The organism is Methylosinus trichosporium OB3b, assembly GCF_002752655.1.
GTDB lineage: Bacteria > Pseudomonadota > Alphaproteobacteria > Rhizobiales > Beijerinckiaceae > Methylosinus > Methylosinus trichosporium.
The window spans coordinates 788,055-844,877 of the sequence record NZ_CP023737.1 but is presented as its reverse complement, the minus strand read 5'-3'; the positions used below and the strand labels follow the sequence as shown (position 1 = coordinate 844,877).

Here is a 56,823-nt window from a genome sequence, read left to right as displayed (position 1 = left end):
AGCCTGCCGATGCGGATCTACAGAGGCGACGAAGAGCAGCTCGCCGATCCGCTGATCGTCGCCAAGGAGGGGGCGGAACATGCGCCGGCCTATCGCGGGCTCGCCTATGTGGTGTTCGAGCAATTGCCGCTCGCCGCCTTCGGCAATCGCATTCCGCAGCTGACGTTCGAGGTGGTGAAGCCGGTCGCGGGCGTCGGCGAGATGATCCGCGGCGTCGACATTATTCCCGGCGCCACCGAGGCCGGCTATCAACCGACATTGCAGCTCGATTTCTTCACGCCGGGTGAGACTAGCGCAGAAAATCGTCATCAGCTGACAGCGTCGACCGATTGGGCGGCGTCGATGGACGCCCTGCAGGCGCTCTGTCCCAATCTCGAGAGCGTCGCGCTCGTCGTCGCCTGGTTCGGCGATGATCTGCGCGCCGGCGAGTGCACGATCACGCCGCGCGTCGATGCGACGTTCAAGACGATCGGCGAGTTCGATTACATCGTCGGCGGCTCCTGGCCGCCGGATTGGTCGGTCGCGGGATTGGATCGGGCGGGCGCGCGACTGGTGTCGCTGATCGATGGACGCGCGGCCTATGGCGGCACGCCGAGCGACGCTTCGGTGCGCGCCGCTATCGCCGATCTGCGAGAGCGCGGGCTGTTCGTCACTTTCTATCCGTTCGTGATGATGGATGTGGCGGCGGAAAATGCGCTCGTCGATCCCCATACGGGCGCAGCGCCGCAGCCGGCCTTTCCCTGGCGGGGGCGCATCACTTGTGATCCGGCGCCGGGACGCAGTGGAACGGTCGATGGAACCAGCGCGGCGGCGACACAGGTCGACGCGTTCTTCGCGCATTATCGCAGCTTCATTCTCCATTACGCGAATCTGTGCGTCGCGGCTGGCGGGGTCGACGCTTTTCTCATCGGCTCCGAGCTGGTCGAGCTGACGCGCGTTCGTTCGGTTGGCGGAGCCTATCCGGCGGTCGCGGCGTTGCAGACGCTCGCCGCGGATGTGCGCGCGATCGTCGGGACGACGACGAAGATTTCCTATTCGGCGGACTGGACCGAATATGGCGTTCATGTTCCAGCTCCTGGGGAAGCGCGCTTTCCGCTGGATTCTCTTTGGGCGTCCTCGGCGATCGACTTCGTCGGCGTCGATGTCTATTGGCCCTTGTCGGATTGGCGCGATGGCGCCGAGCATCTCGATGCTTCGATCGCGTCTAGCGTCTTTGATGTCAATTATCTCGGCGCTCGCGTTTCCTCCGGCGAGGGTTTCGATTGGTTCTATGCGAGCGGAGAAGATCGCGAGGCGCAGCTGCGCACGCCGATCACCGATGAGCTCGGCAAGGCGTGGATGTTCCGCCAGAAGGATCTCTTGTCCTGGTGGAGCAATGCGCATGTCGAGCGCATGGGCGGAGTGGAGCTGGGGGCGCCGACGGCCTGGACGCCACGCGGCAAGCCGATCTGGATCATTGAGACAGGTTGTCCCGCCGTCGACCGCGGCGCCAATGCGCCGAATGTGTTTCCGGATACGCATTCGTCCGAGGGCGGCATTCCCTATTTCTCGCGCGGCGGACGCGATGATCTGATGCAGGCGCGCTTCATCGAGGCGATGCTGACGCATTATGATCCGGAGGCGCCGGGCGGCGACGCGCGCAATCCGCTGTCGCCGATCTATGGCGGGCGCATGGTCGATGCGTCGCGGCTGCATGTCTGGTGCTGGGACGCGCGACCATTTCCGGCGTTTCCGGCGTGCAGCGACGTTTGGGCCGACGCGGCGAATTGGGAGACGGGACATTGGCTGAATGGGCGTCTCGACGGCGTGCCGCTCGATCGATTGGTGGGCGCCTTGGCGGGGGCGGAGACGGAGATCGTGACGGCGTGTCCGGCGATCCACGGCTTTCTCGACGGCTATGTGCTCGACGCGACGATGTCGCCGCGCGACGCGATCGAGCCATTGGCGGATCTCTTCGGTTTTGATGCGGTCGTCTCGGCGGGAGCGATGCGCTTCGTCGCGCGGGCGGGAACGCCTGCGCGTGAGATCGGCGCCGATGATCTCGTCGCGCAGAAGGATGGACGTCTGATCGATCTGCGGCGCGCTCAGGAGAGCGAGCTGCCGCATGAGATCGCATTGTCGTTTTGCGATTCGGAGTTCGACTATCGCACTGGATGCGTGCTGTCGCGGCGGCTCGAGGGCTATTCGTCGCGGCGCAGCGAGACGCAGGCGGCGGTGATGATGGGAAGGTCCAATGCGCAGCGGCTCGCCGACTCCTGGCTCGAAAGCCTCTGGGCCAGCCGTGAGACGGCGAGCTTCGCGGTGCGGCCCGGGCTCGTCGCGCTCGAGCCGGGTGATGTCGTCGCGCTCGCTGCGGCGCCGGGTCGGCTGTTCCAGATCACGCGCGTCACCGATGGCGCGGAACGGGCGATCGAGGCGCGCGCCGTCGAGCCTAGCGTCTATGATCTCGCGGCGCGCGCGGTTGCGCGGCCGGCGCTGACGCCGCCGGCTTCGATCGGGCCGCCTCTGGTCGTCGTGCTCGATCTCGCGCTGGCGCGGGCGGAGACGTCGCCGCTCTCTCATGTCGCGGCGTTCGCCGATCCATGGCCCGGCGCGCTCGCCGTGCTGCGCAAGGTCGGCGGCTCCTTCGAGAGCGTGGGCGTTATCGAGAAGCGCGCGACGATCGGCGTGACGCTGGACGCGCTCGCGCCGGGGCCAACAGGGCGCTTCGATCGCGGGGCGGGCGTCACTGTGCGATTGTTTTCCGGCGCGCTCGCTTCGGTGAGCGATGCGAGCGCTTTCGCTCTGCGCTCGGCGATGGCGATCCGCGGCGCCGATGGCGCATGGGAGGTGTTCGCCTTCACGAGCGCCGAGCTCGTCGCGGAGAGAACCTATCGGCTCTCGCATCTGCTGCGGGGGATCGGCGGCGAGGATGCGCTGGCGGCGCGTAGCGTGGCGGCGGGCGCGATGGTCGTGCTGCTCGACGATGCGGTCGTTTCGCTCGCGAGCGATATCGCCGAAATCGGTGCGTCGCGCATCTATCGGATCGGGCCGGTGGGACGTGATCTCGGCGATCCGACCTTTGTCGAAGCGAGCGTTGCGGCGACGCGCAAGGCCCTGCAGCCCTACGCGCCGACGCATGCGCGCGCGCGGCGCGGGGAAGCAGGCGTGACGATTTCGTTCATGAGGCGCGGGCGCCTCGACGCCGACGCTTGGGAGGCGGTGGACATTCCGCTCGGGGAGGCGAGCGAAGCCTATGAGATGGACATCGCTCTGTCGGGCGGGGGCGTGCGCACGCTCGCCGGGACGACGACGGCGCTTCTTTATTCGGCGAGCGCCGAGATCGCGGATTTCGGCGCGCCGCAGACGAGCCTGGACTGCCAAATTTTTCAGATCAGCGCGCGTGTGGGACGCGGTTTCCCGCTCGCGGCGGTTCTCGACATCGAGTGACCTCTCATGACGCAGACGACCCATCTCGCTTTGCCCTATATCGACGCGGCGCAGGCGCAAAAGCATGTGACGCATAATGAAGCGCTGCAAATTCTCGACGTGCTGACGCAGCTCTCGGTGATCGCGCGCGCCGCCGCCGCCCCGCCGGCTTCTCCCGCGGAGGGCGATCGCTATATCGTCGGCGCCAGCGCGTCAGGCGCCTTTGCGGGGAAGAGCGGCATGGTCGCCGCCTGGCTCGCCGGCGGTTGGAGTTTCTTTACGCCGCGCGCTGGTTGGCTCGCTCATATCGACGGCGAGGGATTGTCCGTCGTCTTCGACGGATCGGCTTGGGTCGAGCTCGGCTCGGCGCTCGGACCGGTGCAGAATGTCAGCCTGCTCGGCGTCGGCGCTACAGCGGATGCGGTCAATCGCCTCGCGGTGACGTCCAACGCCGCGCTTTTCGCCGCGAAGACGACGGCGGCGGGCGGATCGGGCGATTTGCGCGTCGCCTTCGAGAAAGAAGCGGCGGCGTCGACAGTCTCGCATCTCTTCCAGACGGGTTTTTCGGCACGGGCGGAGATCGGACTCATCGGCTCCGACGATCTGCGCGTGAAAGTGTCGGCGGACGGCGCGTCGTGGAAGACCGGGCTCGAGATCGACAGGACCTCGGGCCGGATCGCTTTTCCGAGCGGCGCCGGCGATGGCGCGCCCGCCGGCTTTCGCAACCGGCTGCGCAATGCGCGTTTCGAGATCAACAATTGGCGTATTCCCGCGACGGCGACGCTCGCCGCCGGCGCGCCCGGCCATGACGGGCTGCGCGCCGGCGCTTCGGGCGCGACCTATTCGTGGTCGCGCTCCGGCGTCGATGTGATGTTGACGATCTCGGCTGGCTCGATCGTGCTGCCGATCGACGCGGCGTTGATCGAAGGCGGCGCCTATGTCCTCTCCCATGCCGGAACCGCACAGGCGCGCGTGTGGCAGACGAGCCCGTCGGGCGCCTTCGCCAATGCGCCCGCCACGGGTCTCGTGGTCACGGGCTTGGCCGCGGGCGCGCCGACGGCGGTCGAGTTCTCGACCGGGACCGTGCTGCGTCCACAGCTCGAGCCCGGGATTTATGCGACGCCGTTCGAGCGACGCCCGCGCGCGGTCGAGCTGGCGCTGTGCCATCGTCGCAACGCGGCGCTGTTGACGCGGGCGAATGCGACGCAGAGAAGCTGGGTGACCGGCAACGCCTGGCTCGCCTCGACGAGCGCAGCGGATAATCAGTGGTATTTCGTCTGCTGGTCGCCGGAGCTCGGGCTCTTCTGCGCGATCGCGACGAATGGAAGCGGCAATCGGGTGATGACCAGCGCCGATGGAGTGAGCTGGGCCGTCCGATCGAGCGCCGCGGACAACAGCTGGCGAAGCGTCTGCTGGTCGCCGGAGCTCGGACTCTTTTGCGCGGTCGCCTCGGACGGAACCGGCAATCGAGTGATGTCCTCGCCGGATGGAGCAAGCTGGACGATCCGCGCGAGCGCGGCCGACAATCAATGGCTTTCGGTGTGCTGGTCGCCGGAGCTCGGGCTCTTCTGCGCGGTCGCGTCGAGTGGAAGCGGCAATCGGGTGATGACCAGCGCCGACGGAGTGAGCTGGACTCTCCGATCGAGCGCCGCGGACAACAGCTGGCGATGCGTCTGCTGGTCGCCGGAGCTTGGACTGTTCTGCGCCGTCGCGACCGACGGAAGCGGCAACCGGGTCATGACCTCGCCGAACGGAATCATCTGGACCGCGCGCGCCAGCGCCGCGGACAATCAGTGGTTTTCGGTGTGCTGGTCTCCAGAGGTCGGGCTCTTCTGCGCAATTGCCAACAGTGGCGCCGGCAATCGCGTGATGACCAGCGCCGATGGGGTGAGCTGGACCATTCGCGCGAGCGCCGCGGACAACAGTTGGCGAGGCGTCTGCTGGTCGCCGGAGCTCGGCCTCTTCTGCGCCGTCGCGACCGACGGAAGCGGCAATCGCGTGATGACGTCGCCGGACGGCGTCGCCTGGACGCTCCGGACGAGCGCCGCGGACAATCAATGGCTCTCCCTCTGCTGGTCGCCGGAGCTCGGGTTGTTTTGCGCCATCGCCACCACCGGTTCAGGCAATCGCGCGATGACGTCGAAATCGGCTTTCAGCTCTGTCTACAGGTGATGATATGGCGACTCGTGAATTGGGCGCGCAGGTGTTTCTCGCGGGGTCATCCGGGACCGCGACGATCGTCGAGATCGCGGAGGCGAGCGTGGACGAGCCGACTTGCCGCGTCGCCTATGCGGAGGGCGGCGAGGGATGGTGGCCGCAATCCTCTCTGTTTGCGACCGAGGAGGAGCGGCGTGTCGCCGAAGCGCCGCAGCTCGCCGACAGAAAGGCGCGCTCGCTCGCAGCGCTCGCGGAGCGGCGGCGGCGGGCCGAGACGAGCGGCGTCGTGATCGGCGGCATGGGCTTTTCCACCGATGTGGAGTCGCAGGCGAAATTGACCGCGGTCGTCGTCGCCTCAGTGCTCGACAATGAATATGCGGTGCGCTGGAAATTGTCCGACGGCTCCTTCGCGTCTCTCGATCATGCAGCGCTGATCGCCGCGGCGCAGGGCGTGCGCGCCCATGTGCAGGCGTGCTTCGATCGCGAGGCGGCGCTCGTGCAGGACATCGCCGCGGCCGCCGATCTCGATGCGCTGGCGGCGATCGACATCGCGAGTGGCTGGCCGGACGCGCAGACGCTCTGATCCATCCTTTTCGCTGGCTTCTTTCACGCGCCGCGTCTCGCCGCGGCGCGCGCTTCGTCGTGTCTTTTGCGAGGAGAAAGGAAATCTCATGTCGGAAGCCGAACTCGTCGCTGCGAGACCTTCGCGCGGCTTTGCCCTCGAGAGCGCCTCCGAGGCGAAGCTCGTCGGCGTTCATCCCGATCTCGTGCGAGTCGTGCGGCGCGCGGCGACGCTGTGCGAGCAGAAGTTCGTGGTCTTCGAGGGCGTGCGCTCGCTGGAACGAGAGCGCTCGCTGATCGCGCGCGGCAAGACGGCGCTGAAAAATCCGTTCCGCTGCCGGCATGTGCCGACGAAGGACGCCAGGCACGGACTCGTCGCCCATGCTGTCGATCTCGTCCCCATCGTCGACGGACGGCCGCAATGGCTGTGGCCGCAGATCTATCCGATCGCCCGCGCGATGAAGGCGGCGGCTCTTTCCGAACATGTGACGGTCGAGTGGGGCGGCGATTGGCGGACCTTCAAGGACGGTCCGCATTTCCAGCTGCCCTGGTCGCTCTATCCGTGACGTTTTTTTCGCGGGCGAGCGCGCCCGCGCCGCGCCGGGCGGCCTCCCGGCGAAACAGCGAGGATGAAGATATGCAATTGTCATATTCCGCCGCCTGGAAATGGCTCGCCGCCCGCATGGCGGAGCCGAGCACCTGGGCGGGAACCGGCGTCGTCGCCGCACTGGCGCACTCCATCGCGCCGGGTGTGCTCGGCGACAGTCTGATCACGCTCGGCGCGGCGATCGGCGGCGTTCTCGCCGTGGTGGTGCCGGAGCGGCGCGGCTGACAAGGCGAGCGGCGGCGCCGCCGCGTCGCCGCTGTCCCCGCGTTCACGCATCGTTCAGACGGGGCTCGTCATAGTGGCGGATGTGAAGATACGCGCCCCGTCCCCGTTCTGGCCTCGGCTCGCCGCCGCTTTCGCCTTCGCCGCTCCCGTCGCGGCCCGCGGCGAGGGGGCGGAGTTTCAATGCTTTCCCATGGCGGAGACGCGCCATCTGATCGCCGACCGCCGTCTCGCCGATCCCTTCGCCTCGATGCAGGCGGCGAGCTCGGCCGCCCATGCCGAGCCGATCGCCGCCAAGCTGTGCCGCGACCGTGACGCGCTGGTCTATGAGATCAGCATGTTGCGGCGCGACGGGCGCGTCTTGCGAATTTATCTCGACGCGACGAACGGGCAGCCGCATCCTGGTCACAAATGACGGTGACAAGAATGCGATTCGAGCGGGGGAGGGGGCGTTGCGTCTGCTGGTCGTCGAGGACGACAAGGATTTGAACCGTCAGCTCGTCACCGCGCTGGAGCAGGCGGGCTATGCCGTCGACCGCGCCTTCGACGGCGACGAGGGGCATTTTCTCGGCGACACCGAGCCCTATGACGCGGTGGTGCTCGACATCGGCCTGCCCAAGAAGGACGGCGTCAGCGTGCTGGAGCAATGGCGCAAGGCCGGGCGGACCATGCCCGTGCTGATCCTGACCGCGCGCGACCGCTGGAGCGACAAGGTGCAGGGCTTCGACGCCGGCGCCGATGATTATGTCGCCAAGCCTTTCCATATGGAGGAGCTGCTGGCGCGTATGCGCGCGCTGCTGCGGCGAGCCGCCGGCCATGCCACCAGCGAGATCGTCTGCGGGCCGGTGCGGCTCGACACCAAGGCCGGCCGCGTCGTCGTCGACGGGAATGCGGTCAAGCTGACCTCCCATGAATATCGGCTGCTCGCCTATCTGATGCATCACAACGGCCGCGTCGTCTCGCGCGGCGAAATCGTCGAGCATCTCTACGATCAGGATTTCGACCGGGACTCGAACACGGTCGAGGTGTTCGTCGGGCGCCTGCGCAAGAAGCTCGGCGTCGATGTGATTCAGACGGTGCGGGGCCTCGGCTATATGGCGGCGCCGCCCTTGGCCGGCGGACGCTGACGCGCGCCAATGCGCTGGCTGCGCTTTTCCGGCCGGTCGATCGCGGCGCGGCTGTTCCTGACGGCGGCGGCGCTGAGCTCCGCCGTGCTGATGCTCGCGGGGCTCGCGCTCACCGAATATTACCGGACGACGGCTGAGGATGTGTTCGAGCAGCGGCTCGACGTGTATCTGCGCGCCATCGTCGCCGATGTCTCCGAATCGGGTGAAGAGGGCCGCACCGGTCCCGGTCAGCTCGGCGATCCACATTTCGAGCTGGCGCGCTCGGGCTGGTATTGGCAGATCACGCGGCTCGACGACGAGGCGCACGAGATCAAGGCCTCGCGTTCGCTGTTCGCGGCGCGCCTGCCCAAGCTCTCCGATCTGCATGTGCCCGCCGAGACCGGCGGCATGCGGCGCGGCGTCGCCATGGGTCCGGACGGGCGCATGCTGCGCATCGTCGAGCGCGTCATCGATGTCGGCGACATCGGCGTCTATCTGGTGCAGGTGGCGGCGACCACCGAAGAGACCGAGAGCCAGATCGCGCGCTTTCGCTGGTCGCTGATCGTCGCCTTCTCGCTGCTCGCCATCGCGCTGGCGCTCGGCTCCGCCTTTCAGGTGCGCTTCGGCCTCTTGCCTCTGCGTTTGCTGCAGGGCGAATTGTCGACCATCCGCCGCGGCGAGCGCGCGCGCATCGAGGGCGCCTATCCGACCGAGATCGCGCCGCTCGCCGACGAGCTCAATCTGATGATCGCCGCCAATCGCGACATCGTCGAGCGCTCGCGCACGCAGGTCGGCAATCTCGCCCATGCGTTGAAGACGCCGCTCAGCGTCATCATCAACGAGGCGGACGCCGCGCCGTCGCCGCTGGCGGGCAAGGTGAGCGAGCAGGCGAAGGTGATGCGCGACCAGATCGCCTTTTATCTCGAGCGGGCGCGGGCGGCGGCGCGCGCCGGCGCCATCGGCGCGACGACCGAGGTCGCGCCGGTGGTCGAGGCGCTGCTGCGCGTCTTCGCCAAGATTTATGGCGAACGCGGCGTCGCCTTCGCCGGCGGCGCGCCGGCGGGCTGGCGCTTTCTCGGAGAACGGCAGGATTTCGAGGAGATCGTCGGTAATCTGCTCGACAATGCGGGCAAATGGGCGACCGGCGCGGTGCGCCTCGAGGTCGCGCTCGAGAGCGGGGCGGCGGGGCGCAGCGTGCTGGTCGTCACCATAGACGACGACGGGCCGGGCCTCGCGCCGCATCTGCGCGAGCGCGCCATGGCGCGGGGGCAGAGGCTCGACGAGACGCGGCCCGGCTCGGGCCTCGGCCTGTCGATCGTCACCGAGCTCGCCGCCGATTACGGCGGCTCGCTGCGCCTCGGCGAGAGCCCGCTCGGAGGCTTGCGGGCGCAGGCGCGGCTCCCGGGGCTTTGACAGAGCGCCCGCCTCGAGCCATGACCAAATTGCGGATGCACATGAAGGGGAAAGCGTCCATGCGGTCGATCGGCGGTTGCTTCTTGGTCTTCGGCTTCTTCGCGGCGCTCGGCGGCTGCAACAGCTCCGCGCCCGAGGCGGCGAAAATCGTGGCCGCCGCGCCCGAGCCTCCTGCGCCGGGAGTCATCGGCTCGGCGGTCGGCCGCGAGCTCGGCGCGGCAGATCGCGCGATGGCGATCGCGGCTCAGCAGGAGGCGGTGAATTCCGGCGAGCGCAGGAGCTGGCGCGGCGCGCATGGCGCCTATGGTTTCGTCGAGCCCGCGGCGGAGAATGGCGTCGGCGGCTGCCGTGACTACACGCATAAGGTGTTCATCGACGGGCGCCCGCAGCAGGCGAAGGGGCAGGCGTGCAAGCGGCCGGACGGGAGCTGGCGCGTCACGGGGTGATGTCGCCCAATTCGATGCGTCCGAGAGCGTTCAGGCTCGCTGCTCGTCTAATGGTGCGGACGGCGGGGATCGAACCCGCATGGGCATGGCCCGAGGGATTTTAAGTCCCTTGCGTCTACCAGTTCCGCCACGTCCGCATCGGGGAGGCTTGCGACCGGTCCGCCCCCTCTTCGTTCGTCTGATAGCGCAGCGTTGCTTCCGCAGCAAATCCGCGCGGCGCGCCGGTTCAGCTCACCCATTTCAGCAGGCGAATGACGCCCATGCGCGCGGCTTGCTTATGGGCGGAGACGTCGCGGCGCGATTGGATGGCGGCGCGGTGCTGCTCGAAATAGCGATAGGCGAGCCAGAGCATATCGGCGTTCGACAGAGTGGGGCGCCATTGCAGCGCGGCTTTGATCTTCGACGTGTCGAAGACGAAGTCCTCGGCGATCATCCGATATTGATAGGGGCCGAGAGGGGAAACTCCGAGCGTATGGGCGAGCCGCATCGCAAACAGCGTCGCGCGGCGCGGCAATGAGGCGACTCGCGCCCTGGTGCCGGCTCTCGCGATCACCGAGCCGTAGACCTCACGGAACGTCTCCACATTGTCCGAGCCGATGTTGAAGACCTCCGAGCCCGGATAGTCGGCCGCGGCGATGCAGGCGGCGATCAAATCCTGGGCGTAGATGAACTGATAGCGGTTGCGTCCGCCGCCCACCACCCAGACCTTGCGGCCCTCGGCGATGAACTCGAACAATATGGCGAGGAGCCCCAGCCGTCCCTCGTCGATGATGGTCGGGCAGCGAATCGAGACGACGTTCAAGCGATCCGCATAGCCTGCCAGAATCTTCTCTCCCTCCCATTTGGACTTGCCGTAGATTTCGACGGGCGCGGGCTCGTCGTCCTCGCGCACGGGACGGCCCATATTTTCGGCCCAGAGGCAGTTCGACGAGAGAAAGACGAGCGCGCGTACGCCGTGCCGCGCCGCGGCTTCGGCGACATTGCGGGTGCCGTCGACATTGGACTCCCAGAGAAAGGTCTTGTCCTCGACCGCATGGGCGAGCATGGCGGCGCAATGGTAGATGGTCTTGAAGCGGCGCTCGGCGCAGAGCCTGTCGAGCATGGCGGCGTCGCGAATGTCGCCCTCTATCGCGGTCAGACGCTCATGCCGCTTGTCGCAGCGTTGCAAGTCCACCACGACGCAATGCTCGCCTTCGGCGATGAGACGCTCGACCAGCAGGGAGCCGAAGAAGCCGGCTCCGCCGGTGATCAAAACGGGGGCGTCAATGGTCTTCGACACGGGATTTGCTCTCCTCTTTACGCGCCTTCGGCTTCGCGCTTTCTATTGGCGATCGAGTGTCGACTCAGGGCTCGGCGCGCTCCAGTCGGAAGGAGAACGACCGTAGGTCACGGCACATATATTTGTAGAATGTCGTGACGGTTTCGATTTTGTCATAGCCGACGTAATATCGCGGCGCTGGCGAGTTCCATATTCGAGGCGATGCGTCCGGCAGCGCGACTCCGAGAACGATCCCGTCGAGATCGGGAAGCGCACGACATACGCGGCGAAGGTCGTCGAGGGAAAGCGGCCCATCGGTCGGCTGCTCCGGCTGATGATAGCAGGCATGGTCCGGAGCATGGTGGTAATTAGGCGCATCGAGCTTCGCCAACGCGCTACCGCGACGGGCGTAGTCGATCGCCGTTCCGCGGTAGAACATGACGCCCGTTCCCTGCAGGCAAGAGTAATAGGACGGCCGTCCGAGCTTGAACCACATGATCTCGGGACTGTCGTCCCAATAGAGATTGGCGCTGTCGCCGACGAAGCCCCTGAGGTCGTCCGCTGCCCCTGGCGCTTCGATGAAACGACGCCACTCTGTCCGCCGGTCGTTCAACAGCAGCGCCGCCGCCAGCGCGAGCGTCGCCGCCACGCTCGCTCCGGGGACAAACACACGGCCGCGATCGAGAGCGATCAAGAGCCCGCACGACACTGCGCCGACGAGAACCAGCGCGCAGTCGGTGGAGAACCCCGGTTTGATGGAAAGAATCCAGCCGAACAGCACGGGGGAGACCGCGGCGACGCCCGACAACGCCAGCACGGCTTTCCTGATCGAAGCGGTAACGGGCTTTGCGGATCGGCTCTCGAAAAAGCAAAACGCCAATGCCACGATCAAGAGGAAATCGGCCAGAGCGGGCATGAAGAAGCCGAGCCGGGCAAACGCCGACAAGATCGCGGCGACAAGGAGGGGCCAACGATAGAGACTGTCGGGCGGCGCGCGCAGCACGATCACGACGACGATGATATTTCCCAGCAGGCGGCTGAGCCACAGGGCTCTCCAGGGCTGGATATTGACCACCAAGACGTCCCGGCCGACGTCTCCGCTGATGAAAGTGAGCGCCATGCCGCACAGCGAAACAACGGAAAACACCAGCGCGAGGCTGCGCAGCGCGCGATCTCTCCACCGCAGGCAGATCACGGCCGGTCCCAGAGCGGCTGCAACGGTGAGAAAGTCGTCGATGGTCCATCGCGTGAGGAAGCCGAAACCGCATCTGCGACGAACGATGTCGAACCATTCCGGGTCGAACGTCTCGAACAGACGCGCGAAAGGTTGGACTGACGAGGCGCCGAGGAGCACACCGAGCGCCGCCGTCGCCGCACCCAGCATCAGCAGCCGCCGGTCTTTTTGCGCCGCCAGAAGACCGAGGCTGGCGATGCCGGTCAGAGCCATTAAGGGATGCAGCGCCGCCGCCGCGGCGAGTGCGAGCCAACCAAGGACGGGTTTTCCCGTGAACGCTACGCCGAACGCCGCCAACACCAGGGCTTCAGCGAATGGGCGCGGCGTAGCGAAAATCTCATCGTAGTGAAAAATTCCCGAGCTGCCGTAGCTGGATTGCTCCGCGATCGCGCCGACGAAGGCAAATAGTGCCTCACGCCGGTCGGGCAAAAGCGTCCGCACGAAAAAAGCGAGGCCGAACACGAACGCGGCCTCCCCCGCAAGTGTCGTTATATAATGCGCTGAGCTCACGCCGAAGGCTGCGACTAAAGGCCTATAGAGCGACGAGAATACCGTGAAGGAGTCCTGAGACCCGTAGCGGAAGTAGAGGTCGGATGCGAATTGATCGGCCTGCAGCGCGTTCAGCGCCTGCAGCGCGTAGAGTCGTCCATCATGCACGACCCCGTGATAAGGGTGCAGCACGAACCACAGCGCGGCGACGGAGAAGACCGCGGTGAAGGCGCGCCGACACGCTCGTTCCGGGGCGTCGGCGGCCTGCAGAAATCTCGAGTTCTGAAATATGTCACGCGTCGTCTGCAGGATGATCTGGCTTACGCTCATCGAAGCAATTCTCGGATCTCGATCCAAAGAGGGGCTGTCGCCTGTGTTTTCGAGAAAGCCGACGCCTCGCATCGGCGTTGACGCTCGCCGCGCCATGGCGACCGCTCCCGCAAAAAGCCAAGAGACGCGCCGACGCGGGGCGCGGCGAGCGCGCCGTGGTTTCGGCGGCTGAATTGATAGTCGGGCGACCTTGCGTGGCGCTCGCTTTTTTTTGCCGGGCTCGACCGGAAATAAGCTCCCGAGAGCCGCAAAGGCCGGCATCTCCCAGGATGTCGCTCGCGACCAGGCGTCGCCGATCGTCAATCGATTGCCGATCTCGGCGATTGACGCCGGACGAAAAACTCGCCTAGTACCGCCATGGCCTCCTCGCTCGCTCCTCATCAAGACGCCAAGCCTCTGTTTTCCTATCGGAAGTATTGGGCTCACCGGTTCGGCGTCGCGCCTTTTCTGCCCATGTCGCGGGCGGAGATGGAGGCGCTCGGCTGGGATTCCTGCGATGTGATCCTCGTCACCGGCGACGCCTATATCGACCATCCGAGCTTCGGCATGGCGATCGTCGGCCGGCTGCTGGAGGCGCAGGGCTTTCGCGTCGGCATCATCGCGCAGCCGGATTGGCGCGACGCCTCCGCTTTCAAGGCGCTGGGAAAACCCAATCTCTTCTTCGGCGTCACCAGCGGCAATATGGATTCGATGGTCAACCGCTACACGTCGGACCGTCGCCTGCGCCACAATGATTCCTACACGCCCGGCGGCGAGGGCGGACGGCGTCCGGACCGCGCCGTCATCGTCTATGCGCAGCGCTGCCGCGAGGCGTTTCCCGAGGCGCCCGTCGTGCTCGGCGGGATCGAGGCGTCGCTGCGCCGCATCGCCCATTATGATTATTGGTCGGATAAGGTGCGGCGCTCCATCCTGCTCGACGCCAAGGCCGATCTCTTGCTCTATGGCAACGCCGAGCGCGCGTTGGTCGAGGTCGCGCATCGGATCGCCAAGCGCGGGCTCGCGCAGGATTTTTCCGACATTCGCGGCCTCGCTCTGCTGCGCGACGCGACGCCGGAAGGCTGGACCGAAGCCTCGGCCGAAGATCTGGACAGTCCGGACGAAGGACGCACACGGGCGCCGGGCGATGTCGTCATTCGTCTGCCGGCTTACGAGCAAGTCTCGCGCGATGCGGAAGCCTACGCGCGCGTGTCGCGGGTGCTGCACAAGGAGAGCAATCCCGGCAACGCCCGCCCGCTGACGCAGCGCCACGGCGACAAGGACCTCTGGCTCACCGCGCCGCCCATTCCGCTGACCATGGCGGAGATGGACGGCGTCTATGATCTGCCCTTCGCGCGCGCGCCGCATCCCTCCTATGAGGGCGCGAAGATTCCGGCCTGGGAGATGATCCGCCATTCGGTGACGATCATGCGCGGCTGCTTCGGCGGCTGCTCCTTCTGCTCGATCACCGAGCATGAGGGCCGCATCATCCAATCGCGCTCGGAAGAGTCGATCCTGCGCGAGATCGAGATCATCCGCGACAAGACGGAAGGGTTCACCGGCATCATCTCAGACATCGGCGGGCCGACGGCGAATATGTATCGCCTCGCCTGCCGCGACAAAGAGACGGAGGCTCTGTGCCGGCGGCCGTCCTGCGTCTATCCGGATGTCTGCAAGAATCTCGACACGAACCATGATCCGTTGATCCAGCTCTATCGCAAGGCGCGCGCGCTCCCCGGCCTCAAGAAGGTGATGGTGGCCTCGGGCGTGCGCTATGATCTCGCGGTCAAGAGCCCGGCCTATATTCGCGAGCTCGTCGAGCACCATGTCGGCGGCTATCTGAAGATCGCGCCCGAGCATACGGAAGAGGGGCCGCTATCGAAGATGATGAAGCCGGGCATCGGCTCCTATGATCGGTTCAAGCAATTATTCGATGCGGCGGCGCGGGCGGCCAAGAAGGAATATTACCTCATTCCCTATTTCATCGCCGCGCATCCGGGCACGACCGACGAGGATATGATGAATCTGGCGCTGTGGCTGAAGCGCAACAAATATCGCGCCGATCAGGTGCAGACCTTCCTGCCTTCGCCGATGGCGCTGTCGACGGCCATGTATCATTCGGGCTTCGATCCTCTGAAGCCGGTGCGGCGCGGCGCGTCCGAGCGCGTCGAGGCGGTGAAGGGGTTGCGGCAGCGCCGGCTGCACAAGGCCTTTCTGCGCTATCACGATCCCGAGAATTGGCCGATGTTGCGCGAGGCGCTGAAGGCGATGGGCCGCGCCGATCTGATCGGCCCGGGCAAGCATCAGCTGGTGCCGGGCTGGCAGCCCAAGGGCGTGACGGGCGAGGGGCGGCGTGTCCAGCCGATCGGGCGCGCGCAGACAGGGCGACACTTTCTGACCAAGGGCGTGGGGTAGTCCTATTGCGTCAAATAATGGAAAGTTATTCCTATCTTGATGTGAACTCAACGGAAGCTGGGTCCGTCATTGCGAGCGCAGCGAAGCAATCCAGAGCCGCGGGGCGGCCCCAGGGTTGCTTCGTCGCTTTGCTCCTCGCAATGACGCCGCCCCAGTCGTTGCGGGGCAGCGCTCGCCGCTCAGGCGCCGTGCGCGGAAATCGGCGCCTGAAATGACAGGCCGGTGTCCCAGGGGAAGAAGATCCAGGTGTCCTGCGACACCTCGGTGACGAAGGTGTCGACCATCGGCCGACCCTGCGGCTTGGCGTAGACGGTGGCGAAATGGGCCTTGGGCAGCAGCGCACGCACCACTTTGGCGGTGGCGCCGGTATCGACGAGATCGTCGATGACCAACACCTCCTCGCTGGGACGCGCGAGGATCGTCTCCGACAAGGGCTTCAGCACGACGACGTCGCCGCGCTGATTCTCCTCGTGATAGCTGGCGACGCAGATCGTATCGATGACGCGGATGCCGAGTTCGCGCGCGACGACGCCGGCCGGCACCAGCCCGCCGCGCGTCACGGCGACGATCGCGGAAAAGCCGCCGATCGAGGACAGGCGCCAGGCGAGCGCGCGCGCATCGCGGTGGAAGGCGTCCCAGGAAACGGGAAAGGCTTTTTGGTCGGTCGGCGTCATGCGTCCTCAGATCAGCGTTCGCTCGCCGTGAAGGCGCGCGATCAGCGCGCGCGCTTCCTGCGTCGCTTTTTCGAGCTCGTTCGCGTCGCGGCTGCGCAGCACGATCTGATTGCGCACGCCGGCGCTGGAGAAGGAGGGGTAGGACCCCACGGTTACTTTTTCGTGCGCCTTGGCGATCGCCTCGAGATCGGCGGCGTAGCGCCCCTCGGGTATGTCGTGGGCGTCGATTGTCGCCACCATCACCTTCGCGCCTTTGACGATATGCACGGCCGCCGCGTCCAGCATCGCCTGCATGATGACCGGCACGCCGGCCATCACCACGACATTGCCGATCATGAAGCCGGGGGCCTTGGAGATGGCGTTCTCGATCAGCGTCGCCCCGGCGGGAATGCGCGCCATGCGTCGGCGGGCGGGGTTGAGCTGCTCCAGCGGGATGCGCTCCAGCAGCATGGCGAGGGCGCGCTCGTCCTCGCCGATGGCGACGCCGAAGGCTTTGGCGACCGCGTCGGCGGTGATGTCGTCATGCGTCGGGCCAATGCCGCCGGTGGTGAAGACATAGGTGTAGCGGCGCCGCAGCGCGTCGAGCGCGGCGACGATCTCCGCCTCGATGTCCGGCACGACGCGGACCTCACGCAGATCGACGCCGATCTCGGCGAGGTAGCGGGCGATATAGGTGGAGTTCTGGTCCTGGGTGCGGCCAGAGAGGATTTCGTCGCCGATGACGAGCACGGCGGCGGTTATGTCGGCGTTCTGCTCCATCCGGCCGCTCCGCTGAGATTTTCTAAAAGATTAGGACAGGCTGGGGGCGAACGCCAGCGCCGGGCGACGGAGAGCGGCGAGACCGCGACCGGCGGCGCCGCCCGCCACGCATCCCGGGGATTGCGGCGGCGGGGCAGGGAGGTTAGACATTCGCCAACTCGATCGGTGGAACGACGTCACATGCAATTTGCCGTGGTCAATCTCCTCTTCACGATCATCGATCTCTATTGGTGGGTGGTCATCGCCATGGCGATCATGTCCTGGCTCATCGCTTTCGACGTGGTGAACACGCGTTCCCAGGTCGTCTATTCGCTGTGGAACGCGCTCAACGCGCTGACCGAGCCGGTGCTGCGGCCGATCCGCAATGTCCTGCCCAGCCTCGGCGGAATGGATATTTCGCCGATCATCCTGCTGCTGGCGTTGCAGTTTCTGCGCAATCTGATCGCCGGCGCGCTCATCTCGGGGTGATATGGGCGATTCGAAAGCCTGGAGCGTCGAAGCGGAGGGGGTCGTCCTCTGGGTCCGCCTCACGCCCAAGGGCGGGCGTGACGCGCTTTCCGGGGTCGAGACGCTCGCCGATGGCCGCGCTGTGCTGAAGGCCAGGGTGCGGGCGGCGCCGGAGGACGGGCGCGCCAATGAGGCGCTGGTCGCGCTGATCGCGCAGGCGCTGGGCGCGCCGAAGCGATCGGTGCAGATCGCCGCCGGCCATACGGCGCGGCTGAAAAAGCTGTTCATCGCGGGAGATCCCGCTTCCCTGGTCGCGGCGCTGGAGAAGTCCTGCGCGTCAAACGATGGTTGAGGCATGAGCAAGTCGAAGGTCGGAAACTTCTTCGAGGATTTCTCGCTGGGCCAGGTGATCCGTCACGCCGCCCCGCGCACGGTGACATCGGGCGACGTCGCGCTCTACACGGCGCTCTATCTGCCGCGCTTCGCCGTGCAGTCGTCTGCTGCTTTCGCCAAGGCCATCGGCTATCGCGAGGCGCCGATCGACGACATTCTCGTCTTCCATTTCGTGCTCGGCAAGACCGTGCCGGACGTGTCGCTGAACGCCATCGCCAATCTCGGCTACGCCGATTTCAAATTTTTGGCGCCGGTCTATCCGGGCGATACGCTGACGGCGACCTCCGAGGTGATCGGCCTCAAGGAGAACTCCAACAAGGAGACCGGCGTCGTCTATGTGCGCTCGACCGGCAAGAATCAGCATGGCGAGACCGTTCTCGACTACGCCCGCTGGGTGATGGTGAAGAAGCGCGACAAGGACGCGCCGGTCGGGCCGGAGGTCGTGCCGAGCCTGCCCAAGAGCGTCGCGCCGGCCGATCTCGGCAAGGCGGTTCCTTCGATCGATGTCGCCGCCTATGACAAGGATCTGGCCGGCTCGCCCTATTTCTGGGACGACTATGAGGTCGGCGAGAAGATCGACCATATCGACGGCATGACCGTGGAGGAGGCCGAGCATCAGGTCGCGACGCGCCTCTACCAGAACAACTCCAAGGTGCATTTCAATCAATATTACGAGGCGCAGGGCCGGTTCGGAAAGCGCATCATCTATGGCGGCCATGTGATCTCGCTGGCTCGCGCGCTGTCGTTCAATGGGCTCGAGAACGCCTTCCACATCGCGGCGGTCAATGGCGGGCGGCATGTCAATCCGCTGTTCGCCGGCGGCACCGTGTTCGCGTGGTCGGAGGTGCTGGACAAGGCGGAGATTCCGGGCCGCTCGGACATTGGCGCGCTGCGTCTGCGCCTCGTCGCCACCAAGGATCATCCGCCGGCTGATTTCCCGCTCACGACCGCCGAGGGCAAGCCGCATCCGGCGGTGCTGCTCGATCTCGATTATTGGGCCGTGCTGCCGCGCTGAGCGGCGACGTCACCAGGACCGTTACGGGATAAGCAATCCAGAGTCCGCCCCGCGTCTCTGGATTGCTTCGCTTCGCTCGCAATGACGGCGGCTTATGACTCGGGGACCTCGCGCACGGCGCCGCGGGCGGCGCTCGTCGTCATTGCGGCGTAGGCGCGCAGCGCTTTCGAGATTTTGCGGGCGCGGGCGGCGGGCTTCCAGGCGTCCTTGCCGCGCGCCTCCTCGGCGGCGCGGCGGCGGGCGACCTCCTCGTCGGAGACGGCGAGGCGGATCGAGCGCGCGGGGATGTCGATCTCGATAGAGTCGCCTTCCTGCACCAGGCCGATCAGCCCGCCCTCGGCCGCCTCCGGCGAGACATGGCCGATGGAGAGGCCCGAGGTGCCGCCGGAGAAGCGGCCGTCGGTGATCAGCGCGCAGGCTTTGCCGAGACCTTTCGACTTCAGATAGCTCGTAGGATAGAGCATTTCCTGCATGCCCGGCCCGCCGCGCGGCCCCTCATAGCGGATCACCACCACATCGCCGGCGACGATTTTATTGCCGAGAATGGCGTCGACCGCCGCGTCCTGGCTCTCGAACACGCGGGCCGGACCGGAGAAGGTCAGGATGGAAGCGTCGACGCCCGCTGTCTTCACGATGCAGCCGTCCTGCGCCAGATTTCCGGTCAGCACGGCGAGGCCGCCGTCCTTGGAGAAGGCGTGCGCCGCCTCGCGCACGACGCCGGCCTCGCGGTCGAGATCGAGCGCGTCGAAGCGGCGGTTCTGGCTGAAGGCGACCTGCGTCGGCACGCCGCCGGGCGCGGCGCGATAGAAGGTCGCGACGCTCTCGCTGTTGGAGACGCGCACGTCCCAGCGCGCCAGCGCCTCGCCGAGAGTGGCGGAATGGACCGTCGGCAGATCGGCGTGCAGCAGGCCGGCGCGGAAAAGCTCGCCGAGAATGGCGTAGATGCCGCCGGCGCGATGCACATCCTCGAGATGCACGTCCGGCCGGGAGGGCGCCACCTTGCACAGCACCGGCACGCGCCGCGACAGACGGTCGATGTCGGCCATTGTGAAGGGGACCTCGGCCTCATAGGCGGCGGCGAGAATATGCAGAACGGTGTTGGTCGAGCCGCCCATGGCGATGTCGAGCATCATCGCATTCTCGAACGCCTCGAAAGTCGCGATGGAGCGCGGCAGCGCGCGCGCGTCATCCTGCTCGTACCAGCGGCGCGCGAGATCGACGATGAGATGGCCGGCCTCGACGAACAGGCGCTCGCGATCGGCGTGGGTCGCCAGAGTGGTGCCATTGCCGGGCAGAGCGAGGCCGAGCGCCTCGGCGAGGCAGTTCATCGAATTGGCGGTGAACATGCCCGAGCAGGAGCCGCAGGTCGGGCAGGCCGAGCGCTCGATGGCGGCGACGTCGCTGTCGCTCACCTTGTCGTCGCCGGCCGCGACCATGGCGTCGACGAGATCGAGCGCATGGGCCTGGCCCGCGAGCACGACCTTGCCGGCCTCCATCGGCCCGCCGGAGACGAAGACGGTGGGGATGTTCAGCCGCAACGCGGCCATCAGCATGCCGGGGGTGATCTTGTCACAATTCGAGATGCAGACGAGAGCGTCGGCGCAATGGGCGTTGCACATATATTCGACGCTGTCGGCGATGATCTCGCGCGAAGGCAGCGAATAGAGCATGCCGTCATGGCCCATGGCGATGCCGTCGTCGATCGCTATGGTGTCGAACTCCTTGGCGACGCCGCCCGCCTTCTCGATCTCGCGCGCGACCAGCTGGCCGAGATCTTTGAGGTGCACATGGCCCGGCACGAATTGCGTGAAGGAATTGGCGATGGCGATGATCGGCTTGCCGAAGTCCTCGTCCTTCATCCCCGTCGCGCGCCAAAGGCCGCGCGCGCCGGCCATATTGCGTCCATGGGTGGTGGTGCGGGAGCGGAACGACGGCATGGCGGCTCTTCTCATGAGGGGCTGTCGAATCTGTCGATGACCTATCCGAAGGCGCTCGCCTCCGCAATGGGCGCGCCGTCCTCGTCGCTGCGACCGAGGTCGCCGGCGCCGACCGTCGCCGGAGCGCTCGAAGGCTAGAACGCGTTCCGATGGAACGGAATCCTTCGATCGAACAGAATGCGCTCTACCAGTCAGCTTCATCGAAATTGAGGGGCCTCGAGAGCGAGCCTATCGAATCGGTTAAATCAGGCTGCTAGACCTTTACAGCAGGCGCGAGATCATGACAAATTGTGCTGTCCAAAAGAGTTCCGCTGTTTTTGCTTACGCTTCGGGAGGAGTCATCATGTCATACCGTCATTTCTTGCATATCCTTCTCTTGGTCGCTACGACGCTCGTCATCGCCGCGCCGGCGGCGCACGCGCAGGCGTCGCGCACCTGGGTGTCCGGGGTGGGCGACGACGCCAATCCCTGCAGCCGCACGGCGCCGTGCAAGACCTTCGCCGGCGCGATCTCGAAGACGGCGGCAAGCGGCGAGATCAACACGCTCGACCCTGGCGGTTTCGGCGCCGTCACCATCACCAAGTCGATCACCATCCGCTCCGACAGCATCGAAGCGGGGGTCTTGGTCTCCGGCACGAATGGCATCGTCATCAACGCCGGCGCGACCGACACTGTCGTATTGGAGGGGCTCGACATCGAGGGGCTCGGCACGGGGCTCGACGGCGTGAAGGTGCTCGCGGCGCAGTTCGTCTATATCAACCGGTGCGCGATCCGACGCTTCAGCGGCAATGGCGTGAACATGGTGAGCAGCGTGGCCAATGCGCGCATCTTCATCAAAGATTCGCAGATTCTCCGCAATAACGGCGGCGTCAATGTGCAGGGCAACGGCGTCGGCAATATCGCGTCGATCGCCAACACGCTCATCGATGGAAACACGACCTTCGGCGTGCAGGTCACCAACGCCGGCAACACGGTGGCGCTCACCAATAGCGTCGTGAACGCGAGTCCGACGGGGCTGAGCGTCATAGGCGGCGCGACGGCTGCGTCAATCGGGGCGAGCAATGTCGTTTTTGGCGCTGGCGCATTTACCACGACGTTTCCGTTCAAGTAATCTATGCTTGCGCGCGGGTTTTCTGCGTTATCCGATCCAATCGGATCGGATAACGCTCCAGCCTTCTTTCGCGAATTCCGTTCGATCGGAACGCGCTCTAGGCCCGGCGCGGCAGGGAACCTCTGACCCAGCTCGCGATCGTGTCATCGACCGAACAGGCGCCTCCCTCGATCAGTTGTCGAGCGCGCTCGAGCGATGCGAACTGCCCGTCGAATTCTTGTTTGAGCCGGCCTTCTTCACGCAGACGGATATAGCGGCGCCAATGCCACCCCCAGGACGGCGGCAGATGCGTATTGGCAGCCATCCAGACAGTAATGTTTTCGACTTTCCTCTCGAACTCCTCAAAACTGCGGAATGGATAATGCAACATTCTGAGTTCGGCGCGTTCGGCAGTACGTCCAGATGATGTCGTGGCCGTATGGGCTCCGGCTCCATATTCGACAAATCGTGACGCCAGAACGATAGTTTTTGGCCTGATCGGAGCAAATATTTGTGGTATTTTGATATCTCCTGACAGCCTTTCTTGTCGGCTCAACGCGAGTGGCTGGTCAATTCGTAGGTTCAACACTTCAAGAGCGTTTTGACCCGGCGCCGGGGGTGTCCCAGTCATGTTGAAACGGGGGACGCTCAATACGGATATTTCGTCTCTTTTTGCTTCTTGAAGAATACTATGAAGGTCTCCCGTGACGCAGAGAAATTCGTCGGCATCGGCAACTATAATCCAGTCCGCCTCGAACCGGTCGTGCGCAATCCTCGCCAGCTCGGAAAACGGATCGAACCCGTCGATATTTTTTCGAGGTTGAGACATCCAGCTCAGCGCGCCAGATCTCGCGTATTCATCGAAAATATCTCGACTTCCATCCGTAGATCCAGAGTCGAATGCGACAATGAAATCGACGCCGATGGCCCGGTGCCAGTCAAGAAACTCGCGCAGAGTATCGGCGTTATCGACGACATTGACTGCAAGCACGACCTTGTCGCGGCTCATGAATTCTTGCTCCTCCAGCGAGGTCTGCGGAAAACAGCGGAAGCGCCACATTAACATGTCGTTTCTCGAAAGGCGATTTCGCCACGCGCCGCTCCCGCTCGCCGGAGAATCCGGTTAAAGTCGCTCCGCAAAAGCTGGCGCCCGAACATCGAGAGGCGCTCGAAAGAAACGGGATCGCGGGGCGGTGGAGGAACCGAAGTGGCTGGATTGAATGGCGCGTTTCTGCCTCGGGACATTCTCGAAACTCTCGGCTTCGCCAGGCTCGGGGAGGATGTCCTGATCCACAGCACGGCGGTGATCGTCGACTGCGCCAAGATATCTCTCGGCTCTCGAGTTCGGATCGATCCTTTCGTCGTCATCTCGAACCGCGGCGGCGTCGTCTTCGGCGATAACATCCATATCGGCAGTCATTCGGTCCTAGCCGGCGCCGAGGCCATTCGCTTCGGAGATTTCACGAATATCTCACATTACGTCGGGATCTACACGTCGAATGAGGATTTGAGCGGCAAGACATTGAGCAATCCTACGGTGAAGTGGGACAGAAAGGGGCCGCGCACTGCGCCGATTCATTTCGCCAGTCACGCAACGGTCGCGGCTGGTGGCGTCGTATTGGCGGGCGCACGGTTCGAGGAGGGATCGGTGCTCGGAGCCCACTCCATGGTAAGCCGGCCTTTGGCGCCCTGGACGACCTATTTCGGAATTCCAGCGCGCAAGGTCCGCGAGCGAAGCCGTGACGCGCTCCGGCTCGAGCAGGACTATCGCGACTGGTTGAAGCGGGACGAATAGGCGTTCGTATCAAAGAGCGCCGTTCAGCGCTTCTGCCGTGAGCGTGGTGATCGCCTCCGCTTCTTCGCGCTCGGCGTTCGAGCGCACGGGAAGCACGCACATGCGATCCGCGAGGTCTTCGGCCACGTCGCAAGGCCCGAAGGTCGCAGCGTCCGGCCAGAGCGACAGGCTCGGCCGGTAATAGCGTCGAATCTCGACGCCGACTGCGGAGGCGGCCGTCACGAAGCGCTCGACGGCCGCTTCACTCGGGAGCAGGACCGGAAAGAACTGCCAAGGCGCGCGATCCGCCTCCCTCGGAAATTCGAGGTCGTCTCGATTCGCCAATAGGTCGATATAGCGCGCGACGAACTCCTGCCGGCGCTGGAGCGCCGGGCCGAAGCGAGGCAGTTGCGCAAGGCCGACGGCCGCGTGGAATTCCGACATCTTGCCGTTAAATCCCCAGCGCGGCCCGTCGGGCGAAAGATGCGAAGCGAGGGCGAAGGCGAGAGCCGCGCGCAGGGCCTCGTCATGGTCGCGATGAGCAAAGACGGCTCCGCCTTCGCCGATCGCGAATGGCTTCGTCGCATGCATCGAGAACACCTCGAAGACGTCACGGGGCAGCCCGTCGGCGAAGCGCCGAACGCCGAGGCCGGAGGCGTTGTCGATCACCACCGCGGCTCCCGCCCGCAGGCACAGATCAATCTCGGCGTCGAAGTTTGGCCGCATGCCGAAAGGCGTGACGAACATGACGACGGTCGCGCCGGCGCCGGACAGCGCGCGCTCTAAACAGTCGCGACGAAGCGTCCAATCGCGGCGATCGACATCGACGATGATGGGGATCATGCCAGCGGCGCGCACGGCGCCGAGCGACGCCGGAAAAGTGAAGGCCGGCACGAGCACGGGGCCGGGGCGTCCCGTCGCGAGCAGGGCTGCGGAGAGTCCGGCGGTGGCGCTCGAAGCGGTGACGCAGGTTTCTTCCGCAGTTCCGAAGGCCTCGCCGAGTCCCGTCTCGAAACGTCGCGTCAGCGGACCGAAGTTCGAATACCAGCGACGCTCGTGCATCGCCTCCAGAAAGGGTAGGTACTCGCGAGGCGCCGGCAGGTCGGGCACGACAGAGGGATAACGGTAGCGACCAGGGCCAGCCTCGCCCTCATGAGGTTCTCGCAACAGCGCCTGCCTTTCTTTCTCTCGGAACCCATGCGACCCGAGGCCGACTACGCCTCCGGAGAAGGTCGAGCGAATGACGCGCTGCATGAGAAAACCGATGGGACGCTAAGCGGGCGCGTCGTGAGCGTCAAGCTGCCGCCAGCGACCCGCAGGGCGCCGACTCGAGGTCGACAATTCCTGTACAGCCGCGTCATGCACGTGCTCGACGCGCGTCTCCACGCCGAGACGTCGCGACATGCGGGTGGATGGCCGCGCTCGTCGACAAGCGCGGCCATACGCTGAAACTATGCCTGATCGTCGACCCGAATTCGGAGCGCGGACCGAAGCCCTCAAAAGTGATAGTTGAAGCCGCCTCTCACCAGAGACGTGTCGAGAGTCGACGTCAGCGCATTGGGCGTGAACTCGAAATAGCGCTCGCCGCCGACCGAGGTGAAGAGATATTCCGCCTTGGCCGAGAGATTGGGGGCGAGGCCATATTCGATGCCGGCGCCGAGCGCCCAGCCCGAGAGATATTGCGACTGCTGGCCGAAGAAGCCGTTGTAGACATTGCCGACCGTCCCCGAGGCGACGACCCCGGCGAAGCCGCCCGTGACATAGACGAGAGCGCGGTCGAAGATCATGCCGGCGCGCGGGCGCAGCGTCATGATATTGTCGACGCCGCTGCTGCCAACGACGCCCGCGATCGGGGAGCCGCCGCCCTTGCCGCCGCTGAAGTCGAAGTCCGCCTCGAGGCCGATGAGAAAATTCGGCCCGAAGGTGTAGTTGTAGCCGCCGGTCACGCCCACCAGCCAGCCGTTGGGCTCGCCGAGCAGGCTGCGGCCGTTGTCCTGAAAGGCGCCGAAGCCGTAGCCGCCATGGACGCCGACATAAAACCCCCGCCAGGTGAAGGCGGGAGGCGGCGAATAATAATCGTCGAACGGCGCGCTGCGGCGCGGCAGGTCGGCGGCTTCGGCGGCCGCTCCCCCGAGGGCGGAAGCGAGAAGGGCGCAAAGCAGGAAGGGTCTCATGGCACTGAACTCCGATACGATCGGCGCGCCGATTCGCCGGCGGCTCTCGCTCTGCGGGCTGGGACGCGAAGCCCGAGCCCGAGCTCAGTCGAATTAGAAGCGTTCACCTTAACGAGTTATTGAAAGGCGCCGAAACGCGGCGCAACCGAAGCAACCGCGGACAAAATATTCATGTATTGATTGTGTCGAAACTCAGGAATATTTGGACAAGATCGAGGATATCGGCTTCTGATCTGTCGATCCTGGGAGCTCGAGTCGCGTCCGGATCGATGAGATTGCCTAATATTCGGTAAAGCGGGAAGCGGCGCCGCGCGCAGCGATGATGATCCGTGATCTGTCGCCGGACGGAAGCTGGAGCGGGTGAAGGGAATCGAACCCTCGTATTCAGCTTGGAAGGCTGCTGCTCTACCATTGAGCTACACCCGCGACACATCCGATATGCCAAGTCGTGAGGCGCTTGGCAATGGGCGACGTGACGATCGGCGGGCGTGCGTCGGTCGACAAGGGGATTGCGCGTGTGGACAAAGGGTTTTTCATCGCCGATGGCGGCGATCGTCTTGACATGCCGCGAGCGGATTTCTCATTTGACAGCCGCAGAGGAGCGCACTAACCCGAGCGCCCGTCTCCACCGGGCGTTCCCACGCCGCTCACTATCGAGGAAGCAAGGACCGTGGCCAAACCCGAACTCGGCGCCAAGCGCCAATGTCAGTCTTGTGGCGTCAAATTCTTCGATCTGAACAAGGAACCGGTCGTCTGCCCCAAATGTGGAGCGATCTTCCATGTGGCGACGACGCGCATTGTGAGCCGCGCCGCCGAGGAAGACGAAACGACGGAAGGCGAGAAGGAGGGGGCCGAGATCGTATCGCTCGACGAGGTCGAGGCGACCGAATCGAAGGCCGATCCGATCGATGTGGACGAGGATGTCGAGATCGACGACGCCGTCGAGGAGGACGACACCTTCCTCGAGAACGAGGAGGAGGAGGACGACGACGTCTCCGGCCTCATCGACGGGGATATCGACACCGACGAAGAGACTTGAGGCGCGCGGCGGCCCTGAAGTCAGGGCCGCCGCCTCGCTTCACTTATGGGCCGCGGCGTCGGGCAGCGGAGTGGGAGCCGAGAAATTGTTCGGAACCGGCTGCGTCAGGGCGCCGAGGAAGGCGACGATCGATGCGGCGTCCTTGTCGGAGAGATCGACGCCCAATTGAGTCTTGCCCATCACGCGCACGGCCCGCGTCAGATCGGCGACCGAGCCGTCGTGGAAATAAGGCGCGGTCTTCGCGACATTGCGCAGGCTCGGCACTTTGAACACATAGAGGTCCGCGTCGTTCTTGGTGACGTCGGCGCGTCCTTTATCGGGCGTCTCGACGCCGGTCTCTTTCCAATAGTCCGAGACCACGCCGAATTTGGCGAAGGACGCGCCGCCGACGCCCACGCCGCCGTGGCAGCCGGCGCAGCCTACGGAGATGAATGTGCGCAGACCGGTCTGTTCGGCCGGGGTCAGCGCCTTGGCGTCGCCATTCAGAAAAGCGTCGAAACGAGTCGGCAGGGGCAGAGTGCGCTCGAAGACGCCGATCGCCTTGCCCCAATTGGTCTCGTTGACCGGATCCTTTTCATTCGGAAAGGCTTTCGCGAACAGCTCCGGATAGCCGGGTATGGATTTCAACGTGGCGATCACGGTCGCATAATCGGGGTTGCCGAAGCTCGTGGGGCCCAGCAGCGATTTTTGCGCCTGCTCCTCGATCGTCTCGCGATCGCCGCGCCAATGCGCCTTGAACTGCAGCGCCGCGTCGAAGATCGTCGGCGCATTGCGGGGATTGACCTTGCCCATCACGCCGAATGACTTGGGCAGGCCGTCGGAGCCGTGCAGCTCCGGCAGATGACAGTGCGAGCAGCTCACATTGCCGTCGGCCGAGACGCGGCTTTCGAAGAACAGCCGCCGGCCGAGCTCGGCTTGATCGCTCTTCGCGCTCGGCGGCGCCGGCAATGGCTGAAACAGGCGCTTGGCGTCGGCGAGGAGCGAGGCGTCGCCTCCGGCGGCGAAAGCGGCCGTCGCGGCGGCGAGCGCCGCCGATAAAGACAAGGGAGCGAAGAACTTCATGTTTGGTCCGCCGTTTCTTCCCGGTTGAGCGTGGAGCGGCGAGCTCCGGCGCGGGCGCATCCTGTCGCGCTTCCAAACGCAGAGCAAGGCCGCCCGCGGCGAATTTCGCGTCGCCCCGGCGATCAAATCGGACGCAGCCCGAGCCATCCGCTCGCGCCCGGGAGAAAGCGGCGGATGATCTGTTCCGTCGCCAGGACGAGCAGCAGCGAGAGGCCCAGCGTAGGCAGAAACACGCCGAGCGCGACGACGAGGCCGACGACGAAGGGCGCGAGCCGCGGCCCCGAGGACAGCGCCGGCGGCGCGCCCAGCGCGCCTTGGGGCCGCCGGCGCCACCACATGACCACCGAGGAGACCACCAGCAGCAGATAGCCGATCGCGGTCAGCAGGCCGAGCAACTGGTTCGCCCAGCCGAACAGCTGGCCCTCATGCGCGGCGATGCCGACGCCGAAGACGCGGTCGATCAGCGGCGACGAGAAGAAGCCTGTCTCCTTGCGCGTTTCGAAGCTCGTCGGATCGAGCTCGACGGTGCGCCGCAAGGGACGGTTCTGCGTCGTCGACTTCACGATCCAATTGGGCTTGCCCGCCGCCGGCGGGGCAATCGTCACCGGATCGGCGAGGCCGAGCGCGGCGGCGGCAGCCGCCGCTTTGTCGAAGCCGAGCGGCGCGGGGCCGCCGGCCATCGCGCCGCCATGATGGCCGTGATGGCCGGCGTGCGGGTCGGCGCTCGCCGCCGGGGCCGCCTGCTGAAAGCCCTCCTTGCGCTGCGCCTGCTTGTCGGCGGGGCCGGTGGTCCAGTCCTGCTTGACCATCGCCTGCTCGCCGACGCTGCGCAGATAGCGGAAGCTCTTGCCCCAGACGGTGGTCCAGGGGAGGGCGGTCACCAGCAGAAACAGCGCGAAGAAAGAGACCCAGAAGCCGGTGACGGCGTGCAGATCGCGCCAGAACAGGCGTCGGCCGGACGACAGGCGCGGATAGAGAATGCCGGCGAGGCTCTGCGAATCGCGCGGCCACCAGAGATAGAGGCCGGTGACGATCATGACGATCGCCCAGGCGCCGGCGAGCTCCAGCAGAATATGGCCCGGCGCCCCGAGCAGCATATCGCTGTGAAGATCGTGGGCGAGCTCGGTGGGACGAAAGCGCTCGTCCTCAATATTCAGGATCTCGAGCGTGTCGGGCCTGACCATCACGCGGAAATTCGTGAATTCTTCGGCGGGAGCGGCGGCGATGTTCTTGGAGAAGAGCACGCGCGCGGCGTCTTGGCGGTCGGCGCGCAGCTCGATGCCGGTGAGGCGCGCGTCCGGCAGAGCCGCCTGCGCGGCGGCGACCTGCTCGTCCAGCGATTTCGGCGCGCCGGCCAGCGTCAGATGGTCATACGGGCGATCGAGAAAGGCGTTGATCTGCGGCTTGAACAGATAGATCGCGCCAGTGATCGTCAGCACGAAGACGAAGGGCAGGCAGAAGAGGCCGGCGTAGAAATGCCAGCGCCAGATGACGCGATATGCGGCCGAGCGATAGGTCGCGCGATCGGCGCCTTCGCTGCGAATGACGATGTTCATACGGGCCTCCTCGACATCTCGCTCGGCGCCCCGTCCCGGTCGGTGGAACGCGTCCGAGGTCGTCGCTCGCGTTCCGCGCCGCGAGCCAGGGGCGAAGCTACATCGCCGCCGAAACCCGAGCAAGGCGGCGGCGCGCGTCCCGGCACAAACGACGCATCCGATTCAAAGACACGTCATGCAACGTCGCTAAGTCCTCTTTCGCGCAACCAAAAGGGGGCTTACCACAATGCATGTCACGCGCGCTCATCTCACCGCCGCGCTCGCTCTGGCGATCGCGGCCACTTTTTCCGCGCCGGCCGACGCCGGCAAAGGACGCTTGGATTTCGACCGCCGTCACGGTCCGAACCACGGCCAGCCGCCACAGGCGAAGGACTGGGTCCTGGTCGACGAGCAGCAGTTCTTCCTGCAAAAGCCGGCGAATTCCTTCACCGGGCTCTATCGCACGCAGGGAATCGCCGTCGACGGCGACCGCTGGATCTTCTCCTGGCAATATGGACTGGAGATCGCCAATCGGAAGTTCGAGACGGTGAAGAGGAACTCGTCCTTTTCGCTGCCCGCGAATCTGACGCCCGGCATTCCGCCGGCGCTGTTGGCGCAGGGATTCGATCACATCGGCGACATCGATGTTCACGAGGGAATCATCTACGCCTCGCTCGATACGACGAATGGCTACACCAATGGCCATGTCGCGCTCTTCAATGCGCGCGATCTCAGCTACACCGGCGTCTCCTATGATCTGACCGGCGCGCCGAGCAATCCCAAGAAGGATATCGCCAGCTGGGTGGCGATCGACCACGAGCGGCATCGCGGCTATGGCAAGGAATGGCAGAGCGGCAACACGATCAATGTCTATAGCCTGCCCGGGTGGAAATGGACCGGCGTCATCACGATGGACACGGCGCTCGAGAGCATTCAGGGCGCCAAGGTCCATGGCGATTGGCTCTATATGTCGTCGGATAATTCGACCCAGTCGATCTATCGCGCCAATCTGCGTAGCGGCAAGGTGGAGGAATTGTTCCAACTGCCCAAGCCCGAGGGCGATCGCGAGGTCGAAGGCATAGCGGTGAAGGACGGCCCTGGAGGCGCGCTCGATCTCTATGTCGAGATGATCGTCGACCCTGACCGCTCCGGCCAGGATCTGAGCAATCAGAATCTGCACGTGTCGCTCTATCACTACCGCCGCGCGGCGCACGGCGGCTCCGACTCGCAGGATTGATCAGTCGGCGTCCCGAGCCGTGAAAAGATTCGCGCGGCGTCCGCGCCGCGCTTGTCGAACCCGCGCGCTTGAGCGCTCGTGGGAACGAGCGAGCCGGTAAGAAGCCCGCATCCGTGAGGTAAAGCGGGCTTCTTACCGGCTCGAAAATTCAGCCGCCTCCGAAGGGCGGATATCGCCGAGAGATTAGATCTCAGCGGACTCGTAGCTGGTGATTTCCATGCCGACGCAGACTTCGACGATCACCGGAGCGGTCCAGGCCATGTCACTTCCTCCATTTGAAGAATTCGCCCTTTCGGGGCGCTGTCTCATCCTGCTTCTCTCGCTGTTTCCGCATGAGCTGGCAGGTTTGAGCTGGGCCGAGAATTAGCATAAGGGCCCTTCTCGTGCAATTCGGCATTTTGGGACGCGTGTCGGCAAAAGTTTCCCGATTGCAGCGCAACAATCTGGGGGATAAGGACTATTTCTGGCGTGTTCCGTCGTTCCGGGGCGTCCGCTTCGGGCAAATCTCCGAAGCGGATCGTTGGACTCGAGAAAGCGAACCATGTCCCCCGAATGGCGAGCGGAACTCGAGACTTTCTCGAAAATGTCGACCGACGGGCGTATCGCTTGGTGCGGCCGAGCCATTCTCGCGCTCACGATTCTCGCGCGGGGAACTTATCTGGCTGGGACCGACGATGTCGTCGATCCACCCCGGCTGCGGCGTTTCAACGAATTGACGCACAGGATCGCAGGTCGGCAAGCCGCCATCGACATGGATGAGGCGACGATCGAATCGTTTTTCGCGCTGGTCGGCGCATCGACGGATGAGCTTGGCGTGAGCGCGGCTCTCCTCGAGCAATTGAGGTCATGTGCCGGAGGATAATGTCGAGGCGGCTTTCGAGAAACGGACGCGGCGGCCCTTCATGGGAAAGAGCCGACTGCGTAGTCGAAACGCCTCGACACCCCGCGTCATGCCGGAATCAAAATCTCGCCCTTGCCGAACACCGCCGTGTCGCCCGCATAGCGCTGCAGGCGGCCGGACAGCAGGCGCGAGGCGCCGCGGCTCTCTTGCGCCAGAGATTTGGCGAACAGCTTGGCGAAGCCGAGGTTATGCGCGCCGCAATCGACATAGGTCGGCCCGAGGTCGTATTCCCCGGATAGCACGATCGAGGCGCGCTTATTGAGATAGCCGATCCGCTCGCCCGCCTCGCCGAGCACGATGATCGTGCCGGCAATGGCCCTCGAGCCGAGGTCGTCGCCCGCGTCGCCCTCGACAATGATGATGCCGCGGCGCAGCCGGTCGCCGCAACGCGCCCCGACGCTGCCGCGCACAATCACGCGTCCGCCCGACATGCCGGCCATCTCGCCCGCCAGCGGCGCGCCGAGGAAGTCGCCGGCGTGGCCGTAGATGTCGATATGCGCGCCCGCCGATTGCGAGGCGGCATAGGCCCCGGCGTCGCCGGCCACCGTGATTGTTCCGCCCTTGGCCGCGCGGCCGAGCTGTGCGCCGACATCGCCCTCGACATGGATTTCGAAGCCGGGGAGGAGCTTGGCGCCGAGAAGGTCGAAACGGTCGGAGCCGCCGTCGAAGCGCACCGAGGTGGCCTCGCCGAGCTTCACCTTGAACAGATCGCCGACCTTCACGGCGTTGCGCGTCGTGCCGATGGAAATCTCCTCGATCTCCTTGACGGTGCGGCGCACGAGACGGTCCGGCGTGAGGCCGGAGAGGTCGAGCCGCTGGTCGGGCTCGGCTTTCAGCGTGAAGAGAAGCGGCTTCACTTACACGAGATCCTTCAGATGATAGTGGAAGGGGCCGAGCTTGCCGCCGTAATTGCCGGCGCCGACGCGCTTGGCGCCGGTCTTGGGGCCGAGCGCGATAATGGCTTTGAGGCCAGCGCGCATCGCCGCCGAGACAGCCTCGCTGGTGAGGCCGTCGATGACGATCTCCAGCACGCAGCCGATATCGGCGTCGAGCGCGCTATTGGTCGCGCCGCGCAAAGTCGGGCAATAGGCGTCATTGGTCGATGCGCCCATGCCCTTATATTTGGAGCCGACCTTGGAGCCGGAGCGCACCACGCCGCCGGGGAAGGGGGCGATCGCGTCCGGAGTCGCATGGACGGCCTCGACGGCCGCCTCGGTCGCGCGCATGGTGCTGGCCCAATCCTCGCCCATGATCAGCAGATTGCCGCCGCCGACCGATTTCTTGGTGAGGCCGACCTGGCTTTCGACCAGAAACTCACCATCCATCACCGGCACGCGCCAGTAGCGGCGCCCGTCGATGGCCTTGGAGATCTGCCATTTGTCGCCGAACTGGCGCATCGAATCGCCGACCTTGATCTTCTCCTCGCCGTCGAAGGCGGAGAAGACGGCGCTGCCCGGGCAGGTCAGCACACATTGGCCGATGCGATTGACCAACGCCTTCCCGACGCTCTTGGGCGAGAAGCCGAACAGCAGCACGCGCACGCCCGGACGTCCGTCCGGCGTGTCGCGACCGGCCAATTCGCAGTCGATGCCGGCCTCGCAATCGCAGCCGATCACCGAGGTGGCGTAGCCGGTCATCGTGGTCGCCGCCTGCAGCGCCCATTTGCGGGTCGGCGCCGTGATGACGACGCCGGCCCCGGTCATCGGGAACGCCTCGGCGAAGCTCTCGTCGATGCGGATTCCTTTGCGGATCAGCTGCGGCATGGGACCTCCGAGAAGGCGGCGGTCGCCGGCAGCGCCGCGTCCTGCACCTCGAACATCGAGCGCGGCAGGCCGTAGAGCCCATCGTAATAAGTGTCGAGGCGGCTGTTGATCGCCCGGTCGTATTCGGGCCGCACGCGCAGCGTCCTTCCCTTGGTGTAATGCGAGACCTTGCCGTCGCGCACGACGAGATTGCCGTCCTTGAACACGTAAGCCGCGTTGCGGAACATGGCGGCCTTGTCGGTCTGCGGCTTGTAGACCGCTATATCGGCCACGGAGCCTGCGCCGAGATGGCCGCGATCCTCGAAACCATAGAGCCGGCGCGGCGCCGCGCGCGTCATGGTCGCGATTTCATAGAACGTATACTCGCGCTTGATCGATGGCAGATTGGTGAGCTCCAGCACCTCGGCCGGCAGCCGCGAGCAATATTGCGCGCGACGGTCGGCGCTCATCAGCAGCGCGAGCACCTCCGGATAGGTGGTGAAGGGCGCGCCGTTCGGATGGTCGGTGGTGAAGAACACCTGCATCGGATCATTGACGAGCAGGAACAGCTCGAGGCCCGCCGCCCATTGCACCGCATTGAAGAAGTCCGACACCCGATAGGCGTAAGGAACGACGCCGAGGCCGTTCGAATCGCCATCGAAGATGACGCCCTTCTTCGGCCGCCCGCCGGGCAGGCTGTTGAACTGCTTCATCACGTCGGAGGAGATGGTCACGATCTCGGCGAACATCACCTGACCGACGTCGACCGTGACATTCTTATTGGCGTTGATCGTCTCGGCGAACCGCGCGGCCGCCGAGGAGAAGCCGTTCTTGCCTTCGGTTCCATAGGCGTAGAACTGCACATGGGCGAGATGCAGCGGCAGGCCCTGCGAGGCGTCGATGGTGGCGAGCGCCGTCTCGACATTGCCGGGCAGGCCGAGATTGTTCATATGCAGATGCAGCGGGTGGCGAATCTTGGTGGCGTTCACCGCCTGCTGCAGCTTCTGGAAGATGGCGCGCGACGAGAGGCCATACTCGGGCACCACATCATCGAGCGAGAAATGGCGGATGTTCTGCTTGAAGGCGTCGACGCCGCCGGCGTTGACGCATTTGACGCCGATCGCCCGCGTCGCCTCCAGAGTGGCGCCGATGTAATCGACGACCGAGTCCTGACTGGCCCCGTCGCGGAAGGCGGAGAGGAGAAAGTCCTCATTGCCGAGCACCGTCAGGAAACCCTTGTCGATGATCGGGATGTCGGCCAGCTCGAGATGGGCGTGCAGCGCATGATGCGGCGACACCGCCGGCTCGATCACCGTTGTGTAGCCCATTTGCGCATAGAGGCGGCCGGTCTCGAAGGTCGACCAGCCGGCCGTCGACAGCGGCGTATTGGCGGGGCGCGGCCGATGGCCGCGATGCGCCTCCGGCAGCAGCAGCCGCGCCGTGTTCACGCCGCCGCCGGCGATATGCGAATGGATGTCGATGGCTCCGGCCATGACGACATGGCCGGAGACGTCATGCTCGACGTCCGGCGTGCGTCCGGCGGGGGGCGCGACGATGCGGCCGTCCTCGATGAAGAGATCGCCGACGGCGTCGACGCCGTTGACGGGATCGACGACATGGCCGCCGCGGAGCGAGATCAGCACGGCAGGTCCTCCGAAAATTTGGCGCTGATGGCGGCGATCGCCTGTGCGACGCTCGGCAGCTCGGCCGGGGCGCTCGCCCGCCGCAACACCATCGAGCTCGTCTCCTGCGCGAACTCCACCGCGTCATAGCTCTCGCCGGGCTTGCCGACCGCGATGAAGAGGCCGCGCTTGGGCGCGGCGCCCGGCGGCCCCAGCGTGATCAGCGGTATGTCGGCCTCCTCCCACGGCGGCGGCTCGCCGTCATAGGCGGAAATCCACAGGGCCGCGTCGGCCTCGCCGCTCTCGACGAGGCGGGCGGCCTCGAAGCGCCATGTGTCGTGCTCGGGATAGCCGCGGCCGAAGCCCGTGCGCGGCGGAAAGCCGGTCATCCAGGCGGAGGCTTGCAGCACGCCGGTGGCGTCCGCCCGCCCGCCGATCGGCACGCCGGTGAAGCGCGTCGTGGCGTTGAGCTCGGCGATCATGCCCTGCAGCATCTCGACGACGAGCGCATCGAGCCCCGCGGAGGCCCAGACGGCGACGCCGAAGCGCGCGCCCTTCAGCGTCTCGGCGGCGGCGTCGAGTTTTTTCAGCGCGGCGCCGCCGAGCGCCACGGGGCGGCCGCCGACGCGCGCGCGCAGAGCGGCCAGCACGCCCGGCAGTTCCGCCTCGGTCGCGGGGATCGTCTCGATCTCGACCCCGTCGAGCTTGGCCTCATTGCGCTTGGGCCCGATCCACAGCACCTTGCGCGCCGTGCGGCCGCCGTGGACCGTCTCTTTGTCCAGCGCCAGCCGATCGAAGATCGCCGGCCAGTAGCCGGGCAGGCCCGGGCCCACCAGCAGCACGACGTCGGCGCGCACGCGGGCCTCGTTCGGCGTCGTCACGAAGACGCCGGCCGAACGCAAGACCTCGAGATCGGTCAGCGAATCGCGGGAAGCGAGATGATCGAAGGCGCCGCGCAGCCGCTCGGCGAGCAGGATCGCCGCCTGCGCCCCGGCGATGTCGGCCCCGAGGCCGGCCACCAGGGGAAAATTCGCGCCCTGCAGAATTTTCGCGGCTTGTTCGTAGGCGTCTTCGGGAGAAATAGATTTTCCGTCGAGCGTCGCGTTGCTCATTGCCTCAACCGATGTTTCCACCATGCCCGGGTTTGCGCCCGCGCTTTTTTGTCCGCTCCCGGCGCGACGGCCGAAGGCGAAGGCAAGAGCGGCGCGGCCCCTGGTCGGAGCCTGCGTCGCGCGCTATGCCTATCAGCCACGGCGCAGGAAGTCGAGACATCCTCGCGCCTCAATTCTATCTTCCGGGTCGATGGCCCGAGAAAACCGGCGGCCGTCGTCGCGATCCGCAGGCGAATCCAACCCGCGCCGCGGGCTGGGCTCTGGATTGCTTCGCTCCTCGCGCAATGACGGCCTTCCTATGAGGAAACATCAATGGCGGCATCCGCCCCTGAAACCGCCTTCGCCCTTTCCGCAGCGACCCCGCCGGTCGCCGAGAAGCGGCCGACCCGCCGCGTCACCCATGGCCGCGTTCTCGATGATCCCTATGCTTGGCTCGCCGCCGAGAGCTGGCGCGAGGTGCTGAGCGATCCGGCGACGCTGCCTTCCGACATCGCCGATCTGGTGCGGGCCGAGAACGCCTATTGCAACGCGGCGCTCGCGCCGCTCGGCGCCCTGCGCGAAAAATTGCAAACGGAGCTGCGCGGCCGCATCAAGGAGGACGACAGCGAGCCGCCGTGGCCGGATGGTCCGCACGCCTATTTCGAGCGTTTTCGCGAAGGGGGCGAGCACACGCTCTATTGCCGCGCGCCGCGCGGCGGCGGCGAGGAGCACATTCTCTTCGACGGCGACGAAGAAGCGGGCGAGGCGCATTTCTTCGATATCGGCGAGATCGATCATTCGCCCGATCATGCGCAGCTCGCCTGGAGCGTCGACGACAAGGGCTCGGAATATTATTCGATCCGCACTCGCGCCATCGCGGACGGGAAGGACCGGCCGGACGTCGTCACGCACAGCGACGGCTCCATGGTGTGGAGCGCCGATTCGACGAGCTTCTATTATGTCCGCGTCGATGAGAATCACCGTACCGCGCAAGTGTTCCGTCACGATGTCGGCGCCGATCCGGCGAGCGACGCGCTGATCGTCGAGGAGCGCGATCCGGCCTGGTTCGTGTCTCTGGATCGCAGCCGTTGCGGGCGCTTCGCCATTGTCGCGATTCGCGGCCATGACGCCAGCGAATGCCATCTGATCGACATTCGCGACAAGCATGCGAAGCCGCGGCTCGTCGCTCCGCGCGAGCCGAAGCTGCGTTACGACGTCGAGCCGCATGGCGATGATCTCTACATCCGCGCCAATGCCGACGGCGCCGAGGATTTCGCGATTTTTCGCGCGCCGCTGACGAGCGCCGCGCGCGCCGATTGGCGCATGGTCGTGCCGCATGTTTCGGGGCGTCTCATCGTCGTCGGCACGGTCTATGCGCGCCATCTCGCCTGGGTCGAGCGTGAGAACGGTCTGCCGCGCATCATGATCCGCGAGCTGGCGAGCGGCGAGGAGCACGCCATCGCCTTCGCCGAGGAGGCCTATGCGCTGCGACTGCAGACGGGACTCGAGTTCGACACCGAGGTTCTGCGCTTCACCTATTCCTCGATGACGACGCCCGAGGAGACCTATGATTACGACATGCGGGCGCGAGCGCGCCTGCTGCTGAAGCGCGAGGAGATCCCTTCGGGCCATGATCCGAAGAATTATGTGACGCGCCGCCTGTTCGCGCGCGCTTCGGACGGCGTGGAGGTTCCCGTCACCGTGCTGCATCGCGCCGATCTCGCGCTCGGCGGCGGCGCGCCGACGCTGCTCTATGGCTACGGCGCCTACGGGCATCCTTTGTCGGCGAGCTTCGATAGCCATGCACTGTCGTTGGTCGATCGCGGCTTCGTCTATGCGCTCGCCCATACGCGCGGGGGTACCGACAAGGGCTGGAGCTGGTACGAGAACGGCAAGCTCGAGCACAAGACCAACACCTTCACCGACTTCATCGCCGCGGCGCGCCATCTGATCGCGGCAGGCTATGCGAAGGAGGGCGGGATCATCGCACAAGGCGCGAGCGCCGGCGGCATGCTGATGGGGGCGATCGCCAATATGGCGCCGGAGCTGTTCTCCGGGGTCATCGCCGGCGTGCCGTTCGTCGACGTGCTGAGCACAATGCTGCGCGACGATCTGCCCTTGACCCCGCCCGAATGGGAGGAATGGGGCAATCCGATCGCCGACGCCGCGGCCTATGACCGGCTCGCCGCCTATTCGCCCTATGACAATGTGGCGGCGAAAGCCTATCCGGCGATTCTCGCGCTCGCCGGCCTCACCGATCCGCGCGTGACCTATTGGGAGCCGCTGAAATGGGTGGCGCGCCTGCGTGAGCGCATGACCGGCGGCGGCCCCGTCCTGCTGCGCACGAATATGGAGGCCGGCCATGCCGGCGCCTCCGGCCGGTTCGAGCGGCTCGAGGAGGTGGCGCTGGAATGGGCCTTTGCGCTCGCCTGCGCGGGGAGGGCGGGGGCGTAGGGCGGTCGAAGGATCGCGATCCTCCGTCCTTGCCGGGCCGCCGCGGCTCGCCTATCAAGGCCTCCGATCGATCCGATTGGCGAGACGAAGAGGCGCGGGCATGACGAACGCAGCGAACCTGCCGAAGTGGAGACGGGTCGTCGTCAAGCTCTCGGGCGAGGCGCTGATGGGCGACGCGCCGCACGGACTGCATGCGCCGACGCTGGAACGCATCGCCGCCGATCTCGCCGCCGCGGCCGAGCTCGGGACGCAGATCGCCGTCGTCGTCGGCGGCGGCAATTTCTTTCGCGGCATTCTGGGCGCGGACAAGGGTATCGAACGCGCGCGGGCCGATTCGATCGGCATGCTGGCGACGGTGATGAACGGCCTCGCGCTCGAGCAGGCGATCGAGGCGAGGGGAAGGCAGGCGCGCTGCCTCTCGGCCGTGCCCATGCCATCCTTATGCGAATCCTTCTCGCGTCGGGCGGCGCTGCATCATCTCGCCAAGGGGCGGGTGGTGATCTCCGCGGGCGGCACGGGCCTCCCCTTCTTCACCACCGACACGCCGGCGGTCGTGCGCGCCGCCGAGCTCTCGGCCGACGCTGTGCTGAAGGCGACCCAGGTCGACGGCGTCTATACCGCCGACCCCAAGCGCGATCCGAACGCGCGCCGCTATGACACGCTCACGCATGACGAGGCGATCGCCAAAAATCTCGCGGTGATGGATACGGCGGCGTTCGCTTTGGCGCGCGAGAACAAGATCCCGATCGTCGTGTTCTCGATCGCCGGAGACGGGTCGATCCGGGCGATTCTGGAGGGGAAGGGTCGCGGCACCTTTGTGCTGCCGTAGGGGCGAGACACTCGACGCGCGCCACCTTCTCCCGCGAGCGGGAGAAGGGAGCGCCCATTTTTGAAAGGGCGTCGCCGCCCGTTCAGCTTACGCCGGGACGCAGGTGTTCGGAACCGGACACACCTCGTCGCAATGCGGCGTGCCGCCGTCGCATTCCGTGCACTTCTTCGGGTCGATGATATAGGTGTCGCCCTTCATGCGAATGGCGGCGGTGGGGCAGTCGAACTCGCAGGCGCCGCAGACGGTGCATTGCGACGCGATGATCTTGTAGGCCATTGAAAGTCTCCCCGAATGCGCTTCTCTCGCGGCGCCGGGCGCCGCCGTCTTCCTTGCGACAGGGAGGGGACAAGCAAGAATCGTTTCAATTCCAGTCGGTGGCGTCGCGCCGAGGCGCGACAGTCGGTCGCGCGGCGGGGGGGCGTCTTCGGAACCCTACATTGCCAGTAGAATAATAATCCGGTTAAATCCGGCGCCGGCGCGATACGGCGAAACAAAGGGAGGATGGAATGGCCGTCGACAGCAAGCACCCCGAGACTCTGGCCCTCCACGCCGGCTGGCGTGCGGACCCGGCCACGGGCGCCGTCGCGCCCCCCATCTATCAGACGACCTCCTACCAGTTCCGCGATTCGGAACATGCCGCCAATCTCTTCGCGCTCAAAGAGCTGGGCAATATCTACACGCGCATCGGCAATCCGACGACCGCGATCCTCGAGGAGCGTCTCGCCGCGCTCGAGGGCGGCGTCGCGGCGCTCGCCCTCGCTTCCGGCCAGGCGGCCTCGGCCTTCGCGCTGCAGAACATCGCCCGCGCCGGGGACAATGTCGTCGCCTCCACGGATCTTTACGGCGGCACCTGGAATCTCTTCGCCAATACGCTGAAGGAGCAGGGGCTCGACGTGCGCTTCGTCGACCCGAGCGATCCGGAGAATTTTCGCCGCGCGACGGACGCGCGCACGCGCGCTTATTACGCCGAGACGCTGCCCAACCCGAAGCTCACCGTCTTACCGATCGCGGAAGTGGCGGCGATCGGCCGCGAATACGGCGTTCCGCTGATCGCCGACAACACCGCGGCGCCGTTGCTGGTGAAGCCGTTCGAGCATGGCGCGGCGATCGTCGTCTATTCGACGACCAAATATATCGGCGGCCACGGCACATCGATCGGCGGCGCCATCATCGACGGCGGCAATTTCGACTGGGAGAAATTCCCCGATCGCCAGCCGGCGCTCAACACGCCGGACCCGAGCTATCACGGCGCGGTGTGGGTGGAGGCGGTCAAGCCGCTCGGGCCCATCGCCTATATCATCAAGGCGCGCACGACTCTTCTGCGCGATCTCGGTTCCGCGCCATCACCTTTCAACGCCTTTCTGACGCTGCAGGGGATCGAGACCCTGCCGTTGCGCATCGAGCGCCACGTGTCCAATGCGCAGGCGGTCGCGGATTTCCTGGCGCAGCGTTCCGAGGTGACGAAGGTCATTCATCCCTCGCGCCAGACCGGGGCGGAGCGCGAGCGCGCGGACAAATATCTGAAGGGCAGATATGGCGCGCTGCTCGGCTTCGAGCTCGCAGGCGGGCTGGACGCGGGGCGCCGGTTCATCGACGCGCTGAAGCTCTTCTATCATGTCGCCAATATCGGCGACGCGCGCAGCCTCGCCATTCATCCGGCGACGACGACGCATTCGCAGCTCTCGCCGGAAGCGCAGCTCGCCGCCGGCGTGACGCCCGGCTATGTTCGCCTCTCGATCGGCATCGAGCATATCGACGATATTCTCGCCGATCTCGATCAAGCGTTGACGACGGCGGGGTGAGGCGTCGCGAGGGGCGAGGCGACGCCCTGCGGCTCTGGATCGCTTCGCTTCGCTCGCAATGACGGCCGGGGCGCTCCGCAACGCCGGAGCGACGCGGGTGCGTCACTCGGTCACGACATGCGTCCCATGCGTGACTGCGGCGCCGGCCCGAAGCGCCGCGGCGACGAAGATCGCCTCGGCGAGCTCGGCCTCGGTCGCGCCGGCCGCGAGCGCATGCTTGCGATGCACCTCGAGGCAATAGGGGCATTGCGTCGTCATCGCCACGGCCAGCGCGATCAGCTCCTTGTATTTCTTTGGAATAGCGCCGTCGGCCAGCGCCGCCTCGTCGAATTTGCGATAGGCTTCCATGGCGGCCGGGGCCGCCGCGCCGATCTTGCCGAGCGCTTTCAGATTTTTCATCTCGTACATGGGCTGTCCTCCGCCTCGTTTCATCTACCTATCACATGATAGGTAAACCATGCGCCATTGACGGGAGGCCTGTCAATGGCGCTGTATCCGCGTCGTCTGAGAGGGATGGGACGACATGGCCACGGCGCGACGCGGGGAGGGGACGGCTTCGAGAATTCTCGACAGCGCCGAGGAGCGTCTGTGCCGCTACGGCTATAATGGCGTGAGCTTCCGCGACATCGCCGCCGATGTCGGCGTCAAGAGCGCCAGCGTTCATTATTTCTTCCCGACGAAAGCGGCGCTCGCCGCCGCGGTCGTGCGGCGCTACGCCGATCGCTGCGGCGCGGAGCTCGGCGATCCGGCCGCGCGGGCTCCGGCGGAGGCGATCGCTCTGCTCGGCGAGATGTTCCGCCGCACGGTGGTCGAGCGAAAGCGCATGTGCCTTTTCGGTATGATGGCGGCGGAGGTCGGCGGGCTGCCGCCCGAGGTGAGCGCCGAGGCGCGGCGATTCTTCGCCGAGACTCTTTGTTGGCTGCGCGCCGCGCTCGGTGACGAGCGCGGCGCGGCCGAGGCGATCCTCGCCGCTTTCGAAGGCGGCGTTCTGCTCGCCCGCGCCATGGACGATCCCGCCATGTTGGAGAAGGTCGCGGCGCGCCTCTCCGTGAACGCTTGGCCACGCGCCTGAAGCCTCGCTGCGGAGCGACTCGGGACGCTCCGCAAGGGCGCACGCCTCTGAACTGCGCGTTCGACGATGTCGGTCATCAGGCGCGGCGCGCGCGTCTACCGTAGAAGCGCTATTCCGCCATCGGCCCTCGCTAACACAAAAACTTCTATGTTAGTCGATATGGGGCCGATAGCGTCATATTTAATATATTATCGCCGCCGGCTCACGTTCGGCCGGCCTCGATCACTTCCTCGAGCGTGCGCAGGCCCGTGGTCGGCGCATTGACCAGAACGGACATATTGCCGGGGGCGTGCTCGTTCTTCCACATTTTGGTGTGGGCGAGCGGAATCTTGGCCCAGGGGAAGACCTCCGACATGCAGGGGTCGACCCTTCGGTCGATCACGAAGCGATTGGCCGCGGCCGCCTGCTTCAGATGCGCGAAATGCGAGCCCTGGATGCGCTTCTGGCGCATCCACACATAGCGGGCGTCGAAGGTGAGGTTGAAGCCGGTGGTGCCGGCGCAGAACACCACCATGCCGCCGCGCTTCACCACCATGCAGGAGAGCGGGAAGGTCTGCTCGCCGGGATGCTCGAAGACGATGTCGACGTCCTTCTTGCCGGTGATGTCCCAGATCGCCTTGCCGAAATTGCGGGCGGCCTTCGACCAGTCGTTGAACTCGGGCGAGTTCACGGTCGGCAGCTGGCCCCAGCAGCCCTTGAAATCCTTGCGGTTGATGACGCCCTTGGCGCCGAGCGAGAGCACATAGTCGCGCTTGCTCTCGTCCGAGATCACGCCGATGGCGTTGGCGCCGGCGGCGGCGCAGAGCTGCACGCCGAACACGCCGAGACCGCCCGAGGCGCCCCAGATCAGCACATTGTCGCTCGGCTTCAGCCGGTGCGGCTCATGGCCGAACAGCATGCGATAGGCGGTGGCGAGGGTCAGCGTGTAGCAGGCCGACTCCTCCCAGGTGAGATGTTTCGGCCGCTCCATGAGCTGGCGGTCCTGCACGCGGCAGAACTGGCCGAAGGAGCCGTCCGGCGTCTCATAGCCCCAGATGCGCTGCGAGGCGGAGAACATCGGGTCGCCGCCATTGCACTCCTCGTCGTCCCCGTCATCCTGGTTGCAGTGGACGACGACCTCGTCGCCGATTTTCCAGCGCTTGACCTTGGAGCCGACCGCCCAGACGATGCCGGAAGCGTCGGAGCCGGCGATGTGATAGGGCTGCTTATGGGCGTCGAGCACCGAGATCGGCTGGCCGAGCGCCGCCCAGACGCCATTGTAGTTGACGCCGGCCGCCATCACCAGCACCAGCACGTCATGGCTGTCGAGCTCCCAGGTCGGCACGACCTCGAGCTGCATGGCCTCTTCCGGCGGCCCGTGCCGCTCCTTGCGGACGACCCAGGCGTGCATCTTGGCGGGCACGTGCCCGAGCGGCGGGATCTCGCCGATGTCGTAGAGGTCTTTCAGTTCGGTCAACGTCTGGCTCCTCGGGGAACTCTTTCGGCCGACGGCGGGCCGGGTTCATGACGGTCTTTCATATACGGCGGAATTTCGCCTGAACAGAGCGATGATGGCGGGGGTGCGAAAGCGGATCTCGAGAGGCGGCCGTCATTGCGAGGAGCGCAGCGAGGAAGCAATCCAGAGCCGCGGGGCGCGGCCCCTGGATCGCTTCGCGCCGCTCGCGATGACGGGCTACTCGATATATAAGCTCATAGATGAAGCCAATCATGAGCCGGCGCAGCGTCGGCGCTTGCTGGCACGGCGGCTGCGGATGTCGAGGTTCTCGGGTGAGGTCGGGCGGCGGACGAGGCGCGCAGCCGCGTGAGAGCAGTTCGAATTTTAATGACTGATTGGAGGAGACAATGGCTTTAAGCGAGAGTATCAGAGAGCTGAATGCGGATGAGAATAGTTTTTTTGATTTCTGGCGTGCACAGCTTCGGCAAATGCTCCCTGAGCAAGAGCGGAGCATCATCGATAGCACTACAGGAAAACTTACAGTAATTCAACTTGTACTTGAACACGCTACGGCGGAAGAGCATGAGCTGCTTCAGGGCTTGGGTGTTCTCTTCGGAGACGCGCTAGCCGACGAACTCGGCCTGCGATGGGTCGTAACAACCGATCACTTTGGAACAGCGCCGGTCGTAATTCGACCCGGGACCTCGTTGAAGATCGGAGCCTTTTCTATGATCGAAAAGCGCGTAGTGAATGGAGACGTTCCCATCGAAGTTGGCGTTCTCTTCGAGGCTATCCGCGATCAAGCAAATCAGCTCCTGCTCTCGAAAGAAGCAGCTTTGTGGCCGTCCGTTTGAACCACGACTGCTGTGATGATGATCGCAAGAGTCGATCATCACTGAGCGCGAGCGGGGGGCGCTGTGCAAAGCAAAGCTTCCTTACATGCGGCAGCCCCTTGCTTTTTCCGTGGGCCGCGAAGTGTAGCTCGGGCAAGAAAGGGGGGGGCTAACCACCCCACCGCCCCCCACCGGTTTCTCGTGCATCCCACCCCCATTCCACGCTAAAATCAGCGCTTCAGAATCGCCTCGCCCGCAGGAGCCCCCGATCATATGAGCAATGACGCCGACGACGCCGTCCCGACCCCCGAATATGGCGCGGATTCGATCAAGGTGCTGCGTGGGCTCGACGCCGTGCGCAAGCGTCCGGGCATGTATATCGGCGACACCGACGACGGGACCGGCCTCCATCATATGGTCTATGAGGTGGTCGACAACGCCATCGACGAGGCGCTGGCCGGCCACGCCAGTCTCGTCACGGTGACGCTGGACGCCGACGGCTCCTGCACCGTCACCGACAATGGCCGCGGCGTGCCGACCGGCATCCATAAGGAGGAGGGGGTCTCGGCGGCCGAGGTCATCATGACCCAGCTGCACGCCGGCGGAAAATTCGACCAGAACTCCTATAAGGTCTCGGGCGGCCTGCATGGCGTCGGCGTGTCGGTGGTCAATGCGCTGTCGGTGTGGCTGAAGCTGCGGATCTGGCAGGATGGGCGCGAGCATTTCATGGAGTTCGCCAATGGCGACGCGGTCGCGCCGCTCGCCGTGGTCGGCGACGCGCCGATCGAGGACGGCAAGCCGAAGCGTGGCACGCAGGTGACCTTCCTGCCGTCGCTCAAGACATTCAAAACGGTCGTCGAGTTCGATTATGCGACCATCGAGCATCGGCTGCGCGAGCTGGCCTTTTTGAATTCCGGCGTGCGCATCGTGCTCACCGATGCGCGCCACGCGGAGCAGAAGCGCGAGGAGCTTTACTATGAAGGCGGGCTCGAGGCCTTCGTGCGTTATCTCGATCGCGCCAAGACGCCGCTGATCGCGCAGCCGATCATGATTCACGGCCAGCGCGAGCATATCAATGTCGAAGTCGCTCTGTGGTGGAACGACTCGTACCATGAGAATGTGCTGGTCTTCACCAACAATATTCCGCAGCGCGACGGCGGCACGCATCTCGCGGGCTTTCGCGCCGGGCTGACACGGCAGATCACCGGCTATGCCGAGCGCTCCGGCCTCGCCAAGCGCGAGAAGGTCGATCTCACCGGCGACGATTGCCGCGAGGGTCTGACCTGTGTCGTCTCGGTGAAGGTGCCCGATCCGAAATTCTCCTCGCAGACGAAGGACAAGCTCGTCTCCTCCGAGGTGCGTCCGGCGGTCGAGAATATCGTCAATGAATTGCTCGACCAATGGCTCGAGGAGCATCCGCAGGAGGCGAAAGCCGTCGTCTCCAAGGTCTGCGAGGCGGCGGTGGCGCGCGAGGCGGCGCGCAAGGCGCGCGAGCTGACGCGGCGCAAAGGCGCGCTCGATGTCGCGAACCTGCCCGGCAAGCTCGCCGATTGTCAGGAGCGCGATCCAGCCAAGGCGGAACTGTTCATCGTCGAGGGCGACTCGGCCGGCGGCACCGCCAAGCAGGGCCGCAATCGCGAGTTCCAGGCGGTCTTGCCGCTGCGCGGCAAGATCCTCAATGTCGAGCGCGCGCGCTTCGACAAGATGCTGTCGTCGGAACAGATCGGCACTTTGATCACTGCGCTCGGCACCGGCATCGGCCGTGACGAGTTCAACGCCGACAAGCTGCGCTATCACAAGATCATCATCATGACCGACGCCGACGTCGACGGCGCGCATATTCGCACGCTGATCCTGACCTTCTTCTATCGGCAGATGCCGCAGCTGATCGAGCGCGGCCATGTGTTCATCGCCCAGGCGCCGCTCTACAAGGTGACCAAAGCCAAATCGACGCAATATCTCAAGGACGAGCGCGCGCTCGAGGATTATCTGATCGACTCCGTGCTGGACGGCGCCGTGCTTCGCTGCGGCACTGGCGAGGAGCGCGCGGGCAAGGATCTGCGTCAGGCGCTCGAGGATGCGCGCTCCTTCCGCACCATCATGAACGGGCTGCATTCGCGCTACGACCGCAGCGTCGTCGAGCAGACCGCGCTGGCCGGCGCGCTGCAGGCGCCGCCGGACGACGCCAAGGCGAACGATGTGGCGGAGCGTCTCAATGCGATCGCCGAGGAGACCGAGCGCGGCTGGACCGGCGAAACGCGCGAGGGCGGCTATGTCTTCCGCCGCACTCTGCGCGGCGTCGCGCAAGCGGTGATTTTGGACGCCGCGCTGCTCGCCTCGAGCGAGGCGCGCAAGCTGCAGGAGCGCGCCGAGAGTCTGCGCGAGATTTTCGCCGGCGCCGCCTCGCTGGCGCGGCGCGGCGACGAGACGCCGCTCTCCGGTCCGCTCGCGCTCTATGACGCGACCGCCGCGCTCGGCCGCAAGGGCCTCGCCATCCAGCGCTACAAGGGCCTCGGCGAGATGAACGCCGAGCAGCTGTGGGAGACGACGCTCGACCGCGAGGTGCGCTCGCTGCTGCAGGTGCGGGTGAAGGAGGCCGTGGAGGCCGAGGATATTTTTGTGAAGCTGATGGGCGATGTGGTGGAGCCGCGCCGCGAGTTCATTCAGGAGAACGCGCTGAACGTGGCGAATTTGGATGTGTGAGAAGCCTATGGCATGGATGGAGAGAGGCGTCTCATGCGTCGTCAGAAGGGTTTTTAGAGAATAATGTTTGAGAAACAACTTGCACAATTTTTGCGTAACGTCAGGTGTTGCAGACTCGCATCATTTCTAACTATACTATCATTTCATGCATGTGACGATCAGCGCGCTGTGGTCTGTCGAACCGAGCTCTCGTGGCTCGTGGTCGTAATGACAACTTGGATGATAGCGGTCTATGAATTTTTGGTTTGCAAACGCATGGTCGATCCTAAAACCATTCCCGGCATTTGATTTCCATGACCACTCTCGAGCCGAAACTCCGTTCGTTCTTCTCCACAAATCACTGAGGTTTAATTTGGAAGACAGTGCATCAAATTTCTCGGCGCATGCGTAACGCTCGCCATTGTTATCCCGATCGTGCAGTTGGTTACCCGTATTGAAATCACCGATGATCGCGAAGGGGAAGTCCGCTCGTTCCTTGGCCGCATCGTGGCAGGCTGCGAAGAACGCCGCTTTAGCGGAGCCCTGCGGGAAATATGAGGCAAGCATGCACCAGTCACCAGAGGTTACATTCATCAGCACTCCGGCAGATGAGTTGTCAGGAGTTATAGAATTGTACGAAAATGATGAGGACGCAGCGAAAAATACGCCATTACTAGTTCCGCTATCATTCAAGCAAGCATGATGCAGTCCGCAACTATTAGCCCATTGTATAATGATTCGAGAGCAGGAATTTTGTCGCCATTCTGTTAACACGACTGCGTCAGGCCTCTGCCTCTCGATGTAGCGCAGCAAGGATTCAATGCGCCGCCCTCCGCCGCTTCGGATATTGAGAGATAGGATTTTCAACAACTATGACCCCGAGCCTGAAATGTGATTGTCCCCAGCCCGCACCGGTTTTGGCTTTGCGATCTCTTGATCATAACGGGATGAGCGTCAATAGCTAGCTCCATGTCCAAGCGCTTGATCAAGTAGGCATTTTTGTGGTGACTCCGGTAAGACGGGCTTCATCGAGTCCGATAACTCGGTTGGAGCCGTGTTCGAAACCCATACCTACAATGATCCCGAAGTCGTGCCGCCTGCTGCGCGGGAGCACTGGGACTTCATGGAGACGAACTCCGCCGCCGCGGTCATGAAGGCGGTGTGCCCGGGAGAATGGAAGGACATCGTCGATGTCCTCTCGACCTATCGGCTGGTTCCGGAATTCTGGTTGAAGGCGGGCGGAAACCGAGGAGACATCGCCGCGCAGATCGACCGGCGGTTTTCGGCGCTCGGCTGGAAAGAGGCGCGTCTCGATCTCGAAACCACGGGCATTCTCTATGACAAGAACAACAGGATCATAGGGACGTTGGCGCCGGTGAAGCAGGAAGGCTACCTCGTCGACAATTTCAAGGGCCGCGTCGTCCTCGATGTCGAATGGAACGCGAAGGACGGCAATCTCGACCGCGATCTGGCGTCTTACCGGTCCTGGTATGAGGCCGGCGTGATTTCCGCCGGGGTCGTCATCACCAAGGACCGCCCGCGCTTGCTGGCCTTGGCTCGGCAGATCTGGGGAGACTATGAGGCGACGCTTCCAGAAGAAGAGCGGACCCACAAGCTGCCTATCGATCTGTCGACATCCACGGTGACGGCTTTCGACAAGGCGCAAATGCGCTTGCGGCGCGGCGTCATGGGAACATGTCCCGTCCTCATTGTCGCGGCGACCGAGAAAACATGGGACGGGACGCCTTATCGGTAGACCAGCCCTGTCAAAGCGGCTGAACCACGCCACTAAGCGGAAATGCGCTGCCTGCCTCGCGGCCGCATCGGCACATCGGCCTTCTTCAGAAGCGACCGGACGCGCTGGATCGAATAGCCCGTCTCCTCGGCCAGCTCGCGGACGCTGCTGCCGCCGAAATAGCGTCGGCTGAGCTCGTCCGCCATCGCCTCGGCTGTCTCCTCGCCGATATGGGAGTTGGCGATGAGCTCCGGCAGCAGAGCCCCGCCTTCGTAGCCCTTGTGGACCCTGCCGCGCGGCGTCGTCTCTTCCGGGGATTCATCGCCCCAGACGGTCCAGCCCTTGCGTGGATAGCGCGCGAACATTTCGAGATAGGGACCGGGCGAGCAGGCCTGGATCAGATCGTATTGCTCGTCCGGCTTGCGCGAGTGCTCCCTCTTGCGGGTCTCGATCATATTGACCTGAGAGCGGCCGGGCGCGAGCGTGCGCATCGAGCCCTTCACGCCGAACAGCAGCAATTCGGTGACGTTGCGGAAATAAAACCCGACGCCGCGTCCATCTGGTCCGCCGTCCTTGCGCCGCTTCGCCCAAACGATGTTGCTGACGTAGCGGAACCCCCATGCGTGCAGCACGTCGAGTCCGTCGGTGAGCAGCGCATTCGGCACCCACAGATAGAGATGGGCGTTGCGCGCGGTCACGGAGGAAACGGGTAGCGCCTTGATGGCGTCGAGCGACATGGTGGAATAGCGATCGAGACGCCGATGCTCCGGCGCGACCTTGCCGGTCCGGTTGGAAAACCTCCACGGCGGGTCCGCGAGCACCGTCTGAAACCCGCCGACGATTTTCGGCAAGGGGTGGGGCTGGCTTTCCGGGCGGAGGGGCGTCGTCGAGGATTCGTTCATCATAGCAGCATGGCATGATCATAGATCTATTTAAAGATCTGATATCCTGCGCTGCTCGGATTCCCGGGGACGGCGACTCGATTTGATCGTGTTCCGCAGGAGCGGCTTCTCGTCGAGGGCGCCCCTCAGCTCGCCTCGGCCAGCAGCGACAATTGCGCCTTCACCCGCTCTTCCGTCACATCGGTCAGCGTCGTCGGATATTCGCCGGTGAAGCAATGGTCGGTGAATTGTGGGCGCTGGGAATCGCGTCGCTCCTCGCCCATGGCGCGGTAGATGCCGTCGATCGAGAGGAAGGCGAGGCTGTCCGAGCCGATATATTGCCGCATCTCTTCGAGGCTGTGTGTCGCGGCCAGCAGCTTGTCGCGTTGCGGCGTGTCGATGCCGTAATAATCGGGATGGGTGATAGGCGGCGAGGAGATGAGGAAATGCACCTCGCTCGCGCCGGCGTCGCGCATCATCTGCACGATCTTCACCGAGGTCGTTCCGCGCACGATCGAATCGTCGATGAGGATCACCCGCTTGCCGGCCACCACGCAGCGATTGGCGCTGTGCTTCAAGCGCACGCCGATCTCGCGCACCGATTGCGTCGGCTGGATGAAGGTGCGGCCGATGTAATGATTGCGGATGATGCCGAGCTCGAACGGAATGCCGGACTCGCGCGCATAGCCGAGCGCGGCCGGAACGCCCGAGTCGGGCACCGGCACCACGACGTCGGCGTCGATCCGTCGCTCGCGCGCGAGCTCCACGCCCATCGCCTTGCGCACGTCATAGACCGGCCGGCCATGCACGATCGAATCGGGGCGCGCGAAATAGATATATTCGAAGATGCAGGGCCGCATCGGCTGCGCCGGAAACGGCCGCAGGCTCTCGAGCCCGTCCTCGGAGATGATGACCACCTCGCCATTGGCGACATCGCGCACGAAGCGCGCGCCGATGATGTCGAGCGCGCAGGTCTCGGAGGCGAGAATATATTTGCCGTCGAGCTCGCCGATGACGAGCGGGCGGATGCCGAGCGGATCGCGCGCGCCGATCAGCTTCTTGTTGGAGAGGACCACCAGCGAATAGGCCCCCTCGATCGAGCGCAGCGCCTCGATGAAGCGCTCGATGAGCCGCGTCTTGCGGCTGCGCGCGACGAGATGGAGAATCACTTCCGTGTCCGATGTGGACTGGAAGATCGCGCCTTCCTCGATCAGCTCGCGTCGCAGCGTATGGGCGTTGGTGAGATTGCCATTGTGGCCGATGGCGAAGCCGCCTGTGTTGAGCTCGGCGAACAAGGGCTGCACATTGCGCAGAATCGTCTCGCCCGTCGTCGCATAACGGACATGGCCGATCGCCGAATTGCCGGGCAGGCGCTTGATCGTGCTCTCTTTCGAGAAATGATCGCCGACGAGGCCGAGCCGGCGCTCGGAATTGAACCGTTTGCCGTCGAAGGCGACGATGCCCGCCGCCTCCTGCCCGCGATGTTGCAGCGCGTGCAGGCCCAGCGCCGTCAGAATCGTCGCGTCCGGATGATCGAAGATGCCGAAGACGCCGCAATATTCGCGCAGACGATCGCCGTCGGAATCGTCGATTGGGTCGGTCATGCGCGTATCGGTCATCGTCCTCGCTCCGGCGCGGTCAGCGCAATTTTCGCCCCGCCGCCAGGGCGTCCAGCTTCTGTTGATCATTCGCGCCATATGTGGCGCCTGCGTGCGGATTTGTCAGCTCCGTTCGCTTGTCGGCGGTGGCCTCGCCGGAATCGGACGGTCTTCCCGCATCATTGTCTTGCTCGGCCGGCGGCTCCTCGGACCCGCCGCCCTTCTTGGTCTTCAGCTTGGCGACGATGCCGTCGATATCATCCGGCAGGAACTCGCGCAGCCGATCTCCCGAAGCCTGCAGCACCGGCTTGGTGCGCGCGGTCTTGACCCAGTCGGGCTGGCTCGCCTCCGGCACCAGCCAGTCATAGAACAGGAAGGCGACCACCGCGAGCAGCAGCCCGCGCGCCGCGCCGAACAGGAAGCCGAGCGTGCGGTCGAGCGCGCCGATCTTCGAGTCGAGGATGAGGTCGGAGAGCTTGACCGTCACCAGCGACACCACGATCAGCGTCGCGAAGAAGACGACGGCCGCGCCGGCGTAGACGGCGAGATTGTCCTTCGGCACATAGGGTTTGACATAGGGCACGACGAGCGGATGCAAATAATAGGCCGCCGCCGCCGCCGCGACCCAGGAGAGGACGGCGAGCACTTCGCGCGTGAAGCCGCGCAGCAGCGCGAGCAGGCCCGACACCAGCACGATGATGGTGACGGTCAGATCGAGATAAGACGGCATATCGAAAGCCTCTTCGCTGTTTGGTCGTTCTGCAACCCGTAATACGTGCGGGCCCTCGCCGCAGCGTCCGCATGCGAATGCGGACGCTGCGGCGAGGGCCGGACGCCGGCGCGCGCGTCGCCGTCAGATTCTCTCTCGCCAGTATAAGGGAGCGGCCATTGTTCGTCACGCTCGCGGATCGGCCGCGCGTCTTCCGCGCGCGACCGAACCCCGAAATTGCGGCAATAGCGAGAAGGCTCGGCCGTTGAACGCCTTGCTCGAACGAGGCCGTCGAGCGGTCGGTCGGCGCGAGGGAAGGAGGAGCGGTCAGGCCGCCCGTCGAATCTCCCCGAGCGTCGAGGCGGCGATCATCAAGGCCATGCCGTTGAGGCGGGCCTCGTCGCGCCCCTGCCAGCGGCGCAGGATCACGCGGAACAGTTCGTCCATCACCGATTCGTCGATGGCTTCGAGCGAGCGCTCGTCGACATTGGCGCGGCGCGCCAGCTTCACGAGATCGCTGCGCGCGTCGCGCGCCAATATGATCTCTCCTTCGAGCAGGCTGCGCCACATTCGGCAATGCTGGCGCCCGAGAGCGTCCCACATCTGTCTTCGTCCACGAAACCAAGCTTCATAGACGCCGAATATACGATCCGCCACCAAAGGTTCACTCCAGCGCGCGATCTCTCTGCTCGTCTCCGCAAATTCCCGAGATTGCATCTTCTGCCTCATGGCGCGGGCAAAACGCGTGATTCGTCTAACGCTGATGATTATTGCTGATGGTTAATTTTCTGCAACCATCGGCTTTGTCGCCTTCACCGATTTTTATGTATTCGTGCACACGATTCGTGGGAATTGCTTCGGCGCCGCAAGTATAAATACGTATCGACTGCTTACGCGCCCGCGCCACGCGACCTCGGCCTCGACCGTCTCAGTCCCCGGACGGGCCTCGGGCGGGCGCTCGCCGGGCGCCGTCGCGCCGGCCGGCCGGGGACTCGGCCGAGCTCTGCGCGATTTCGGCGACGAGCGCCGCGACATGGCCGCAGGCGGCGAGCGCGACTCCGGCGCTTTTGTCGTCGTCGGTCGTCTGCTGCGCCTGGGGCAGGACGGCGCGGCGAAAGCCGAGCTTGCCGGCCTCTTTCAGCCGCGCGCCGGCGTGGATGACGGGCCGCACCGCGCCGGATAGGGCGATCTCGCCGAAATAGACGCGCTCGGCGGGCAGAGCGGCGCCGGTCAGCGAGGAGACGAGCGCGGCGGCGGCGGCGAGATCGGCGGCCGGCTCGTCGGCGCGCAGGCCGCCGGCGACATTGAGATAGACGTCGTGCTGGCCGAGCCTCAGCCCGGCATGGGCCTCGAGCACGGCGAGGATCATCGACAGGCGGTTGGAGTCGAAGCCGACGACGGCGCGGCGCGGCGTGCCGAGCGAGGTCGGCGCGACCAGCGCCTGGATCTCGACCAGCATCGGGCGCTGGCCCTCCATTCCGGCGAGCACGGCGGCTCCGGGCGCCTCGGCGTCGCGGCCGGCGAGGAACAGGGCGGAAGGGTTCGGCACCTCGGCGAGGCCGGCGCCGGTCATCTCGAACACGCCGATCTCGCCGGTCGCGCCGAAGCGGTTCTTCGACGCGCGCAGCATGCGGAAGTGGTGGGCGCTGTCGCCTTCGAAGGAGAGCACGGCGTCGACCATATGCTCGACGACGCGGGGACCTGCGACCTGGCCGTCCTTGGTCACATGGCCGACGAGAATGACCGTCGAGCCGCCGAGCTTGGCGTGGCGCAGCAGCGCCTGGGCGCTGGCCCGCACCTGCGTCACCGTGCCGGGCGCGGATTCGACCGCATCCGTATGCATGGTCTGGATCGAATCGATGACGATCAGCGCCGGCCGGCGTCCCGCTGCGCAAGTGGCGAGAATATCCTCCACCTGCGTCGCGCCGGCGAGCTCCACCGGCGATTTGGCGAGGCCGAGGCGCTCGGCGCGCAGCCGCACCTGCGCCGCCGCCTCCTCGCCCGAGATATAGATCACCCGCTCGCCGCGATTGGCGAGCGCCGCGCAGGCCTGGATCAGCAGCGTCGATTTGCCGATGCCGGGCTCGCCGCCGAGCAACGCCACCGAGCCCGGCACGAAGCCGCCGCCGGTGACGCGGTCGAACTCCTCGATGCCGGTGGCGATGCGCGGCGCGGGCTGGGCGTCGCCGGCGAGCGTCTCCAGCGCGAAGGCTTTTCCGCGCCCCCCGCGCGCCGCCGGCGGCCCGAAGCCGGCCTGCGCGCCACTCTCCTCGACAATGCTGTTCCATTCGCCACAGGCCTCGCAGCGGCCCTGCCAGCGCGTGGAGACCGCGCCGCAGCTCTGGCAGACGAAATTGGAGCGGGCTTTAGCCATGAGCGTTGTGGTCGGCCGGGGGATAGAGGCTATGAGCGCCAGCGGCGCCAGCGCCGCGACGGCGGCGACGCCATAGGCGAACCCCTCTCCGCCCTGCTCGGCCAGAGCGCCGAAGGCGACATTGCCGGCGATCACCGCGACGGCGTTGGCGAGGCCGAAGACGCCGAAGCCGGTGGCGCGCAGATGCGGCGGCGCAGCTCGCGCCACCAGCGTCGAAAAGGCGACCTGGGCGAGGGCGATGTGCAGGCCCCAGAGAGCAATGCCGGCGAAGGCGCCGGGGAGGCCCGCCAAGGTCGCGAGCGCGGCTTCCGAAACCGCGAGAGTGAGGCTCGCCGCGACCAGCAGCCGCCTCTCGCTCCAGCGGTCGACGATCTTGCCGGCGGGAACAGCGGCGAGCGCCGCGACGAAGGACATGGCGACGAGCGTCAGCGGCGCGAAGGCGATGGCGAGGCCGGCGCCGGTCGCGCGCAGCACCAGAAAAGCCTCGCCCACTCGCGCCGCGGCCAGCATGGAGCCGAAGGCGGCGATCAGCCAAAAGGCCCGCGGCAGCTCGGACAGGCCGGCGAGCAGCGGACCGCGCGCCGCGGGCGGCGGACGCGTCTCCTCGGGCTCGCGGACGAAGACGGCCAGAGTCAGCACGCAGGCGAGCGCCGGGACGCAGGCGGCCCAGAAGACGAGGCGTGTGTCGTCATGCGTCGCCAGCATCAGCGCGATGGCGAGGAGCGGGCCGATGACGGCGCCGACTGTGTCGAGCGCCTGGCGCAGGCCATAGGCGGCGCCGCGCAGCTGCGGCGCGGTGACGTCGGCGATCAGCGCGTCGCGTGGGGCGCCGCGCACGCCCTTGCCGACGCGGTCGATCACCCGCGCAGCGATTACTTCGGCCGCGCCGGAGGCGAGCGGAAAAACGGGCTTGGTCGCCGCCGCGAGACCATAGCCGAAGAGGGCGAGCCCTTTGCGGCGACCGATCCGATCCGAGATGCGGCCCGAAACCACCCTGACGGCGAGCGCCGTCGCCTCCGCCGCGCCTTCGAGCCAGCCGATGTCGGCGATGGCGAGGCCGAGCGCTCCCGTCAGATAGACCGGCAGCAGCGCATGGATCATCTCCGACGAGCAATCCATGAACAAGGAGGTGACGCCGAGCGCCCAGACAGCGCCGGGCAGGCGCGCGGCGCTGCGGAGCATCGTCGCGGAATCGGCGTCGGGCTCGCTCATGCGGGCGCTTCTACGTCGCCGCGCGTCGCCGCGGCAAGCGCGAAAGGCGAGCTCAGCTCTTGCCGCCGATCGGCCGGTGACCATTGATGCGCGCGCGAAGCACGTTGGACGCTTTGAACATCACCACGCGCCGCGCCGAGATCGGGGCGGCGGCGCCGGTCTTGGGGTTGCGTCCGACGCGCTCGTTTTTCCAGCGGATATGGAAGGAGCCGAAGGACGACAGCTTCACATCGTCGCCCGCGACGATGGCCTGAAAAATCTCGGACAGCACCATCTCGACGAATTCGGCGGATTCCGTGCGGGAGAGGCCGATGCGTTGATGGACGGCGTCGGCGAGGTCCGCGCGCGTGACGGTGTGCGACAACGGCTCCGGGCGGGTGTACACGAGCGGCTCCTCGGGCGGCGCGTCGATCGTCGGGGCTTCTTTTTCGGAAAGCTTCTGCGACATGTTCGGCCTTATCGATTTGGATAAAACATCTTCAGTGAGTGCGAGATGGTTCTGTTGCGACAACCGCCGCGCGAGAATGGTTCGTCGCTTTCGACCGCAATCGGCGGGCAAGACGTCGCGTGGGCGAGGGGCGATAAACTCAATTCGATTATTTTTCAGAAAGAACGGCGGAAATCAAGCGTCGGTTGTGGTGGCGCGGCGTTTGGACGACAGCCGCGCGCTTACATCCGGGGGCTGTAGAAACAAAGTCACCACCGGATCAGCGCCGATCCCCAGGTGAAACCGCCGCCGACCGCCTCCAGCATCACGAGATCGCCGCGCCCGATGCGTCCGTCGCCGGCCGCGACGGCGAGCGCCAGCGGAATGGAGGCGGCTGAAGTATTTCCGTGCAAATGCACGGTCGCGACGATCTTCTCTTGCGCGATGCCGAGCTTGGCCGCCGACATATCGATGATGCGGCGGTTGGCCTGATGCGGCACGAACCATTGCAGGTCCTTCGCCGTGTAGCCGGTCGCGGCGAAAGCGTCGACGACGACGTCGGTCACTTGTCCGACGGCGAAGCGAAATACTTCCTTGCCCTCCATGCGCAGATGGCCGACCGTCTGCGTCGCCGACGGACCGCCGTCGACATGGAGCTTGGCGCGA

At 65.4% G+C, this 56,823-nt stretch carries 52 protein-coding genes, 2 tRNA genes and 1 pseudogene (2 of these 55 running past the window's edge); 26 read left to right on the top strand and 29 right to left on the bottom strand.

What is annotated here, in order from left to right:
• The 9 genes from CQW49_RS04005 to CQW49_RS03965 all read left to right on the top strand — a co-directional run.
• Positions 1-3,429, top strand: the 3' portion of a protein-coding gene (locus CQW49_RS04005; protein ID WP_003610394.1) for a baseplate multidomain protein megatron. It extends 438 nt beyond the left edge of the window; the window shows 3,429 of its 3,867 coding nt (coding positions 439-3,867); its start codon lies off the left edge, out of view; its stop codon occupies positions 3,427-3,429.
• 6 nt (positions 3,430-3,435) lie between these two features.
• On the top strand, positions 3,436-5,580 hold the full coding sequence (locus CQW49_RS04000) for a DUF2793 domain-containing protein (RefSeq protein WP_003610396.1): 2,145 nt from the start codon (positions 3,436-3,438) through the stop codon (positions 5,578-5,580).
• 4 nt (positions 5,581-5,584) lie between these two features.
• A complete protein-coding gene (locus CQW49_RS03995) occupies positions 5,585-6,148 on the top strand; it encodes a DUF4376 domain-containing protein (RefSeq protein WP_003610397.1) in 564 nt (187 codons plus the stop codon).
• Between the two features lie 88 nt (positions 6,149-6,236).
• Entirely contained in the window at positions 6,237-6,692 is a 456-nt protein-coding gene (locus CQW49_RS03990; RefSeq protein WP_003610398.1) for a M15 family metallopeptidase, read from the top strand.
• 71 nt (positions 6,693-6,763) lie between these two features.
• Positions 6,764-6,958 (top strand): hypothetical protein, encoded by a 195-nt coding sequence (locus tag CQW49_RS03985; RefSeq protein ID WP_003610399.1) that lies wholly within the window; start codon positions 6,764-6,766, stop codon positions 6,956-6,958.
• 73 nt (positions 6,959-7,031) lie between these two features.
• On the top strand, positions 7,032-7,370 hold the full coding sequence (locus tag CQW49_RS03980; RefSeq protein WP_003610400.1) for a PepSY domain-containing protein: 339 nt from the start codon (positions 7,032-7,034) through the stop codon (positions 7,368-7,370).
• A gap of 37 nt (positions 7,371-7,407) precedes the next feature.
• Positions 7,408-8,082, top strand: coding sequence for a response regulator transcription factor (locus CQW49_RS03975; protein ID WP_003610401.1), 675 nt, complete (start codon positions 7,408-7,410; stop codon positions 8,080-8,082).
• Between the two features lie 9 nt (positions 8,083-8,091).
• Positions 8,092-9,474, top strand: a complete 1,383-nt coding sequence (locus CQW49_RS03970; protein ID WP_003610402.1) for a sensor histidine kinase — start codon at positions 8,092-8,094, stop codon at positions 9,472-9,474.
• A 59-nt stretch (positions 9,475-9,533) separates the two neighbouring features.
• Positions 9,534-9,920: a hypothetical protein gene (locus CQW49_RS03965; RefSeq protein WP_051418935.1), complete on the top strand. Its 387-nt coding sequence runs from the start codon at positions 9,534-9,536 to the stop codon at positions 9,918-9,920.
• 51 nt (positions 9,921-9,971) lie between these two features.
• Here the strand turns inward: CQW49_RS03965 and CQW49_RS03960 are convergent.
• The 3 genes from CQW49_RS03960 to CQW49_RS03950 all read right to left on the bottom strand — a co-directional run bounded on the left by CQW49_RS03960 (position 9,972) and on the right by CQW49_RS03950 (position 13,327).
• A tRNA-Leu gene (locus CQW49_RS03960) sits at positions 9,972-10,057 on the bottom strand.
• A gap of 89 nt (positions 10,058-10,146) precedes the next feature.
• On the bottom strand, positions 10,147-11,199 hold the full coding sequence (locus tag CQW49_RS03955) for an NAD-dependent epimerase/dehydratase family protein (RefSeq protein ID WP_003610404.1): 1,053 nt from the start codon (positions 11,197-11,199) through the stop codon (positions 10,147-10,149).
• A gap of 64 nt (positions 11,200-11,263) precedes the next feature.
• Positions 11,264-13,327, bottom strand: a complete 2,064-nt coding sequence (locus CQW49_RS03950) for a hypothetical protein (protein ID WP_157926062.1) — start codon at positions 13,325-13,327, stop codon at positions 11,264-11,266.
• A 261-nt stretch (positions 13,328-13,588) separates the two neighbouring features.
• On the opposite strand from CQW49_RS03950, the gene CQW49_RS03945 reads away from it, so the two are divergent.
• Positions 13,589-15,622 (top strand): YgiQ family radical SAM protein, encoded by a 2,034-nt coding sequence (locus CQW49_RS03945; RefSeq protein ID WP_003610408.1) that lies wholly within the window; start codon positions 13,589-13,591, stop codon positions 15,620-15,622.
• Positions 15,623-15,801: 179 nt separating this feature from the next.
• On the opposite strand, the gene gpt is transcribed toward CQW49_RS03945, so the two are convergent.
• Positions 15,802-16,296, bottom strand: a complete 495-nt coding sequence (gene gpt / locus CQW49_RS03940) for a xanthine phosphoribosyltransferase (protein ID WP_003610411.1) — start codon at positions 16,294-16,296, stop codon at positions 15,802-15,804.
• Between the two features lie 6 nt (positions 16,297-16,302).
• Positions 16,303-17,055, bottom strand: coding sequence for a competence/damage-inducible protein A (locus tag CQW49_RS03935; RefSeq protein WP_003610413.1), 753 nt, complete (start codon positions 17,053-17,055; stop codon positions 16,303-16,305).
• A 180-nt stretch (positions 17,056-17,235) separates the two neighbouring features.
• Between CQW49_RS03935 and CQW49_RS03930 the strand changes: the two genes are divergently transcribed.
• The 3 genes from CQW49_RS03930 to CQW49_RS03920 are packed head-to-tail and all read left to right on the top strand — an operon-like array spanning position 17,236 to position 18,910.
• Positions 17,236-17,523, top strand: a complete 288-nt coding sequence (locus CQW49_RS03930; RefSeq protein ID WP_003610415.1) for a YggT family protein — start codon at positions 17,236-17,238, stop codon at positions 17,521-17,523.
• 1 nt (position 17,524) lies between these two features.
• Entirely contained in the window at positions 17,525-17,854 is a 330-nt protein-coding gene (locus tag CQW49_RS03925; RefSeq protein WP_003610417.1) for a DUF167 family protein, read from the top strand.
• 3 nt (positions 17,855-17,857) lie between these two features.
• Entirely contained in the window at positions 17,858-18,910 is a 1,053-nt protein-coding gene (locus tag CQW49_RS03920; protein WP_003610419.1) for a MaoC family dehydratase, read from the top strand.
• 92 nt (positions 18,911-19,002) lie between these two features.
• Here CQW49_RS03920 and ilvD read toward each other — a convergent pair whose 3' ends face one another.
• On the bottom strand, positions 19,003-20,847 hold the full coding sequence (gene ilvD / locus CQW49_RS03915) for a dihydroxy-acid dehydratase (RefSeq protein ID WP_003610420.1): 1,845 nt from the start codon (positions 20,845-20,847) through the stop codon (positions 19,003-19,005).
• A 343-nt stretch (positions 20,848-21,190) separates the two neighbouring features.
• On the opposite strand from ilvD, the gene CQW49_RS03910 reads away from it, so the two are divergent.
• On the top strand, positions 21,191-21,958 hold the full coding sequence (locus tag CQW49_RS03910) for a right-handed parallel beta-helix repeat-containing protein (protein WP_003610423.1): 768 nt from the start codon (positions 21,191-21,193) through the stop codon (positions 21,956-21,958).
• Positions 21,959-22,055: 97 nt separating this feature from the next.
• Here CQW49_RS03910 and CQW49_RS03905 read toward each other — a convergent pair whose 3' ends face one another.
• Complete coding sequence (locus CQW49_RS03905; protein ID WP_003610425.1) at positions 22,056-22,946, bottom strand: glycosyltransferase family 2 protein; 891 nt, start codon at positions 22,944-22,946, stop codon at positions 22,056-22,058.
• Positions 22,947-23,144: 198 nt separating this feature from the next.
• On the opposite strand from CQW49_RS03905, the gene CQW49_RS03900 reads away from it, so the two are divergent.
• Positions 23,145-23,732 carry an acyltransferase gene (locus CQW49_RS03900; RefSeq protein ID WP_003610427.1) on the top strand — a complete coding sequence of 196 codons (588 nt, stop codon included), beginning with the start codon at positions 23,145-23,147 and terminating at the stop codon, positions 23,730-23,732.
• A 9-nt stretch (positions 23,733-23,741) separates the two neighbouring features.
• Here CQW49_RS03900 and CQW49_RS03895 read toward each other — a convergent pair whose 3' ends face one another.
• From CQW49_RS03895 to CQW49_RS03885, 3 genes are all read right to left on the bottom strand, one after another.
• Positions 23,742-24,878, bottom strand: coding sequence for a DegT/DnrJ/EryC1/StrS family aminotransferase (locus CQW49_RS03895; RefSeq protein ID WP_157926061.1), 1,137 nt, complete (start codon positions 24,876-24,878; stop codon positions 23,742-23,744).
• A 329-nt stretch (positions 24,879-25,207) separates the two neighbouring features.
• The gene (locus tag CQW49_RS03890) at positions 25,208-25,885 is read right to left on the bottom strand and encodes an outer membrane protein (protein ID WP_003610431.1); all 678 of its coding nucleotides are present in this window, start codon (positions 25,883-25,885) and stop codon (positions 25,208-25,210) included.
• A 352-nt stretch (positions 25,886-26,237) separates the two neighbouring features.
• Positions 26,238-26,311: transfer RNA gene (locus tag CQW49_RS03885), tRNA-Gly, on the bottom strand.
• A gap of 37 nt (positions 26,312-26,348) precedes the next feature.
• Between CQW49_RS03885 and CQW49_RS24330 the strand changes: the two genes are divergently transcribed.
• Together CQW49_RS24330 and CQW49_RS03880 are read left to right on the top strand one after the other, a co-directional pair.
• The gene (locus tag CQW49_RS24330; protein ID WP_155931324.1) at positions 26,349-26,495 is read left to right on the top strand and encodes a hypothetical protein; all 147 of its coding nucleotides are present in this window, start codon (positions 26,349-26,351) and stop codon (positions 26,493-26,495) included.
• A gap of 60 nt (positions 26,496-26,555) precedes the next feature.
• Positions 26,556-26,924, top strand: coding sequence for a TIGR02300 family protein (locus CQW49_RS03880; RefSeq protein ID WP_003610433.1), 369 nt, complete (start codon positions 26,556-26,558; stop codon positions 26,922-26,924).
• Between the two features lie 39 nt (positions 26,925-26,963).
• On the opposite strand, the gene CQW49_RS03875 is transcribed toward CQW49_RS03880, so the two are convergent.
• Together CQW49_RS03875 and CQW49_RS03870 are read right to left on the bottom strand one after the other, a co-directional pair.
• A complete protein-coding gene (locus CQW49_RS03875; RefSeq protein ID WP_003610435.1) occupies positions 26,964-27,986 on the bottom strand; it encodes a cytochrome-c peroxidase in 1,023 nt (340 codons plus the stop codon).
• Positions 27,987-28,108: 122 nt separating this feature from the next.
• The gene (locus CQW49_RS03870) at positions 28,109-29,542 is read right to left on the bottom strand and encodes a PepSY-associated TM helix domain-containing protein (protein ID WP_003610438.1); all 1,434 of its coding nucleotides are present in this window, start codon (positions 29,540-29,542) and stop codon (positions 28,109-28,111) included.
• Between the two features lie 226 nt (positions 29,543-29,768).
• Between CQW49_RS03870 and CQW49_RS03865 the strand changes: the two genes are divergently transcribed.
• A complete protein-coding gene (locus CQW49_RS03865; RefSeq protein WP_003610439.1) occupies positions 29,769-30,758 on the top strand; it encodes a hypothetical protein in 990 nt (329 codons plus the stop codon).
• Positions 30,759-30,941: 183 nt separating this feature from the next.
• Here CQW49_RS03865 and pqqA read toward each other — a convergent pair whose 3' ends face one another.
• Entirely contained in the window at positions 30,942-31,019 is a 78-nt protein-coding gene (gene pqqA, locus CQW49_RS26275) for a pyrroloquinoline quinone precursor peptide PqqA (protein ID WP_099831855.1), read from the bottom strand.
• 322 nt (positions 31,020-31,341) lie between these two features.
• On the opposite strand from pqqA, the gene CQW49_RS03855 reads away from it, so the two are divergent.
• Positions 31,342-31,620 carry a hypothetical protein gene (locus CQW49_RS03855; protein ID WP_155931325.1) on the top strand — a complete coding sequence of 93 codons (279 nt, stop codon included), beginning with the start codon at positions 31,342-31,344 and terminating at the stop codon, positions 31,618-31,620.
• 86 nt (positions 31,621-31,706) lie between these two features.
• On the opposite strand, the gene CQW49_RS03850 is transcribed toward CQW49_RS03855, so the two are convergent.
• From CQW49_RS03850 to CQW49_RS03835, 4 genes are read right to left on the bottom strand one after another with little or no spacing between them, the layout of a single operon-like run.
• Positions 31,707-32,516: a formylmethanofuran dehydrogenase subunit C gene (locus tag CQW49_RS03850; protein WP_003610444.1), complete on the bottom strand. Its 810-nt coding sequence runs from the start codon at positions 32,514-32,516 to the stop codon at positions 31,707-31,709.
• The gene (gene fhcD / locus CQW49_RS03845) at positions 32,517-33,422 is read right to left on the bottom strand and encodes a formylmethanofuran--tetrahydromethanopterin N-formyltransferase (protein WP_003610446.1); all 906 of its coding nucleotides are present in this window, start codon (positions 33,420-33,422) and stop codon (positions 32,517-32,519) included.
• On the bottom strand, positions 33,410-35,044 hold the full coding sequence (locus CQW49_RS03840; protein WP_003610447.1) for a formylmethanofuran dehydrogenase subunit A: 1,635 nt from the start codon (positions 35,042-35,044) through the stop codon (positions 33,410-33,412). The genes fhcD and CQW49_RS03840 overlap by 13 nt, the downstream gene beginning before the upstream one ends.
• Positions 35,038-36,135, bottom strand: a complete 1,098-nt coding sequence (locus CQW49_RS03835) for a molybdopterin-binding domain-containing protein (RefSeq protein WP_003610448.1) — start codon at positions 36,133-36,135, stop codon at positions 35,038-35,040. The genes CQW49_RS03840 and CQW49_RS03835 overlap by 7 nt, the downstream gene beginning before the upstream one ends.
• Positions 36,136-36,447: 312 nt before the next feature.
• Between CQW49_RS03835 and CQW49_RS03830 the strand changes: the two genes are divergently transcribed.
• Positions 36,448-38,568, top strand: a complete 2,121-nt coding sequence (locus tag CQW49_RS03830; protein ID WP_003610449.1) for a S9 family peptidase — start codon at positions 36,448-36,450, stop codon at positions 38,566-38,568.
• Positions 38,569-38,668: 100 nt separating this feature from the next.
• Positions 38,669-39,397 carry a UMP kinase gene (gene pyrH / locus CQW49_RS03825; protein WP_003610450.1) on the top strand — a complete coding sequence of 243 codons (729 nt, stop codon included), beginning with the start codon at positions 38,669-38,671 and terminating at the stop codon, positions 39,395-39,397.
• An 87-nt stretch (positions 39,398-39,484) separates the two neighbouring features.
• On the opposite strand, the gene CQW49_RS03820 is transcribed toward pyrH, so the two are convergent.
• On the bottom strand, positions 39,485-39,673 hold the full coding sequence (locus CQW49_RS03820) for a 4Fe-4S dicluster domain-containing protein (RefSeq protein WP_003610451.1): 189 nt from the start codon (positions 39,671-39,673) through the stop codon (positions 39,485-39,487).
• Positions 39,674-39,903: 230 nt separating this feature from the next.
• Between CQW49_RS03820 and CQW49_RS03815 the strand changes: the two genes are divergently transcribed.
• Positions 39,904-41,199: an O-acetylhomoserine aminocarboxypropyltransferase/cysteine synthase family protein gene (locus CQW49_RS03815; protein WP_003610452.1), complete on the top strand. Its 1,296-nt coding sequence runs from the start codon at positions 39,904-39,906 to the stop codon at positions 41,197-41,199.
• A gap of 102 nt (positions 41,200-41,301) precedes the next feature.
• Here CQW49_RS03815 and CQW49_RS03810 read toward each other — a convergent pair whose 3' ends face one another.
• A complete protein-coding gene (locus CQW49_RS03810) occupies positions 41,302-41,607 on the bottom strand; it encodes a carboxymuconolactone decarboxylase family protein (protein ID WP_003610455.1) in 306 nt (101 codons plus the stop codon).
• 115 nt (positions 41,608-41,722) lie between these two features.
• On the opposite strand from CQW49_RS03810, the gene CQW49_RS03805 reads away from it, so the two are divergent.
• Positions 41,723-42,271, top strand: coding sequence for a TetR/AcrR family transcriptional regulator (locus tag CQW49_RS03805; RefSeq protein WP_003610457.1), 549 nt, complete (start codon positions 41,723-41,725; stop codon positions 42,269-42,271).
• 202 nt (positions 42,272-42,473) lie between these two features.
• On the opposite strand, the gene ccrA is transcribed toward CQW49_RS03805, so the two are convergent.
• Positions 42,474-43,727, bottom strand: coding sequence for a crotonyl-CoA carboxylase/reductase (gene ccrA / locus CQW49_RS03800; RefSeq protein ID WP_003610459.1), 1,254 nt, complete (start codon positions 43,725-43,727; stop codon positions 42,474-42,476).
• A gap of 386 nt (positions 43,728-44,113) precedes the next feature.
• On the opposite strand from ccrA, the gene CQW49_RS03790 reads away from it, so the two are divergent.
• Both CQW49_RS03790 and gyrB read left to right on the top strand, forming a co-directional pair.
• Positions 44,114-44,560, top strand: a complete 447-nt coding sequence (locus tag CQW49_RS03790) for a DUF3806 domain-containing protein (protein WP_024750013.1) — start codon at positions 44,114-44,116, stop codon at positions 44,558-44,560.
• 252 nt (positions 44,561-44,812) lie between these two features.
• A complete protein-coding gene (gene gyrB, locus CQW49_RS03785; RefSeq protein ID WP_003610463.1) occupies positions 44,813-47,242 on the top strand; it encodes a DNA topoisomerase (ATP-hydrolyzing) subunit B in 2,430 nt (809 codons plus the stop codon).
• A gap of 138 nt (positions 47,243-47,380) precedes the next feature.
• On the opposite strand, the gene CQW49_RS26270 is transcribed toward gyrB, so the two are convergent.
• Complete coding sequence (locus CQW49_RS26270; RefSeq protein ID WP_155931326.1) at positions 47,381-47,815, bottom strand: hypothetical protein; 435 nt, start codon at positions 47,813-47,815, stop codon at positions 47,381-47,383.
• Positions 47,816-48,275: 460 nt separating this feature from the next.
• Here CQW49_RS26270 and CQW49_RS03780 point away from each other — a divergent pair, with 460 nt between their 5' ends.
• Positions 48,276-48,977: a BglII/BstYI family type II restriction endonuclease gene (locus CQW49_RS03780; protein ID WP_003610466.1), complete on the top strand. Its 702-nt coding sequence runs from the start codon at positions 48,276-48,278 to the stop codon at positions 48,975-48,977.
• Between the two features lie 32 nt (positions 48,978-49,009).
• Here CQW49_RS03780 and CQW49_RS03775 read toward each other — a convergent pair whose 3' ends face one another.
• From CQW49_RS03775 to CQW49_RS03740, 8 genes and pseudogenes are all read right to left on the bottom strand, one after another.
• On the bottom strand, positions 49,010-49,807 hold the full coding sequence (locus CQW49_RS03775; protein WP_244441344.1) for an MT-A70 family methyltransferase: 798 nt from the start codon (positions 49,805-49,807) through the stop codon (positions 49,010-49,012).
• A gap of 176 nt (positions 49,808-49,983) precedes the next feature.
• Positions 49,984-51,441 (bottom strand): amidophosphoribosyltransferase, encoded by a 1,458-nt coding sequence (gene purF, locus CQW49_RS03770; protein WP_244441345.1) that lies wholly within the window; start codon positions 51,439-51,441, stop codon positions 49,984-49,986.
• A gap of 34 nt (positions 51,442-51,475) precedes the next feature.
• Complete coding sequence (locus tag CQW49_RS03765; RefSeq protein WP_003610472.1) at positions 51,476-52,165, bottom strand: CvpA family protein; 690 nt, start codon at positions 52,163-52,165, stop codon at positions 51,476-51,478.
• A gap of 306 nt (positions 52,166-52,471) precedes the next feature.
• The gene (locus tag CQW49_RS03760; RefSeq protein WP_003610474.1) at positions 52,472-52,747 is read right to left on the bottom strand and encodes a hypothetical protein; all 276 of its coding nucleotides are present in this window, start codon (positions 52,745-52,747) and stop codon (positions 52,472-52,474) included.
• A gap of 325 nt (positions 52,748-53,072) precedes the next feature.
• Entirely contained in the window at positions 53,073-54,518 is a 1,446-nt protein-coding gene (gene radA, locus CQW49_RS03755; RefSeq protein WP_003610476.1) for a DNA repair protein RadA, read from the bottom strand.
• Between the two features lie 66 nt (positions 54,519-54,584).
• A pseudogene (locus CQW49_RS03750) lies at positions 54,585-55,619 on the bottom strand (MFS transporter); the annotation flags it as partial.
• A 163-nt stretch (positions 55,620-55,782) separates the two neighbouring features.
• On the bottom strand, positions 55,783-56,178 hold the full coding sequence (locus tag CQW49_RS03745; RefSeq protein ID WP_003610479.1) for an integration host factor subunit alpha: 396 nt from the start codon (positions 56,176-56,178) through the stop codon (positions 55,783-55,785).
• 248 nt (positions 56,179-56,426) lie between these two features.
• A protein-coding gene (locus CQW49_RS03740; protein ID WP_003610481.1) for a beta-ketoacyl-ACP synthase III crosses the window boundary here: on the bottom strand, positions 56,427-56,823 show its final stretch. It continues 593 nt past the right edge of the window; 397 of the gene's 990 nt are visible here — the last part of the coding sequence; the start codon falls outside the window, past its right edge; its stop codon occupies positions 56,427-56,429.

Coding starts and splice junctions, on each gene's coding strand:
- CQW49_RS04000 (WP_003610396.1), top strand. CDS start 3,436: ATGACGCAGACGACCCATCTCGCTTTGCCCTATATCGACGCGGCGCAG.
- CQW49_RS03995 (WP_003610397.1), top strand. CDS start 5,585: ATGGCGACTCGTGAATTGGGCGCGCAGGTGTTTCTCGCGGGGTCATCC.
- CQW49_RS03990 (WP_003610398.1), top strand. CDS start 6,237: ATGTCGGAAGCCGAACTCGTCGCTGCGAGACCTTCGCGCGGCTTTGCC.
- CQW49_RS03985 (WP_003610399.1), top strand. CDS start 6,764: ATGCAATTGTCATATTCCGCCGCCTGGAAATGGCTCGCCGCCCGCATG.
- CQW49_RS03970 (WP_003610402.1), top strand. CDS start 8,092: ATGCGCTGGCTGCGCTTTTCCGGCCGGTCGATCGCGGCGCGGCTGTTC.
- CQW49_RS03965 (WP_051418935.1), top strand. CDS start 9,534: ATGCGGTCGATCGGCGGTTGCTTCTTGGTCTTCGGCTTCTTCGCGGCG.
- CQW49_RS03950 (WP_157926062.1), bottom strand. CDS start 13,327: ATGGCGCGGCGAGCGTCAACGCCGATGCGAGGCGTCGGCTTTCTCGAA.
- CQW49_RS03945 (WP_003610408.1), top strand. CDS start 13,589: ATGGCCTCCTCGCTCGCTCCTCATCAAGACGCCAAGCCTCTGTTTTCC.
- gpt (WP_003610411.1), bottom strand. CDS start 16,296: ATGACGCCGACCGACCAAAAAGCCTTTCCCGTTTCCTGGGACGCCTTC.
- CQW49_RS03935 (WP_003610413.1), bottom strand. CDS start 17,055: ATGGAGCAGAACGCCGACATAACCGCCGCCGTGCTCGTCATCGGCGAC.
- CQW49_RS03930 (WP_003610415.1), top strand. CDS start 17,236: ATGCAATTTGCCGTGGTCAATCTCCTCTTCACGATCATCGATCTCTAT.
- CQW49_RS03925 (WP_003610417.1), top strand. CDS start 17,525: ATGGGCGATTCGAAAGCCTGGAGCGTCGAAGCGGAGGGGGTCGTCCTC.
- CQW49_RS03920 (WP_003610419.1), top strand. CDS start 17,858: ATGAGCAAGTCGAAGGTCGGAAACTTCTTCGAGGATTTCTCGCTGGGC.
- ilvD (WP_003610420.1), bottom strand. CDS start 20,847: ATGCCGTCGTTCCGCTCCCGCACCACCACCCATGGACGCAATATGGCC.
- CQW49_RS03910 (WP_003610423.1), top strand. CDS start 21,191: ATGTCATACCGTCATTTCTTGCATATCCTTCTCTTGGTCGCTACGACG.
- CQW49_RS03905 (WP_003610425.1), bottom strand. CDS start 22,946: ATGAGCCGCGACAAGGTCGTGCTTGCAGTCAATGTCGTCGATAACGCC.
- CQW49_RS03890 (WP_003610431.1), bottom strand. CDS start 25,885: ATGAGACCCTTCCTGCTTTGCGCCCTTCTCGCTTCCGCCCTCGGGGGA.
- CQW49_RS24330 (WP_155931324.1), top strand. CDS start 26,349: ATGGGCGACGTGACGATCGGCGGGCGTGCGTCGGTCGACAAGGGGATT.
- CQW49_RS03875 (WP_003610435.1), bottom strand. CDS start 27,986: ATGAAGTTCTTCGCTCCCTTGTCTTTATCGGCGGCGCTCGCCGCCGCG.
- CQW49_RS03870 (WP_003610438.1), bottom strand. CDS start 29,542: ATGAACATCGTCATTCGCAGCGAAGGCGCCGATCGCGCGACCTATCGC.
- CQW49_RS03865 (WP_003610439.1), top strand. CDS start 29,769: ATGCATGTCACGCGCGCTCATCTCACCGCCGCGCTCGCTCTGGCGATC.
- pqqA (WP_099831855.1), bottom strand. CDS start 31,019: ATGGCCTGGACCGCTCCGGTGATCGTCGAAGTCTGCGTCGGCATGGAA.
- CQW49_RS03855 (WP_155931325.1), top strand. CDS start 31,342: ATGTCGACCGACGGGCGTATCGCTTGGTGCGGCCGAGCCATTCTCGCG.
- fhcD (WP_003610446.1), bottom strand. CDS start 33,422: ATGCCGCAGCTGATCCGCAAAGGAATCCGCATCGACGAGAGCTTCGCC.
- CQW49_RS03835 (WP_003610448.1), bottom strand. CDS start 36,135: ATGAGCAACGCGACGCTCGACGGAAAATCTATTTCTCCCGAAGACGCC.
- CQW49_RS03830 (WP_003610449.1), top strand. CDS start 36,448: ATGGCGGCATCCGCCCCTGAAACCGCCTTCGCCCTTTCCGCAGCGACC.
- pyrH (WP_003610450.1), top strand. CDS start 38,669: ATGACGAACGCAGCGAACCTGCCGAAGTGGAGACGGGTCGTCGTCAAG.
- CQW49_RS03820 (WP_003610451.1), bottom strand. CDS start 39,673: ATGGCCTACAAGATCATCGCGTCGCAATGCACCGTCTGCGGCGCCTGC.
- CQW49_RS03815 (WP_003610452.1), top strand. CDS start 39,904: ATGGCCGTCGACAGCAAGCACCCCGAGACTCTGGCCCTCCACGCCGGC.
- CQW49_RS03810 (WP_003610455.1), bottom strand. CDS start 41,607: ATGTACGAGATGAAAAATCTGAAAGCGCTCGGCAAGATCGGCGCGGCG.
- CQW49_RS03805 (WP_003610457.1), top strand. CDS start 41,723: ATGGCCACGGCGCGACGCGGGGAGGGGACGGCTTCGAGAATTCTCGAC.
- CQW49_RS03790 (WP_024750013.1), top strand. CDS start 44,114: ATGGCTTTAAGCGAGAGTATCAGAGAGCTGAATGCGGATGAGAATAGT.
- gyrB (WP_003610463.1), top strand. CDS start 44,813: ATGAGCAATGACGCCGACGACGCCGTCCCGACCCCCGAATATGGCGCG.
- CQW49_RS26270 (WP_155931326.1), bottom strand. CDS start 47,815: ATGAATGTAACCTCTGGTGACTGGTGCATGCTTGCCTCATATTTCCCG.
- purF (WP_244441345.1), bottom strand. CDS start 51,441: ATGACCGACCCAATCGACGATTCCGACGGCGATCGTCTGCGCGAATAT.
- CQW49_RS03765 (WP_003610472.1), bottom strand. CDS start 52,165: ATGCCGTCTTATCTCGATCTGACCGTCACCATCATCGTGCTGGTGTCG.
- CQW49_RS03760 (WP_003610474.1), bottom strand. CDS start 52,747: ATGTGGGACGCTCTCGGGCGCCAGCATTGCCGAATGTGGCGCAGCCTG.
- radA (WP_003610476.1), bottom strand. CDS start 54,518: ATGGCTAAAGCCCGCTCCAATTTCGTCTGCCAGAGCTGCGGCGCGGTC.
- CQW49_RS03745 (WP_003610479.1), bottom strand. CDS start 56,178: ATGTCGCAGAAGCTTTCCGAAAAAGAAGCCCCGACGATCGACGCGCCG.